Below are 56,322 nucleotides of genomic sequence, written 5' to 3' on the forward strand. Positions count from 1 at the left end.
TCGGGTTGGGCTCGTGTGTCGTTGCACTCGCGACCCGGGCCCACCTGTCGGGCTCGACGCCGGGCGCGTGTCGGGCCGGCTCGCGACCCAGCGCCCGCCCGCCCCCGCCCGCCCCCTCCGCGCCCCAAGGCGGGAGACCGAGTCGCCCGACCACCCGCGTTCGGAGCTGCCGGGGTCTTCCCCGGCTCGGGAGCTGGGCGGATTCGTCGTAGGCGTCTGTCAGGATGCCTGGTGTGGCGATGAACGATCCGGGTGTGGGCGGCGAGGAGGAGGGGCAGCTCACGCTTGGGGTCGAGGACGCGCGGCGGGCGGTGCGGGGGCGTAGGGCGAAGGTCAATGCGGCGGCCGACTCGTTGCCGGTGGCGCGGGTCGTGGTGGACAAGGGGCTGGTGCACCTGGACCGGCTTTTCGACTATTCGGTGCCGGCCAAGCTGGCCGAGGTGGCCCAGCCCGGGGTGCGGGTGCGGGTGCGGTTCGGGGCCAAGGTCGTGGACGGCCGGCGGCAGGGCGGCGGGCTGATCGACGGGGTGATCGTCGAACGGGTCGAGCGCAGCACGTACGGCGGCCCGCTGGCGCCGTTGGCGAGCGTCACCTCGCCCGAGATCGTGCTCGCGCCGCCGATGATCGAATTGGCCCGTGCGGTCGCCGACCGGTACGCGGGAACCCTCGCCGACGTGGTCCAGATCGCCCTGCCCGCCCGGCACGCGCGCGCCGAGGCGGAGCCGTCGGGCGAGCCCTTGATCCGGCCCGCGGCGCCGGCCCCCGGGCCCTGGACGCGCTATCCGGCCGGCGCCGCGCACCTGGCCGAGTTGGCCGCCGGCGAGTCGCCACGCACGGTGTGGACGGCGCTGCCCGGGCCGCACTGGCCGGACGAGATCGCCCGGGCGATGGCGGCGACCCTGGCCGGCGGCCGTGGCGCACTCGCGGTGGTCCCGGACGCCAAGTCGGTCGAGCGCGTGGACGCGGCGCTGACCGCCCTGCTCGGCCGGGGCCGGCACGTCGCGCTGACCTCGGGCCTGGGGCCGGAGGAGCGTTACCGACGCTGGTTGGCGATCAACCGCGGGAGCGTACGCGCGGTGGTCGGCACCCGGGCGGCGATGTTCGCGCCCGTGGTGGAACTGGGCCTGGCGCTGGTCTGGAACGACGGCGACGACTCGCACGCCGACCCGAACGCGCCCTACCCGCACGTGCGCGAGGTACTGGCGATGCGGGCCGCGCGCGAACACGCCGGGTTCACCGTCGGCGGGCACGCCACCACGGTCGAGGCCGCCCAATTGGTGCGCTCCGGGTGGGCCCGTCCGCTGGACGCCGGCCGCGCGGCGGTGCGCGCTGCGGCCCCGCTGGTACGCACCACCGGCAGCGATCTGGACCTGGCCCGGGACGAAGCCGCCCGCGCCGCACGGCTGCCGAGCCTGGCGTGGGACGTCGCCCGCAAGGCGCTGCAGACCGGCCCGGTGCTGGTCCAGGTCCCACGCCGGGGCTACCTGGTCCGCACCTCGTGTCTGCGCTGCCGCGAACCCGCGCGCTGCGCACACTGCTCGGGGCCGCTCGAACTTCCGTCCGGAGACGGCGTGTTGACCTGCGGCTGGTGCACCCGGCCGGCGCCGCACTGGCACTGCCGGGTGTGCGGCGGCGATCGCATCCGGGCCGGTGTGATCGGCGCGCGTCGCACCGCGGAAGAACTCGGCCGGGCGTTTCCGACCGTGCCGGTGCGTACCTCCGGGCGGGACGCGATCCTGACCACCGTGCCGGACCTGCCCGCGCTGATCATCGCCACGCCCGGCGCCGAACCCGTCGCGCCCGGCGGCTACGCGGCGGCCCTGCTCCTGGACGGCTGGGCCCTGCTCACCCGACCCGACCTGCGAGCCGGCGAGCAGGCGCTGCGCCGCTGGCTGGACGCGGCGAGCCTGGTCCGGCCCGCGGGGGAGGGCGGCACGCTGGTGGTGGTCGCCGAGTCCACGCTGCGCCCGGTGCAGGCGCTGGTGCGCTGGGACCCGCAGGGGTACGCGCTGACCGAACTGGTCGAGCGGGCCGAATTGAACCTGCCGCCGGTGTCGCGGATGGCGTCGGTGACCGGTCCGCCGGCCGGCATCGCCGACTTCCTGGCGGTACTTCGGCTGCCCGACGGGGCCGACGTGCTGGGGCCGGTCCCGGTCCCGGTCGCACCGACCGCGCCGCGCACACCGGCCGCGCCGCCGCCCAGGGCCGACCCGCGCGCCGCCGAGACCCGCGCCGAACTCACCCGCGCCCTGTTCGGCGACACCCCGCCGCCGGACCGCCGGCAGCCCGCGCGCCCCGCCCCGCCGCCCCACCACGAACGTGTCCTGCTGCGCATCGAACCCGGCCGCGGCGCCGAGCTGGCCCACGCCCTCAAGGCGGCCCAAACCCTCCGCCTGGCCCGCGCCGCGAACGATCCGGTCCACATCAGGATCGACCCACCGGACATCGGCTGAGCCGCCCGCGGCGCGCGACGCACACCGAGGCGGCCGAGCACGCCCGGCCGCCTCGACGGAACTCTCCTTCACCCGGGGACCCTCAGCCCCAGTGCGTGCGGCTCCCGCAGGACGCGGCCGACGGAGCGTCCGCGCAGCCCAGGGATTCGCGGGCGGCGGTGCGTTCGTCGAGCAGCGTGCCGGCCGCGTCGTAGGCGCGGATCCGGGTCGGCTCGGTGTCGCTGTTCGGCACGCTCGCGAGCCACACGCCGTTGCGTACCACCGCGCCCACCGTCGTCCCGTCGGGCAACTCGACCACGACCCGCGCCACCGCGCCGGTCGTACGGCCCCACCAGGTCGTCGAGGAGAGCAGGGCGATCCGAGGCGGTTCGACCGTGGGCGGCGTCCAGGCCAGGGTCCGGCGCACCTCGAACGCCCCGGCGAGCAGGCCGTCGGCGGCCTTCGGCGTCGGAAACTCCGGCAGGGACAGTTCGCCGTGGCATACGACCAGGCCCGGCTCGCCGGCCTTGCCCAGCACGAACGGGCGCAACTCGCCGTCCCCGACCAGCTCCCACGCGGTGAAGTACGGCTTGAACGCCGTGTCCGGCTCGCGTACCTGCCACAACTTCGGATCGGGCTTGGCCGAGGCACCGGGCGGTCGCGCACTCGATCCGGGCGGTGCGATCGACCCCTGCGTCGGCCACCCCGGGGGAGTCGCGGTCGATCCCGTCGGCAGGCCCTTCTCCGGCATCCGCGTCGGCATGTCGCCGGTGTACACCGCGGAGGCCGGCGGCGTGCCCGGCGGCGGGGTGTACCCCATGCTCGGCGGCGCGGCCGTCCCGGGCGCACCCGATCCCGGCGGCGGCATCGTCGGCGGTGGCGCGGTGAATCCGGTCGGCTGCGGCGGCGGGACGGCGGCCCGCCGTCCCTGTGCCAGACACGCCGTCAAGGTCCGGGTCGCCACGTCCCACGGCACCGGATCGCCCGGCTTCGCCATTTCCCTGGCCACGCCCTGGGCCGGATCCTGTCCGACCACCGGGCCGGCCGGCGTCGGATGTTGCGGGTCGCGCCACGGCTGCGCGGCCAGGATCGCGCCCGCGCACACCACGAGCACCGCCCCCGCCGCGACGCCCGGCAGCAGCGCCCGGGTCCGCGACGGCCGATCCGTGTCCAGCATCGCGAGCAACTCGCGCCTGCGTCGTTCGTGTCCCGGCAGTCGATCCTCGCCGTACGGGCTCACCGTGCCTCCTCGATGCCTCGGTACGTACTCGCGTGCACGCCCTCTTCGGCCAGCAGGCCGCCCAATCGTTTGCGCGCCCGGTGCATCCGCGCCTTGACCGTGCCCAGCGCGACGCCGAGGGCCGTCGCGGCCGCCTGCTGGTCCAGGCCGCCCCACACGCACAACTCCACGACGTCGCGCTCGTGTCGGGGCAGCCGGGCCACCGAGCGCCGCAACGCCCGTGCCGCGTGCTCCTCGTCGATCCGCCGGGCCACCTCGTCCGCGTGGTCGGGGACGTCCCGAGGCAGCGGTACGCGCGCGGCCAGCGCCCGATAGCGCTTGAGCGCGCGGCGCCGGTTCGCGAGCGTGCGGTTGGCCGTACCCAGCAACCACGGCAGCGCGCTGTCCCGGTCGAAGGTCACCTCCGCGCGCCGGCGCCACGCGGTCAGGAACACCGCCGACGTCAGGTCCTCGGCCTCGGCTCCGTCCCCGATCCGCCGCAGCACATGCCCATACACCGCCCCCGCGTGTCGGTCGAACACCACCGCGAACGCATCGCGATCCCCCGCCCGGACCCGGGACCACAACACGTGATCCCCGTCCTCCTGCTCCTGATCCGTCGTCACACCCCGAGAGTGTCCGCCGCGCGCCCCGAGGTTGCCGCGCCCCGAGCCGATTCCCGGCCCGCCCCGAGCCCGCCCCGAGCCCATTCGCTCCCGCACGCCCCGGGCCGCGACGCGTGCGGGGAGCGGGCCCGGCCGCTCAGTAGACTTGCCGCTCTCCGGTTCCGCTCGACCGGCGCCACCGCGCGGCCACCGCGCCGGAACGCCGCCGCGCGCCGGCGACACACTCGGCAGTACGTCCGATCACCGCCCGACCACCGATGGGGGAGCACACCCGTGGCAGTCCAGCCGATCCGCCTGTTCGGGGATCCCGTCCTGCGGAGCAAGGCCGACCCGGTCACCGTGTTCGACAAGGAGTTGCGGCGACTGGTCGCCGACCTCACCGACACGATGCGCGACGCGCCCGGCAGCGGCCTGGCCGCGCCGCAGATCGGGGTCGCCCTGCGGGTGTTCACCTACCAGGTGGACGGCGAGGTGGGACACCTGATCAACCCCGACCTGGACCTGTCCGAGGACGAACAGGACGGCCCCGAGGGCTGCCTGTCGCTGCCGGGCCTGCGCTACGACACCAAGCGCGCGTACGGCGTGGTCGCCAAGGGCTTCAACATGCACGGCGACCCCGTCACCATCGAGGGCACCCGACTGCTCTCGCGCTGCATCCAGCACGAGACCGACCATCTCGACGGCATCCTGTTCATCGACCGGCTCGACCGCGAGCAGCGCAAGGCCGCACTGCGTGCGCTGCGCGAGGCGGAGTGGGCCGGTCAGCCCGCCCCGCAGGTCAAGTTCTCCCCCCACGGCACCTTCGGGAAGGCCCTCTAAATCCCCATGCGCCTAGTCTTCGCCGGCACCCCCGAGGTCGCCGTACCCGCGCTCGAAGCCCTGCTGGAATCCCGGCACGAGGTGGTCGCCGTCGTCACCCGGCCGGACGCGCCCGCCGGCCGCGGTCGCAAGCTCGTCGCGAGCCCGGTGGCCGAGCGCGCCGCCGAGGCCGGGATCGAGATCCTGCGCCCGGCCAGGCCGCGCGAGCCGGAGTTCCTGGCCCGGCTCGCCGAGATCGCCCCCGACTGTTGCCCCGTGGTCGCCTACGGCGCGCTGCTGCCCAAGGCCGCGCTGGAGATCCCCGCCCAGGGCTGGGTCAACCTGCACTTCTCGCTGCTGCCCGCGTGGCGTGGCGCGGCGCCGGTACAACACGCGGTGCTGGCGGGCGACGACATCACCGGCGCGTGCACCTTCCTGATCGAGCAGGGCCTGGACTCGGGCCCGGTCTACGGGACGGTCACCGACGAGATCCGCCCCACCGACACCAGCGGCGACCTGCTGGAACGGCTGTCCCGGTCCGGCGCGCGCCTGCTCGTGGCGACCATGGACGGGATCGCCGACGGCAGCCTGGAGGCCCGCCCCCAGCCGCCGCACGGGGTCACCCTCGCGCCCAAGCTGACCGTCGAGGACGCCCGGGTCGACTTCACCGCACCCGCGCTGCGGGTGGACCGGGTGGTGCGCGGCTGTACACCCGCCCCCGGCGCGTGGACCACCTTCCGCGGCGAGCGCCTCAAGCTCGCCCCGGTCCGGCTGCGCGGCGGCGACAACGCGCTGGCCCCCGGCGAGATCGCGGTGGAGAAAAAGGTGGTCCGAGTGGGTACCGGCAGCCACGCGATCGAACTCACCCAGGTCCAGCCCCAGGGCAAACGCATGATGGCCGCCACCGACTGGGCCCGGGGCGCACACCCCGAGCCCGGTGAAACCCTCGGCACGAACTGAGCACCGTGACCAACGCCCCCGCCGCACGCCCCTACCGCCGCCCGCGTCCCGACGCCGCGCGGCTGGCCGCCTACGACGTCCTGCACGCGGTCGGCGAACGCGACGCGTACGCCAACCTGGTGCTGCCCGCGCTGCTACGTGAACGCCGGATCATCCCGCGCGACGCCGCCTTCGCGACCGAGCTCGTGCACGGCACGCTGCGCCGCCAGGGCACCTACGACCGGATCGTGGCGGCCTGTACCGACCGGCCGATCAAGGAGATCGACCCGCCGGTGCTGGACGTGCTCGCGCTCGGCGTGCACCAGTTGCTGAGCATGCGCACCCCCGTCCACGCCGCCGTCTCGGCCACCGTGGAACTGGCCCGCGCGGTGCTCGGCGACGGCCGCGCCAAGTTCGTCAACGCGATCCTGCGCCGGGTCTCCAAGCAGGACCTGGACACCTGGCTGCGGCAGATCGCGCCGCCCTACGACGAGGACCCCGAGGGCCACCTCGCGGTCCTGCACTCGCACCCGCGCTGGATCGTGCAGGCCCTGTGGGACGCGCTGGGCGCGCGCGGCAACCCGCACGACCGCGCCGCGATGGAGGCGCTGCTGGCCGCCGACAACATCGCCCCGACGATCTCCCTGGTCGCCCGCCCGGGCCGGGTCGAACTCGCCGAACTGTACGAGGCCGGCGCCACCCCCGGCCGCTGGTCGCCGTACGCGGCCACCCTCCCCGAGGGCGACCCGGCCGGGATCAAGGCGATCCGCGACGGCCGGGCCGCGGTCCAGGACGAGGGCAGCCAACTGGTCGCCACCGCGCTGGCGAACGCGGAGGTCGAGGGCACCGAGAGCCGCTGGCTGGACCTGTGCGCGGGCCCCGGCGGCAAGGCCGGCCTGCTCGCCGCGATCGCCACCGGCCGCGACGTGTCGCTGCTCGCGGTCGAGCGCCGGCAGCACCGGGCCCGCCTGGTCCGCAACGCGATCGGCCACCTGACCCACCATCAGGTGATCACCGCCGACGGCACCCGGCCCGCGTGGCAGCCCGGCGGCTTCGACCGGGTGATCGCCGACGTGCCGTGCAGCGGCCTGGGCGCGCTGCGCCGCCGACCCGAATCCCGCTGGCGCCGCAAGCCCGAGGACATCCCCGAACTGGGCGAGCTGCAACGCGCGTTGCTGCGCAGCGCGGTGGCCGCGGCCCGCCCCGGCGGGGTGATCGCGTACGTCACGTGCTCGCCGCATCCGGCGGAGACGCGCGTGGTGGTGGACGACGTGCTGCGCGCGGGCGAGGCCGAGCTGTTCGACGCCCGGCCGCTGTTCCCGGGTGTGCCGCATCTGGGCACCGGGCCGGACGTACAACTGTGGCCGCACCTGCACGGCACCGACGCGATGTACCTCGCGCTGCTTCGTCGTACCGGCTGAACCACTCATGGGCGCGCCGCGGATCACCCGCGCGAATGGGGTGATACGCGGCTGAATCACTCCCAAGTGGGGCATAACGGCGTGGGTGGTCGTCACTCCGGGCTCGACCGCACCGGTCGCCCCTCGGATCGCAGGAAATCCGAGGGCGATCGCCGGTCGTCACCGCAGGAGCCGCCGTACCCATGTCCTCGCCCGCTCGCCGTGTTCCGCGTCCCGGTCCGCTCGCCCGCACGGGGGGAGCGGTGCGCGGCGAGTGGCGCAGGCTCACCGCGGTCCCGGTGCGCGAACTGCGCGCGCACGGCCTGCTGGCCATCCCGCTCACGGTGTGCACGGTGCTGCTGACCCTCGGCTTCTGGCTCGCCTGGCGCACCGCGTGGGGCGGCGACGTGGTGCGCGTGCTCGGCGGGGTGAGCGCGGGCATCCCGCTGCCGCTCGCGTTGTTGCGGACGCCGGTGTCGCTGTTCGTGCCCGCGCCCGACCTGCCGGTGTGGGGCGCGCTGATCCAGGTGCTGATCCTGTTCGGGCTGGCCGAACTCGACCTGGGTGCCCGCCGCACCCTGGTGATCGCCTACGTGGCCACGCTGTGCGGCACGCTGTCCGCGCGGGTGATGGTCGGGCTCGGCCCGGACCACCTGCTGGGCATCGACGCCCGGGACGGCGACATCCTGGACACCGGTCCCTCGGCCGCGGTGGTCGGCCTGGTGGTGTGCATCGCGATGGTGCGCCGTGCGCCGATCCTGTTCGTCGGCGTGTGGGCCCTGATGATCGCCGAGGTCGTGGTCAAACCGAACCTGGCCGGCCGCGAGCACATCGCGGCGATGACCGGCGTCACGGTGTGCACCGGCGTGTACCTGGCCCGGCAGCGCCGCCGTATCCGGCTCGACCGGGCCGGCGACCCTCCGGGCCGGCCGGACGGCGGCGACCACCCGCGACCGAAGGAAGTCGCCCGCGATCGCCGGTGATGTTCGCCGCCGATCCTCGGCGAGGATCCAGAGGAATCCGAGGAATCGGAGAGCCCCGAGGACCCGAGGACCCTTGAAGGGTCGTCTCGTCTTCAAGTATCTTGATATCGAGATATACCGAACGCGGCTCGACCGGAAGGGCGGCCATGCCCATCGACTTCCACAGCGACGCCAACCGGCTCACCTACGCCCGGCGCACGGCCGGCGAGGAATGGGCGCGCGTGGTGCGCGAGTTGGTCCGGCCGGCCGGCGCGCGTGTGCTGGACGTGGGCTGCGGAGGCGGGGTGTACACGACGAAGTGGCTGGATCTGGGCGCGGCGAGCGCGGTCGGGGTGGACTTCTCCGCCGCGATCCTCTCCGGCGCCCGGGAGCGGGCGGGGCGGCGCCCCGGCCTGTCCTTCCACCAGGGCGACGCGTACGCCACCGGCCTGCCGGACGGCGCGGCCGACATCGTCTTCGAGCGGGCCCTGATCCACCACCTCGACGACCTGACCGGATGTTTTCGCGAGGCCCGCCGGCTGCTCGCGCCCGGCGGCACGCTGATCGTCCAGGACCGCACCCCGGCCGACGTCACCCGCCCCGGTTCGCCGACCCACCTGCGCGGCTGGTTCTTCGAGCGATACCCGGCCCTGCTGGGCATCGAAGCCGCCCGCCGACCCATCGCGGCGGCGGTCGAGGCGGCGCTGCACGCGGCCGGCTTCGGTGCCGTGCGCACCACCGCGCTGACCGAGACCCGCCGCGAGTACGCCGACGCCCACGAGGTGGCCGCCGACCTGCGCGCCCGCACCGGCCGCTCGATCCTGCACGACCTCACCGACCCCGAACTCGACGACCTGGCCGCCTACATCCAGGCCCGGCTGCCCACCCGGGGCCCCATCCACGAAACCGACCACTGGACCCTCTGGTCGACCACCCGCGAACCGAAGGCAAAGGGCCTCCCGCCCCGGCGAGGACGACGAGAGGCCCAATCCATTCACTCATTGTGACGAAGCTCGCGCGGCCCCGGGGACTCCACCCGAGCCCGAAATCCGCCGCCCGACTACCCAATGCAACGGGCGGGCACGCGGAACCCGTCCGCCCTAGTGAGCGCAGCGCTCTGCGGCCCCCGTCGCCAACGCGCGCAACCGGTCCACCGCCGCACCCGGATCGCGCCCGTCGAACACCGCCGACCCGGCCACGAACACGTCCGCGCCGGCCTCCGCGCACATCTCGATGGTCTTCGCGGACACCCCGCCGTCCACCTGGAGCCACATCTGCAGGCCGTGCTTGGCGATCAACTGCCGGGTCCGGCGGATCTTGGGCAGCATGATGTCCAGGAAGCTCTGCCCGCCGAAGCCCGGCTCGACGGTCATCACCAGGAGCATGTCCAGCTCCGGCAGCAGGTCCTCGTACGGCTCGATCGGGGTGGCCGGCCGCAGGGCCATCGACGCCCGTGCGCCCTTGGCCCGCAGGTCCCGGGCGAGCTTGACCGGGGCGGTCGCGGCCTCGACGTGGAAGGTCACGCTGCCCGCGCCGGCTTCCGCGTAGGCGGGCGCCCAACGGTCCGGGTCCTCGATCATCAGGTGCATGTCGATGGGCGTTTCGGTGGCCTTGATCAGGCTCTCGACCACGGGCAGGCCGATGGTCAGGTTCGGGACGAAGTGGTTGTCCATGACATCCACGTGGAGCCAGTCGGCGTTGCGCACCTGCGCGACCTCGTCGGCGAGGCGGGCGAAGTCGGCGGACAGGATGCTCGGATTGATCTGCACGGTCATGCGCACAGAATCTCATCGTCGGGACAGTCCTTCGGCACCGCCTCGACCGTCGAGCTGACGATACGTCAGATCATCCACACCGCAGTCGCGTTCGGATATACGAACGCACCGTGACGGACGGCACAGGTTGGCCAAGGTCAACGTTGTCGGCCGCCGTGGCACACTTCGAGGTGTACGAAAGTCACGTACGCGCGCTCCGGGGTCGGTGAAAATCCGAACCGGCGGTTACAGTCCGCGACCCGGTCGATGCCCCACAGCACGTGGAGCGACGGCCGGCTGAACCGGTGGAATTCCGGTACCGACGGTTAAAGTCCGGATGGGAGGCAGCGCGCGGCGAGCGACTGCGGCATGTCCGCGTACCCACGGTGCGCCGACATCCCCGCCCGTCGATTCGTCGTGCCGTCCTGCCCGGAAACACCCCGGTGCCCCGCGTCGCAACGCGAGGAGGCACGAGGTGCAGGGCAACACCGTCCCGCCGGTCGACGAGGCCACCGCGATGCGCCGCGCCGTCGCCCTGGCAAGCCGCGCCCTCGGTCACACCAGCCCCAATCCCGTGGTCGGCTGCGTCGTGCTCGGCCCCGACGACACCGTGGTCGGCGAGGGCTTCCACACCCGCGCCGGCGCCCCGCACGCCGAGGTCGAGGCACTGCGCGCGGCCGGATCCGCGGCCCGCGGCGGCACCGCGTTCGTCACCCTCGAACCCTGCTCGCACACCGGCCGCACCGGCCCTTGCACCCAGGCCCTGATCGACGCCGGCATCCGCCGGGTGCGCTACGCGGTCGCCGACCCCAACCCGGCCGCGGCCGGCGGCGGCGCGGTGCTGCGCGCGGCGGGCATCGACGCCGAGGGCGGCCTGCTCGCCGCCGAGGCCGAGGCGGGCAACCGGGCCTGGCTGACCGCGACCCGACTCGGCCGCCCGCACGTGACCTGGAAGTACGCCGCCACCCTGGACGGGCGCAGCGCCGCCGCCGACGGCAGCAGCCGCTGGATCACCTCCGCGGCCTCGCGCGCCGACGTACACACCCTGCGGGCGAGCGTGGACGCGGTGCTGGCCGGCTCCGGCACGCTGCTCGCCGACGATCCGCACCTGGCCGTGCGCGACGTGCCCGGCGCCCGGCAACCGCTGCGGGTGGTCGTGGACACGCACGCACGCACCCCGGCGACCGCCCGGGTCCTGGACGACGCGGCACCCACCCTGATCGCGGTCGGCCCCGACGCGGACGCCGACCACCTGCCCCGGGTCGTCGTACTGCGCGTACCACGCGCGGAGACCGGCCTGGACCTGCCCGCGCTGCTGAAGGAGTTGTACGCGCGCGACGTGCGCGCCGTGCTGCTCGAAGGCGGCCCCACCCTCGCCGGCGCGTTCGCCGCGGCCGGCCTGATCGACACCGTCGTGGGTTATCTCGCCCCGGCCCTGCTCGGCGCCGGACCCACCGCCCTGGGCCCGGCCGGAATCGGCACCATCTCCGAGGCGTTGCGACTGGACGTCGAAGACGTCGCCCGCCTCGGCACCGACATTCGCATCACCGCCCGCACCCGGCCGGAATCCGCCGGCCGAACGAAGGAGTCCTGACGCATGTTCACCGGAATCGTTGAGGAACTCGGCGAGATCGTGGCCATCGAGCGACTGACCGACTCGGCCCGGATCACCATCCGCGGCCCGGTCGTCACCACCGGTGCCCGGCACGGCGACTCGATCGCCGTCAACGGGGTGTGTCTGACCGTCGTGGACGACAAGGTCGACCCGGCCGAGGCCACCTTCACCGCGGACGTGATGCAGGAGACGCTGGACAAGTCGAGCCTGGGCGCGCTGACCACCGGCGCGCGGGTCAACCTGGAACGCCCGATGGTGCTCGGCGGGCGACTGGGCGGCCACCTCGTCCAGGGTCACGTCGACGGCACCGGCGAGATCCTCGCCCGCACCCCCGGCGAGGAGTGGGAGATCGTCGAGATCGCGCTGCCCGCGCACCTGGCCCGCTACGTCGTGGACAAGGGCTCGATCACCGTGGACGGGATCAGTCTCACCGTCGTGCGGGCACACGACGCGAGCTTCACCGTCAGCCTGATCCCGACCACGCTCGCGCTGACCACGCTCGGCGTCAAGACGGTCGGCGACCCGGTCAACCTCGAAGTCGACATCATCGCCAAGTACGTCGAACGGCTGGGCACGCACGGGCCCGGTACACAGGTGAGGGCATCGTGATCGGCTGGCTCAACGACGCCGCGTTCACCGTCGCCGACAAGCCGGTGCCGTGGTCCGACCTGCTCGGCCAGATCGCGTCGCTGGCCACCGTGGGGCTCGCGCTGCGCCGCAACCTGTGGGCGTGGCCCGTGCAGATCCTCGGCGCGGCCCTGCTGATCGCCGCCAACACCTCGGTGCACCTGGGCGGCAGCGCGATGCGCAACGTCGTCATCATCCTCGCGGCCGCCTACGGCTGGTGGCGCTGGGCCCGCGGGCGGCGCGACAGCGGCGAGGTGGAGATCCGCTTCGGGACCGGGTACGAGCGCATCGCACTGGTCGTGCTGATGGCGGCCGGCACCGTCGGCTTCGCGCTGCTGCTCGAACACACCGGCATCTCGTGGGCGCCGTGGCCGGACGCGTACATCTTCGTCGGCTCGGTCGTGGCGATGCTCGCCCAGGCCCGCGGCCTGTTCGAGTTCTGGCTGGTGTGGATCGCGGTCGACATGGTCGGCGTACCGCTGGCCTGGCAGCACGGCCTGGTGTTCAGCGGACTGGTCTACGGCGTCTTCTTCGTGATGTGCGTCGCCGGACTCGTCGACTGGTGGAACCGCTCCCGGCGGTACCGGGACAAGGGGGCTGCCCGCGTGGCAGATCGGCACCTGGAAGGGGCAACGGCGTGAAGACCAGCAGAGAAACCACCGACATCGAGGTGCCGGCGCAGAAGGCGGCACCGGACGAACTGGTGCTCGACACGATCGAGGACGCGATCAAGGCGATGGCCGCCGGCGAGGCGATCGTGGTCGTCGACGACGAGGACCGGGAGAACGAGGGCGACCTGATCTTCGCCGGCGAGTTGGCCACGCAGGCGCTGATGGCGTTCATGATCCGCTACTCCTCGGGCGTGGTCTGCGTGCCGATGCGCGGCGCCGACCTGGACCGGCTCAAGCTGCCGCCGATGACCGCCGTCAACGAGGACCGCAAGGGCACCGCGTACTCGGTCTCGGTGGACGCCAAGGACGGCGTGGACACCGGCATCTCGGCGGCCGACCGTACGCACACCGTGCGCCTGTTGGCCGACCCGAACACGTCGGCCACCGAGCTGACCCGACCCGGCCACATCTTCCCGCTGCGCGCGGTCGAGGGCGGCGTGCTGGTGCGCCCCGGACACACCGAGGCGGCCGTGGACCTGGCCGAGCTGGCCGGCCTGGCCCCGGTCGGGGTGATCTGCGAGGTGGTCAACGACGACGGCACGATGGCCCGGCTGCCGCAACTGGTCCCGTTCGCGCGCGAACACGGCCTCAAGATCGTCACCATCGCCGACCTGATCGCCTACCGCCGGCGCACCGAACGCACCATCGAGCGGGCCGCCGAGACCCGGCTGCCCACCGAGCACGGCACCTTCCGGGCGATCGGCTACCGCAGCACCGCCGACGGCGTCGAGCACATCGCGCTGGTGGCCGGCGACATCGGCGACGGCGAGGACGTGCTGGTGCGGGTGCACTCCGAGTGCCTGACCGGCGACGTGTTCGGCTCGCTGCGCTGCGACTGCGGTCCGCAGCTGGAGGCCGCGCTGGAGCGGGTCACCACCGAGGGCCGGGGCGTGGTGTTGTACATGCGCGGCCACGAGGGTCGCGGCATCGGGCTGATCCACAAGCTCCAGGCGTACCAACTCCAGGACGCCGGCCACGACACCGTGGACGCCAACCTGGAACTGGGCCTGCCCGCCGACGCCCGCGACTACGGCACCGGCGCGCAGATCCTGGTCGACCTGGGTGTGCGCTCGATGCGGCTGCTCACCAACAACCCGGCCAAGCGGGCCGGCCTGGAGGGCTACGGCCTGGAGATCACCGGCCGGGTCGCGCTGCCGGTGCACGCGACCGCGGACAACCTGCGCTACCTGCTCACCAAACGCGACCGGATGGGGCACGACCTGCCCTGGCTGGACCCCACCGACGAGGCCGCGACCGCGCCCTCGGTCGGCGAGGTCGCCGACGTCGTCGACGCGAAGGGCCACGCGGTCAGCACCGCCTGACCGGGCCCGACCTCACCCGTACCGGTGAAACGCGCGCGGCGCCGTCCCCGCCGCGCCGATAGGTTCGACCTGCTCGACGCGGCGGAATCGATCCGCGGAATTCGATCCGCGGAAGTTCGATCCGCAGCACTCCACCACCGCATCCAGGCTTCCAGCCGTTCCAGCCGAAGGACACCGACAGACATGAGTGGCGCAGGAGCCCCGAAACTGACCGTCGAGGGCTGCCGTGACCTGCGCGTGGGCGTGGTCGCCGCGCAGTGGCACACCACCGTGATGGACGGGCTCGTGGACGGGGCCCTCAAGGCCCTGAGCGAGCTGGGCATCACCGAACCCACGCTGATCCGCGCTCCCGGCGCGTTCGAACTGCCCGTGCTGGCCAAGGCGCTGGCCGGGCGCGGCTACGACGCGGTGATCGCGCTCGGCGTGGTCATCCGCGGCGGCACCCCGCACTTCGAGTACGTGTGCTCGGCCGCCACCGACGGCCTGACCCGGGTCGCGCTGGACACCGGCGTGCCGATCGGCTTCGGGGTGCTCACCTGCGACACCGAGGAGCAGGCCCTGGACCGGGCCGGCCTGTCCGGCTCGCACGAGGACAAGGGCCGCGAAGCGGTGGAGGCGGCCGTCGCGACGGCGATGGCGTTGCGTACGCTCTCCGAACCGTGGCGTTCGGCCTGATCGGTCGCACCGACCGGGCGTTCACCCGCCACGTCACCCACAACCACGCGATGGGCACCATGAAGACGTTTGAACAGCTTTTCGACGAGCTGCGGGCCAAGGCCGCCTCGGGCCAGGAGGGCTCGCGCACGGTCGAACTCGTCACCGCCGGCGTGCACACGATCGGCAAGAAGGTCGTCGAGGAGGCCGCCGAAGTGTGGATGGCCGCCGAGCACGAGGGCGCCGACCGCACCGCCGAGGAGATCTCCCAGCTCCTCTACCACCTCCAGGTGATGATGGTCGCTCGCGGCATCTCGCTGGAGGACGTATACGCTCACCTGTGACGGCCGCCGTCTCCGGCCCGTGGCCCGGGCCGGGGACGCCGCCGTACCCGCAACCTCGTTCGGCACTTCCCGAAGGGTCATTTCATGCTGCGCATCGCCGTCCCCAACAAGGGTTCCCTCTCCGAGCCTGCGTCGGCGATGCTCCATGAGGCCGGCTACCGCCAGCGCAAGCACTCCAAGGAACTGGTCCTCACCGACCCCGACAACAACGTCGAGTTCTTCTTCCTGCGCCCGCGCGACATCGCCATCTACGTCGGCTCCGGCCGGCTCGACGCCGGCATCACCGGGCGCGACCTGCTGATGGACTCGGGCGCCGAGGCCGAGGAGATCCTGCAACTGGGGCTGGCCCAGGCCACCTTCCGCTACGCCGCGCCCGCCGCGCTGGCACGCGAGCTGGCCGGGCAGGGCAAGAAGGGCCTGGCCGGGCTGCGGGTGGCGTCCTCCTACATCGGGATCGTCGAGCGCGACTTCGCCGAGCACGACATCGAGGCCGCCGCGCTGGTCAAGCTGGACGGCGCGGTGGAGACCGCGATCCAGCTCGGCGTCGCGGACGTGATCGCCGACGTCGTGGAGACCGGCACCACGCTCGCGCAGGCGGGCCTGGAGGTGTTCGGCGAGCCGATCCTGCGCTCGGAGGCGGTGCTCATCCGGCGCGCCGGCGCGGAGAGCTCGCCCGCGCTGGAACAACTGGTGCGCCGGCTGCGGGGCGTCCTGGTCGCACGCAGCTACGTGATGATGGACTACGACATCCGGGTCGAGCGGGTGGAGGCGGCGGTCACGCTGACCCCGGGCCTGGAGTCGCCCACGGTCAGCCCGTTGCACAACGAGGGCTGGGTCGCGGTGCGCGCGATGGTCCCGCGCAAGAACGCCCAGCAGATCATGGACGACCTGTGGGAGATCGGCGCCCGCGCGATCCTGGTCACCGGCATCCACGCCTGCCGCCTCTGAACCCGATCGGTCCGTCACCGCGTGCGGTGGCGGACCGATCACCCTCTCTCACCCCGGAGAACCGTTCCGCCATGAGCACCCCCACCCCCGCCGCCGACCTCCCGCGCACCTGGTACGCCCGGCGCAGTCGGCTCATCACCGCCGTGCTCGGCGTGGTCATCCTGGTCGGGCTCTGCGTGCTCGCGGTGATGTTGCCGGAAAAGGGCGGTTGGGGACTCGGCTCGCGGCTCGGCGTCGCGTGCACCGGGGTGCTCGGACTCGCCGCGATGATCATGCTCGGCCGGCCGAAGGTGGTCGCGGCGGCGGGCGGGGTGACCGTGGTCAACCTGCTGCGCACCACCCATCTGGAGTGGGCCCAGGTCGTCCGGGTCTACCTGCGCCAGGGCGACCCCTGGGTCTACATCGACATGTCCAACGGGGACACCCTGCCGGTGATGGGCATCCAGACCTCCAACGGCAAGGCCGAGGCGATCACCGCCGCGCGCGAGCTGCGCTCCCTGGCGGAGAAGTACGGCACCGCCCCGAGCACGGCGTAGTAGGCCCCGTCCCGCGCGCTACGGCCTGGGCACGTTGCGCAGGTTCGACCGGGCCATCTGGACCATCCGGCCGACGCCGCCGCTGAGGACCGTGCGGCCCGCGCTGAGCGCAAAGCCCTGGATCTGCTCGGCGGTGACCTTGGGCGGGATGGACAGCGCGTTCGGGTCGGTGACGATGTCGACCAGCGCCGGGCCCTTGTGCGCGAACGCGTCCCGCAACGCGGCGCGGACCTGCTTCGGCTTTTCCACCCGCACCCCGAACGCACCCGCCGCCCGGGCGATCGCGGCGAAGTCCGGGTTCTTGTTCGTCGTCCCGAACGGTTCGAGCCCCGCCACCATCATCTCCAACTCGACCATGCCCAGCGACGAGTTGTCGAACAGCACGATCTTCACCGGCAACTCGGACTGCACCAGGGTCAACAGATCACCCATCAGCATCGAGAAGCCGCCGTCGCCGGAGATCGACACGACCTGTCGGCCCAGGTCCAGGAACTGCGCGCCGATCGCCTGCGGCAGCGCGTTGGCCATCGAGCCGTGCGAGAACGAACCGATGACCCGACGCCGCCCGTTCGGGGTCAGGTAGCGCGCCGCCCACACGTTGCACATGCCGGTGTCGACGGTGAAGATCGCGTCGTCGGCGGCCTCCTCGTCCAGGATCGAGGCGACGTACTCCGGGTGGATGGGCACATGCCTGTCCACCTTGCGGGTGTACGCCTTCACCACTCCCTCCAGGGCGTCCGCGTGCTTCTTGAGCATGCGATCCAGGAAGCGACGGTCGGTCTTCTCGCGCACCATCGGGGTCAGCGCGCGCAGCGTCTCGCGCACGTCCCCCCACACCGCGAGGTCCAGCTTGGTCCGTCGACCCAGGTGCGCGGGCCGGACGTCCACCTGCACCGTGGACACGTCCTGCGGCAGGAACGCGTTGTAGGGGAAATCGGTGCCCAGCAGGATCAGCAGATCCGCCTCGTGCATCGCCTCGTAGGCGGCGCCGTAGCCCAGCAGACCCGACATGCCCACGTCGAACGGATTGTCGTACTGGATGTGTTCCTTGCCGCGCAGCGCGTGCCCCACCGGCGCGTTGACCCGGTCGGCGAACGCCATCACCTCCTCGTGCGCGCCCGCCGTGCCCGCGCCGCAGAACAGGGTGACCCGCTCGGCCTCGTCGATCATCCGGGTCAACGTGGCCAGGTCCGCGTCACCGGGGCGCACCGCCGGCAGCGACGTGGGCAGCGCGACCTGGTACGTCCGCTCCGGCGCGGGGCGGTCCGCCACATCGCCCGGAAGGGTGACCACCGACACCCCGCCCAGGCCCACCGCGTGCTGGATCGCCGACTGGAGCACCCGGGGCATCTGCTCGGGCGTGCCGATCATCTCGCTGTAGTGGCTGCACTCGACGAACAGGCGTTCGGGATGCGTCTCCTGGAAGAACGCGGTGCCGATCTCGCCGCTGGGGATGTGCGACGCGAGTGCCAGCACCGGCGCGTGCGAGCGGTGCGCGTCGAACAGGCCGTTGATCAGGTGCAGGTTGCCCGGGCCGCAACTGCCCGCACAGGCGGCCAGCCGACCGGTGAGCTGCGCCTCGGCGCCGGCGGCGAACGCGGCCACCTCCTCGTGCCGCACATGCACCCAGTCGATCGCGGCGTTGCGCCGAACGGCGTCCACGATCGGGTTGAGGCTGTCGCCCACCACGCCGTACAGCCGACGCACGCCGGCATGGGCGAGGATGTCCACGAACTGCTCGGCGACGCTCTGCTTGGCCACGGGAGACCCTTTCGTCCTGCTCGACCGGCGGCCGGGCGCGTGCTGCCGCGCTCGCCCCTCGGCGGACAAACGACGACCGGATCAGCCCTACCCGCGCGCCGCCCGGCTATCCCCGGCCGTCCGCCAGATCCCCGTACGCCTGGAACAGGTCGGACAGGCGCAGCGTGGTCAACTCGGCCAGATCCGGCCCCTCCGGCAGCTCCACCAGGCGCACGTCGCGATACATACAGCACTTCTCGTACAGGGTGCGCACGAAGCGGGCGTTGCCCAACTCGTCGATCCAGCCCTGCTCGCGCACGTGGCCGGTGATGCTGCGCAGCTCGGCCGCCGCGTCCTCGTCCCACGCGTCGCCGCCGGCGGCCGCCATCACCTCGGCGATCCGGGCCAGGTCCTCGGCGCCGTAGGAGGGGAACTCGACCCGGGTGGTGAACCGCGACATCAGGCCCGGATTCGAGGTGAGCAGCCGATCCATGCCCTCCGGGTAGCCGGCCAGGATGATCACCAGCCGGTCCCGGTCGTCCTCGGCCCGCTTGAGCAGCACTTGGAGCGCCTCGTCGCCGTACGCGTCGCCCTTGGAGTAGCCCACGTTGGTCAGGCCGTACGCCTCGTCCACGAACAACACGCCGCCCAGCGCCGAGTCGATCAACTCGCTGGTCTTGACCGCGGTCTGGCCCAGGTACTCGCCGACCAGGTCGGAGCGCTGCGCCTCGACCAGACGGTCGCTTTCCAGCAGGCCCAGTGCGGCGAAGACCCGGCCGAGCAGCCGGGCGACGGTGGTCTTGCCGGTGCCGGAGGGGCCGGAGAAGACGAAGTGCCGCTTGGGGGCCTGTGCGGGCAGGCCCTGGGCCTCGCGCAATCGGGCCATCCGCATCTGCGCGGACAACGCGCGCACCTGCCGCTTGACCGGCTCCAGGCCGACCATCGACTCCAGTTCGGCCAGTACCAGGGCGAGTTCCTCGGGCGCGGCGGCCGGGCGCATCGGCGCGGATCGGCCGGCCGCGCGCACGTCCGCGTCGGGCTGCGGGTCGAGGTCGGCCTCGTCCGGGATCGGGTCCGGCTCGCGCTCGACCTCGGCGGCGGGCGGTGGGCCGGCGGGTGGGGGAGCGGTCGCGGGTATCGGCGGCAACACGTCCGGGAGCGGGCCCCGGCCGACCACGGGACCGGCCAGGCGTGCGGTCATCCCGCCGTACTCGTCGAGCGGTTCGCCGGCCGCCAGCGAGGACAACCGCGCGGCCGTGTCCATGAACGAGGGGTCCGCCTGGTGCACGGCTCGATACAGCGGCAACGCGGCCGGGGTGCGGCCGGTCTCCTCGTACGCGCGGGCGAGCCAGTAGCGCAGCTCCTTGCGCTGCGGGTGCTCCGAGCGGCAGCGCACCAGGGCGGTGGCGAGCACCTGTTCGGCCTTGGCGTACAGACCCAGGCGGACCCGGGCCATGCCGGCGAACAGGCCCGCCTCCACGCCCAGCAGCGCGTCGTCGTCCAGGCCCGCGGTGTGCCGGAGCAGTTGTTGCCAGTCCTTGCCCAGGTAGGCGCGGCAGGCGAGGAGGAAGCGGGTGGCCGCGTCCTGGTCGGCGGGCGGGCACAGGGCCAGCGCGGCGTCCAGCTCGGGCAGGTGGCGCCCGTCCAACCAGTGCGAGGCGTGCGCGAGCGCCAGGTCGCGCGGGGTCTCCAGGACCAGTTGCACCCACCAGCCCAGCCAGTACCAGGAGTTGAGTGGCCGGCCGTATTTCGCGCGTTGCTCGCCGAAGCGTTCTCGATGGGTGTGCATGGCCACCACGGCGGTGGCCACCTCCACCTTGAGCGCATGCAGCCCCAGCCAGGCGTCGGCCATGCCCGGGTCGGCCTCGACCGCGGCCCGGAACTGCACCTCCGCCTGGCCGTATTCGCCGGCGACGTAGGCGTCCATGCCGCGCAACCAGGCCAGTTCGGCCGGACTTCCGGTGCGTGCGCCACGTTCGGTCTGTCCCACGGTGGACCCCCCTTCCCCCGGCCGGTCCTCTCCGCGTGCCCGTGTCCCCGAGGGGACTTCGAGAGGATGTCGGCCCGCTGCCGATGAATCCCGGTGCGTCCATTCCGCCCGATCGGCGACGCCCCTTAGAGCCTCTCCCGTTCCGCTGCCCGTCACGCCGACTCGCCGGCGGTCACGGATGGTGTCCGCGCCGCCACGCGTTCGTCCCCGCGCATCGTACCGAGCGGGACCCGGCAATCCGAGGGGCGAACGGTATTTGGGGTGGTGAGGTGTGCCCTCGGTGGCGAACGGGAGGGTGTCCGGGGACCCGAACGCCCCGGGGGCGGGCGCCGATCCGAGCGGCGCGAGACGAGGAAGCCCCCGGTCGCGGGGGAACGACCGGAGGCTTCGTCTCGACGCGGGGCCGGGGGAGGAATCGGCCTTCCGTCGGACCGCAAGCTATGGCGATCCGGACACAACGGTCAAGCACGCCACGCCGGGAAATCTCCGGACGCAATGCGAACTCCCCTGAACGGTCGACGGATCGGGGATCGTGCGCCCCGCGCACTCCGGGAGTGCACTGCCCGCACGCTCTCTGCGATGCTGACGCGCTCGTGTTCGTGACGCTACGGTCGGTGGATGGGCAACCTCGGGGACGCGGGCGGAACGGCAACCGGGGGCGAACCACCGCTTCGTCCCGGTGACAAGAGTGGCGGCGGGAGCGGCAGCGCGCGAGCGGTGGTGGCCGGCGCGGCCCCGCGCCGGCTGCCGCTGCGGCGCCGCAAGGCGGTGGGCGGCGGGGCGAGCGCACCCGAGCCGACCTCGGTGCCACAGGCCCGGGTCGCGGGGGCGTCGACGGCGTGGGACGCGGGCGAGAACCCGCACCCGGCGTCGGGTTCGGCCGGGGGGTCGACCGGCGCCCTGGCTCCGGCGGCTCCCGCACCGGCGAAGGTCCCGCGCCCGGCCGGCCGGCCGATCGTGGAAACCGCGGTCGGGCTCGCGGGTCGACTCGCCCAGGCCGCGTCGGACGCCAAGTACCGCAGCGACCTGATGCGCGACCTGCTGACCGGACGCGGCACCGACCTCACCGGCTGGACCGCGTTGCCCGGCGGCCCGTTGCTGGTCGTGGTCGCCGAGGCCGACCCGGCCGCGGCGGGCGGCGACGCGCGGGCCGTCCGAGCCGGGCAGGAGGCACTGGCCCTGGCCTGGTCCACCGCGCTCGCCGCCCGGGCGCCCGAGGCGGCCGTCGCGGCGTATCCGCGCGAGGTGGTCGCCCTGCTCGGCGCGCCCGACGACGGGCAATCCGCCCGGCTGGTGGCCGAACTCGCGGCGGTGGTGCACGCGGAGTGCGCCGGCGTGATCCGCTCGTTCACCACCGGCATCAGCCGACCGGCGCACTCGCTGGACGCGTTGCCGACCGCGTACGAGCAGGCCCGGCGTGCGGTGGCGGCGGGCCGGCGCATCCATGGGCCCGGCGCGGTGGCGGACTTCGATCGACTGGGGGTCTTTCGGCTGCTGAGCCTGATCCCGGATCCGAGCGAGCTGGACCGCTTCGCGCGCGAGGCGCTGCGATCGTTGGCCCATCCGCGCGATCCGGAGGCGGCGGACCTGCGGAACACGTTGCAGGCACTGCTGGACACCAACCTCAACGTCGCCGAGACCGCGCGCCGGCTCTACGTGCACTACAACACGTTGCGATACCGGATCACCAAGCTGGAGCGGTTGTTGGGACCGTTCACGCAGGATCCGCATCTGCGGCTGAATCTGATGATCGCGCTGCAGATCGTGCGCATGCAAGGCGGCTGAGAGCGCCCGCAGTTGCCGCCCGTCGGGCGCCCGCCGCGTGGCCGGCCCGGTTCGCGCGCACGCGAGCGGCGCGCCGGCGACGGGTCTGCTTGACTGTGCACGATATTCGGGCACGGCGTGGTGTGGGGAGTGGGCATGGGTGCGCTGGATGGCGTCAAGGTGGTCGAGCTGGCCGGGATCGGACCCGGACCGTTCGTCGGAATGATGTTGGCCGACGCGGGCGCCGAGATCGTTCGGGTCGATCGGCCCGGCGGCGCGACGATGCCCTCGATGGTGGTCGGGCGCGGGCGGCTGGGCACGCTGGAGGTCGACCTCAAGGATCCGGCCGCGCGGGACTCGGTGCTGCGCCTGATCGCCGGCGCCGACGTGCTCGTCGAGGGCTTCCGCCCGGGTGTCGCCGAGCGGCTCGGCCTGGGGCCGGACGTCTGTCTGGAGCGCAACCCCGCCCTCGTCTACGCCCGGATGACCGGCTGGGGGCAACACGGGCCGCTCGCGCCGCGGGCCGGGCACGACATCAACTACATCTCCATCTCCGGGGTGTTGCACTCCTTCGCGCGCACCGGCGAGCGCCCGGTGCCGCCGCTGAACCTGGTCGGGGACTACGGCGGCGGTGCGATGTTCTGCGCGTTCGGCATCCTCGCCGCGCTCGTGGCCGCGCGCACGTCCGGACGCGGCCAGGTCGTCGACGCGGCGATGACGGACGGCTCGGCGCTGCTCAGCGCGTTCATCCACGGCATGCGCGGGCTCGGCGGCTGGGCGGGCGAGCCGGGGAGCAACCTGCTCGACACCGGTGCGCCCTTCTACGACGTGTACACCACCGCCGACGGCCGGCACCTCGCCGTCGGTGCGATCGAACCGCAGTTCTACGCCCTGCTGTTGGCCGGACTCGGGCTCGCCGACGAGGAACTCCCGGAGCAGATGGACCGGGCCGGCTGGCCGCTCCTGCGCGAGCGGTTCGCCGCGGTGATCGCCGGTCGCACCCGGGACGAGTGGGCGGCGCTCTTCGAGCCGCTGGACGCGTGCGTGACGCCGGTGCTGACCTGGGAGGAGGCCGCCGAGCACCCGCACAACCGGGCCCGGGAGACCTTCGTCCGCCCCGACGGCATGCTGCAACCCGCCCCCGCGCCGCGCCTGTCCGACACCCCGTCGACCGCCGGCGTCGCCTCGGACCGCATCGACCCCGCGATCCTCGAAGCCTGGGGTCTCGCCCCGGAAGAAGCCAAGAACCTGACCCAGGGCACCTGACCCGACAAGCCTCGCGCGGGGCCGCGAGGCCCCGCTCGGCGACCCGTGGCACCCCGGCCACATCGGCCCGCAAGGCAGCGGGTGGTGCGGGCGGAAACCCCCGCCCAAGCCACCCCCCCCGGCCCACCCCAAGCCGGACCGCAACAGCGAATCATGGCACGCCCCATCGACCCGTGCCCGAAATTCCGCAACAAATGTTTCACCGCGTAGCGATCTCTCTACCATCGGTAGCCGCTGCTGCCGACCCACGCGAGGAACCATGGACACCACCGCACTCACCAGCCCCCTCGACGGGGCCTCCCTCCCGCGCCCCCGCGCAACCCCCACCGACGATCACATCGCGCGGCTGCTCGGCGAGACCGCTCCGGTACGGCAGCGCGTGCTCCGCCACACGGTCTACCGGGATCTCACCGACATCACCGCGATCCGGGTGTTCATGGAGCATCACGTGTTCGCCGTCTGGGACTTCATGTCCCTGCTCAAGAGCCTGCAACGGCGCCTGACCTGCGTCGAGATCCCCTGGGTGCCGCGCGGGGACGCGGAGATCCGGCGCATGGTCAACGAGATCGTGCTCGGCGAGGAGAGCGACACCACCTCGCTGGGCCCGCTCAGCCACTTCGAGCTCTACCTCGCCGCGATGGACGCCGCCGGCGCCGACACCCGCCCGGCCCGCCGTTTCCTGGGCCTGCTCGTCGACGCGGTCCCGGTGCCCGAGGCGGTCGCCGCGTGCGGCGCGCCCGCCGGTGCCGCCGCGTTCGTGACGCGAACCTGGCAGGTGGTCGAACACGCCCCGCTGCACTGCATCGCCGCGTCCTTCGCGCTCGGCCGCGAGGAACTCATCCCGCGCATGTTCGATCACCTCACCGCGCTGGACGACGGGTACGAGGGCCGGCTCGCGGTGTTCGGCGAATACCTGGCCCGGCACATCGAGGTGGACGGCGACGAGCACGGCCCGATGGCGCTGCGGCTGCTCGACCAACTGTGCGCCGCCACCGCCGACCCGGCCCGTGCGTGGCGGGAGAGCGCCGGCACCGTCACCGTCTCGCTGCGCGCCCGCGCCGACCTGTGGGACGCGGTCCGCGCGGCGATCGACGCGAATCGTTCTGCGGCCTGCTGATCCGGTTCCGACCGCCCGGAGCCGTGTGACGTGTCATATGTTGGGCGCGTGACCCACGACGCAGCCCTCTACCCCACAGACCGCCTCGGCCGCGCCCAGAAGGCAGCAGCCGACGCGGGACTGGACGCCCTGCTCATCTCGCCCGGCGCCGACCTGCGCTATCTCACCGGCTACGAGGCACTCCCGCTGGAGCGCCTGACCTGCCTGGTGGTGCCCGTCGGCGCCGATCCCTTCCTGGTCGTACCCGGCCTCGAGAAGCCCGCCGCCCTCGCGTCACCCGCGGGAGCGCTCGGCATCGACGTGGTCGGCTGGGCCGAGACCGACGACCCGTACGCGCTGATCGCCGACCGACTGCCCGCGGGCGTGACCCGGGTCGGCCTGGACAACCACATGTGGGCGGAGAAGGTGCTCGCCTTCCGCGCCGCCCTGCCCGCCGCCGAACAGTCGCTCGCCGGCGACGTGTTGCGCGAGCTGCGGATGCGCAAGTCCGCCGCCGAGGTGGCCGCGCTGCGCCGGGCCGGCGCCGCGATCGACCGGGTGCACGCCCGGGTGGGCGACTGGCTCCGGGCCGGCCGTACCGAGCGCGAGGTCGGCGCGGACATCGCCGACGCGATCATCGCCGAGGGCCACGTCCGAGTGGACTTCGTGATCGTCGGGTCCGGCCCGAACGCCGCGAGTCCGCACCACGAGCTGTCCGACCGGGTGATCGAGACCGGCGACGTGGTCGTGGTCGACATCGGCGGCACCACCGAGGACGGCTACTGCTCGGACGAGACCCGCACCTACAGCATCGGCGAGCCGCCCGCCGAGTTCCGCCGCTACTACGACGTGCTGGAGCGCGCCCAGGCCGCCCAACTGGCCGCGGTGCGACCGGGGTTGACCTGCGAGGCGCTCGACGCGGTCGGCCGCGACATCATCACCGAGGCGGGCTACGGCGAGTACTTCATCCACCGCACCGGCCACGGCATCGGCCTGGAGAGCCACGAGGAGCCGTACATCGTCGCGGGCAACAGCCTGCCCCTGGAGCCGGGCATGGCGTTCTCGATCGAGCCCGGGATCTACCTCCCGGGCACGCACGGCGCCCGGATCGAGGACATCGTGGTCTGCGGCGAGGAAGCCGGCGACCCGATGAACCTGCGCCCGCACGGCCTGGTCGTGTTGTAGCCGGGTGCGGCGGTCGACCCGCCCGGCCCGCGGCCGGCGCGGGTCGACCGCCGCGACGGGCGTCGGCACGGCCGCGTCGGTGCCGGGCCGGCGCGGGTGGGTCGCCGTACGATCGTGCGCAACGGCCGGGGGGCGAACCCCACCCGGTTCGCCGCCGCCGGTCTCCGCCGGGTCCGGCCACCTCCGGACCGCACGGAAGGACGTTCCCATGTCCGTCACGCGCACGTTGCCCACCGACGAGTCCCGTGCCCTGCTCGATCTCACCCGGGAGATCACCGCTCGCGAGATCGCCCCCCGGGCCGCCGCCGACGAGGCCGCCGGGCGCTTCCCGCGCGAGTTGTTCGAACTCCTGGGCGCCGCCGGACTGCTGTCGCTGCCCTACGCCGAGGAATACGGCGGCGGCGCGCAGCCGTACGAGGTCTATCTGCAGGTGTTGGAGGAACTGGCCGCCGGGTGGCTGGCGATCGGCCTCGGGGTCTCGGTACACACCCTCGCCTGCCATCCGCTCGCCACGTTCGGCACGGCCGAGCAGCGGGCCGAGCACCTGCCCGCGATGTTGTCCGGCGACCTGCTCGGCGCGTACTGCCTGTCCGAGCCGCACTCGGGCTCGGACGCGGCGGCACTGAGCACCAAGGCGGTGGCCGACGCCGACGGGTACACCCTCACCGGCACCAAGGCGTGGATCACCCACGGCGGCGTGGCCGACTTCTACACCGTGCTGGCCCGTACCTCGGCGGAGGGTTCGCGCGGGATCAGCGCGTTCCTGGTCGACGCCGGGACGGCGGGCCTGGCCGCCGCCGCGCCCGAGCACAAGATGGGGATGCGCTCCTCGCCCACCGCGCAGATCCACCTGGACGGCGCCCGGGTGTCGGAGCGCCGCCGGATCGGCGCGGAGGGCCAGGGCTTCCCGATCGCGCTCGCCGCGCTCGACTGCGGCCGGCTGGGCATTGCCGCCTGTGCCACCGGAGTGGCCCAGGCCGCGCTGGAGTTGGCGAGCGACTACGCCAAGAACCGCTCGCAGTTCGGTGGCCCGATCGCCGACAAGCAGGGCATCCGCTTCATGCTCGCGGACATGGCCACCGCGATCGAGGCGGGCCGGGCGCTCTACCTGTCCGCGGCCCGACTGCGCGACGCGGGCCTGCCGTTCGGCCGCCAGGCGGCGATGGCCAAGCTGTTCTGCACCGACGCCGCGATGCGGGTGACCATCGACGCGGTGCAGATCCTCGGCGGCTACGGCTACACCACCGACTTCCCGGCGGAGCGCTACCTGCGCGAGGCCAAATGCCTCCAGATCGTCGAGGGCACCAACCAGATCCAACGCATGGTCATCGCTCGGGACCTGCTCCGCAACGGCTGAGCGCGATCAGCGCCGCGCGGCCGCTGAACCGGCCGCGCCGGCCAGGGCCCAGGCGAGGGTGAACGCGGCCAGGCCGATCCGGAACACCCGCAGGCGGCCCGGCCGATCGCCCGGACGCGCGCCGGTGAGCAGGCCCGCCGCGAAGGTGAGCGGGTAGCCGGCGATCGCCCATTCGAGCCGGGTGCTCGACGCGGGCAACTCCGCGCGCGGCGCGGGCAGCGCGACCTTGAGCACGCTCGCGTCGACCGGGTCCACGAGGGGCGCGGACAGGGTCGGCGCGAACGCGGCCCAGCGGTGCGGAGAGTACGCGGTCGGCGGGGGAGCGGGGGTGGGCATGGCGGTTTGTGCCTTTCGGGGGCCGGTGGCGGGGTCGGGTACGGTTGCGGGATTCGGGGAGTCGCGCTGCGTACCCGAAGCGCGAACGGGTCGAGGGCGAGGAGGCGGCGGGCATGACGACGGAGCGCGTCGCGGGCGCCGATGCCGAGGACGGGCTGAGCACGGACGAGGCGATCCGGGCGATGTTGTTGCTGATGCCGAGGGTGGCCGCGCGGCTCAAGCGCACCCGGATCCCCGAGCGATTGCGCTCGATGAACCTGGCCCCGCGGCACCTGTCGTTGCTGGCCTATCTGCTCTTCGACGGCCCGCTGTCGGTCAATCAACTGGCCGCGCGGCTGGAGGTGGCGCCGACCACGGTCAGCCTCATGGTCAGCGACCTGGGTCGGCAGGGCGTCCTGGAGCGGCACACCGATCCCGTCGACCGGCGCCGGTCGATCGTGGCGATCACCGAGGATCCGCAGACCCGGACGGCGATCGAGAACTGGCTCGCCAACGGCGCCGACGCCTGGCGCCGAGCCTTCGACCCGCTCTCGCCGGAGCAGCGGGCGATCTTTGTGCGGACGATGGGCGCCTACGAGAACGGGGCCGTGCGCGAGCCGGAGTGACTCGCGCCCGTGGGCGAACCGCCGGCCGCTACCCGCCCAGTGCGGGCAGCAGGTGGGCCTCCTCGTACGCGAAGTGCTCCTCCAGGCCCGCCAGCACCCGTTCGAACTCGGCGCGCAGCCGCCGCGCCGTCGCCCGGGTGCCGGCCTCCTGCGCGGCGGCCCGGTCCAGGATGGCCTCGAAGTCGACCAGGGCGCGTTCGACCAGGGCGTGCTCCGCACGCAGCCGCTCGATCGCCGGGACCAGGTGCGGGAATTCGCGCTCGAAGGCCGAGAACGCGCCGTCCTCGCGGGTGTGGTGCAGGCGCAGCGACCAGCAGAAGGTCAGGCAGTGCCGGCGCAGTTGCTCGGCCGGGTCGGTGTCCGGCCGGTCGGGGTCGGCCGGCTGTGCGGTGCCGGCGAGGACCTGTTCGAGCCGCTCCCGGACCCGCTCGATCTCGGCCCGCAGGTCCGCGTGGTGGCGCACCAGTTGCTCGCCGATCAGCCGGCCGCGCGTCGGGTCGCCGGACAGGTCGAGGGGGTGCAGCGCGACCACCGGGATGGTGCGGGCGGTCGCGGCGGCGTAGCCGCGAAACGCCGGGTCCCGGGTGCACTGGAGGTCCCACAGGTGCGCGCGCTCGTCACCGGTGAGCGGGACGGCTCGGGTGGCGAACGGCTTGACCCGGCCGTCCTCGGTGCCGATCTCCATCGTCACCTGGGGGTTGGCGAGCAGATTGAGGTACCACTGCGGATCCCGGGGCGCGCCCCCGTTCGAGCCGAAGATCACCTGCCGCGCGCCGTCGCGCAGCGCGACCACCGGGTGGGTGTGCGGGCGGCCGGTGCGCCGCCCGGCGGTGGTGATCAGCACCAGGGGCACACCTTCGAACATGCCGCCCACACGACCGTTGTGGGCCCGGAAGTCGGCGATGACCCGGGCGTTCGTGTCGTTCTTCACGGGAGTCGGCCCTTTGCAGTCGAGAACACATATATCTTTGCTTTGAAAGCAAATCTATTTGCAGGCTAGTCATCGCCCCGAAGCACTGTCAACGCCCGTGCGGGATCCCGCCGCACACCGAACACGCCTGCCGGCCGGGCCACTTCAGCGCATGGGCGGACCCCACGCGGCGGCCTCGCGCGCGGAACCGTCCGAGCCCGGCGGACGTCTCGTCAGCCATGACGCCATCCCAGCCGGCCGCCCGCCTGCGCCCCGCGCGGCCCGACGACCTGGACGCGATCGTCGACCTGCACACCCGCGCCCGCGCCGCCTACTACCGGACGGGGGGAGCGGCCGAGCACGAAATCGAGGACCCGACCCACCCGGACCCGCTCGCGAGCCGCCGGGACGCGTGGCGGCGGGCGGTGGACACCGACGCCCGCACGGTGGTGTGCGCGATCGCCGGCGACCGGGTGGTGGGCGTCGCGGCGATGGGCCGGATAACCGGGTCGGCCGGCGAGCTGTACCAGATCCATGTGTCGCCGCAATGCTGGGGACAGGGCATCGGCACCGCGCTACATGCCGAGTTCGTGCGCTTCCTGGACCGGGAGCGGCTGTCCGAGGGACGCGTGGAGGCGTGGCGGCGCAACGAGCGGGCGATGGCCTTCTACGCCCGCCACGGCTGGTCCCCGAGCGGCGAACACCGGCCGGGACCCGCCGGGGGCGACTATGTCCGGATGCGGTTGACCGCGACCGGGTGACGGGACGGGCGCACCCGCCGGCTCACCCGGTGTGCGAGAACGGCTGGGCCCGCCAGTCCAGGCCCGCCGGGAGCACCGCGACCACGGGCGGAGGCGACACCGCCGGCGCCGGCGGCGGGACGGCGGCCCGATCGGCCGGGTCCGCGAACACCGCGCCCGACCCCGGACAGGCACGAATCCCGAACGGGTCCCGCGCACTGGGGCACACCGCGTGGTCCGGCACCACCGACGCGTCGTCGGCGCCGACCACGACCAGCACCACGCCGCACTGCGGGCACGCCCGGCGGACGCCGGCGACGGCGGTCGGGTCCACCTCCAGGCCGAACTCGAACGCGTCGTCGAAGTCCTCGACGAGAACCCGCGGTCGACCGCCCGCGGGCGCGTCTACGGCGATACTCATGGGGCTCCCCCTGTCGCCACAGCGCCGTGATGACGGCGCGCTCCGCCGACGATAGTGCGCCCGACCGGAACGTTGCAGTACCCATCCGAGCCCAATCGACACGATGCGGGAATCGTCCCCAATCCTCCCGCCGTTCGGGGCTTCCGCGCCCTCCCGTCGCGTCGCGTCGGGCCGGGACCGGCGCTACTCCTGCGGCGCGGCGTCCACCGCCCGGCGCAACTGCTCCAGCCGATACGGCACCGGCTCCCAACCCGGCCGCCCGGCCATGTCCACGTTCAACTGCACCACCGTGCGCGTGTACGCCCGCGCGAGGCCACGCGGCATCAGCGGCATCCCGGCGGGCCGGCGCCGGGAGTTGCCCTCCCGATCCGGCACCCCGGAGTGGTTGCCCCGGACCGACACCCACACGGCGTCGACCGATCCCTGCACGTGTCGCACCAGTTCCTCGCGAGCGTCCAACCAGCGGCCCAGCGCGGCCCGGGTGGGGCCGGACAGCGGCAGCACCTCGACGATCGCCGGATTGACCGAGCGCGCCTGCGGGCGCCGCACGATCCGCACCGTGCGTTCGTCCGGATCCAGGTCGGTGAGCCGCAGCGCGCACAACTCGCCGACCCGCGCGCCGGTGTCCAGGACCACTCCGATCAGCGCGAACAGCCGGATTCGACCCGGGTCGCCACCGCCGCGCTCGGCGTGCGCGGTCAGCCAGTCCAGCATCAGCGACCGCTGCCGGGCGCCCACCGGCGGCTTGAGCTCGGGCATCGCCGGTCGCTCCGGAAGCACGACCGGCACCGAACCCGCCCGGGCCAGGATCTCCAGGCAGTCCATCCGCACCCGCATGCTCGCGGTGGTGGAGACGCCGGTCCCCGCGGCCGCACGAGTACGCAGTCGACCGCTCTGCGCGAGGTCCAGATAGCGCCGCATCGGATCGGCCGACAACAGCGCCGCGAGCGAGCCGCGGGCCTCGGTCGGGAACCCCTCCTGGACCAGCGCGCGGCGCAACTCGCCCACCACCCAACGCAGTTGCCGAGCCCGCGCGGCCGAAGTGTCGGCCCGCGCGGTGACCCGAAGCAGGGCACGGTCGAGCTGGTCGAGCGCTGGGGCACGGTCCTGGGCGGCCATGGGGGCACTGTAACGACGGCCACCGACGCGGCACCGGGACGCCACACCCCACCCCGATGCCCTAGGTTCATCGTGTGGAGGACCTCGACCGACAGATCGTCAAACTGCTCCTGCAAGACGGGCGGATGAGCTACACCGACCTGGGCAGGGCCACCGGCCTGTCCACCTCGGCCGCACACCAACGGGTGCGCCGACTCGAACAGCGCGGCATCATCCGCGGCTACGCCGCCGTGGTCGACACCGAGGCCATCGGCCTGCCGTTGACCGCGTTCATCTCCGTCAAACCCATCGACCCCAGTGCGCCCGACGACGCGCCGGAGCGATTGGCGGACCTGGAGGAACTGGAGGCGTGTCACAGCGTGGCCGGGGACGAGAGCTACATCCTCAAGGTCCGGGTGCCGACGCCGGGGGACCTGGAGACGTTGTTGGCCCGGATCCGGCTCCAGGCGGGCGTGTCCACCCGCACGACGGTGGTGCTGTCCACCCCGTACGAGGCGCGCGCGCCCCGGTTCTGAACCGCCGACGCCGCGGCACGGGTGCGACGTCGGTCGCACCGTGCCGCCCCGCGCCCGATCCCCGGAGTGGGCGCGGCGCGCGTCACACCCCCGAAGGGGTGACCTCCGGCCGGGGGTTCGCTCGGGGCGGGCCACACTGGAGTCATGACCACGCTTCTCCTGCGCAACGGCGCGGTGCACAGTCCGGCCGATCCCTTCGCGACCGCCATGGTCGTCGAGAACGACACCATCGCCTGGATCGGCGCCGAGGGGGCCGCCGCGGCCCACGTCGACGCGGTCGACGCGGTGCTCGACCTCGCGGGCGCGCTGGTGACGCCCGCGTTCGTGGACGCGCACGTGCACGCCACCGCCACCGGCCTGGCACTGACCGGGCTCGACCTGACCGGCGCGCCGTCGTTGGCCTACACGCTCGCCGCGCTGGAGGACCACGCCAAACGGCGCGGACTGTACGGCACGGGCCACGTGTTGCTCGGCCACGGCTGGGACGACACAGGCTGGCCGGAGGGACGCCCGCCCACCCCGGCCGAATTGGACCGGGCCACCGGTGGTGCCACCGTCTACCTCTCCCGCACCGACGTGCACTCCGCCGCGTGTTCGCCCGCGTTGCTCGCGCTGGTCCCGGGCGAGCACGGCGACGCGCCGTTGATCGGCGCCGTGCACCACGCGGCGCGGGCCGCCGCCAACGCCGCGCTGACCCCGGCCGACCGGCTCGACGCACAGCGGGTCGCGCGGGCCCGGGCGGCGGCGCTGGGCATCGGCACGGTGCACGAGTGCGGCGGGCCGGAGATCGCCGGCGAGGCCGACTTCCGGGCGCTGCTGGGGCTGGCCCGGGACGAGGCCGGCCCGGATGTGGTCGGCTACTGGGGCGCGCTCGCCGACGACCCCGAGCACGCCCGCGCGCTGCGCGCCGACCTGGGCGCGCACGGCCTCGGCGGCGACCTGTTCGTCGACGGCTCGCTCGGCTCGCACACCGCGTGCCTGCACGCGCCCTACCTCGACGACCCGGGCGCCGGCACCGGCCTGACCCACCTCGTGGTCGAGCAGGTCGCCGCGCACCTGTCCGCGTGCACCCGGGCCGGCGTTCAGGCCGGCTTCCACGCCATCGGCGACGCCGCGATCGGCGCGGTCACCGACGCCGCCCGGGAGCTGATCCAGGGCCCGCACGGCGCGGCCTTCCGAGCGCTGCGGCACCGGGTCGAACACGCCGAACTGCTCGACGCCCAAGCCGTCGCGGCCTTCGCCGAACTGGGCCTGACCGCCTCCGTACAGCCCGCCTTCGACGCCGCGTGGGGCGGCCTGGACGGCATGTACGCCCGCCGCCTGGGCGCCGAACGCGCCGCCTGGATGAACCCGTTGGCCGCGCTCAGCGCCGCCGGCGTACCGCTCGCGTTCGGCTCGGACGCGCCGGTGACCCCGCTCGACCCGTGGGGCACCGTGCGGGCCGCCGCGTTCCACCGCACGCCCGAGCAACGCATCAGCGTGCGCGCCGCGTTCGCCGCGCACACCCGAGGCGGGCACCGGGCGGCCGGCCGGGACGACGTCGGCGTGCTGGTTCCGGGCGCACCCGCCACCTACGCGGTGTGGGACACCACGGAGTTGGTCGTTCAGGCGCCGGACGGTCGGCTGTCCGGGTGGTCCACCGACCCGCGGTCGGGCACTCCCGGACTGCCGGACCTGGGTCCGGATCTGCCGCTGCCGCAGTGTCTGCGGACCGCGGTGCGGGGCACGACGGTGTTTGCCGCGGAGGGGAGCCTCGGGCAGGAGTGAACCGGGGCGGGCCGGGGGCGCCGACGGGCCGGGGTCAGCCGAAGTGGGGCTGCTCCGCCACCGGGGCGGCCCCGCCCGCCCGGCCCGGTTCCCCGGCGGCGACCGGCGAGTGCACCGACCGTTGTTCGGGGACGGTCAGCAGGGGGAGGAAGACCTGGACCAGGGGACCGATGGTCAGGGCGTACAGCACGGTGCCCAGACCCAGTGACCCGCCCAGGAGGAAGCCGACCGCCAGGACGGTCACCTCGATGGCGGTGCGGATCAGGCGGACCGAGCGGCCGGTGATGCGGACCAGGCCGGTCATCAGGCCGTCGCGGGGGCCCGGACCCAGCCGGGCACCGATGTAGGCGCCGCCGGCTATCGCGTTCAGCACCACTCCGGAGACCAGGAAGGCCAATTGCCAAGCCAGGGCGTCCGGGGCGGGCAGCCAGTGCAGGGAAGCGTCCACGGCGAGGCCGATGACGAACACGTTGCTCACCGTGCCCAGGCCCGGGCGTTGTCGCATCGGCCACCACAGGAGCAACACCGCGGCGCCGACCACGATCGTCACCGCGCCGAAGCTCCAGCCGGTGCGCTCCGCGAGGCCCTGGTGGAAGACGTCCCACGGGTCCAGGCCCAACTCGGCCCGGATCATCAACGCCATGCTGAACCCGTACAACGTGAGCCCCGCGTACAACTGGAGCAATCGCCGGACCCACGACCAAGCCACCGTGCACCTCGTTCTTCACCTGACTGCCAATAAAGAGCCAACGGTGAAACAATCGCTCACACCGGATCACGGATCCATAGCCAATTCGACAGGAGTGGACTGATGAGCGCGCCTCACCTGACCGTCAGCAGCACCCGCCTCGCCGACCTCCTGCACCCGTGGACCACCACCACCCAGTCCGCGGCGCGCACCGGCCCGGCGTACCGCACGCTCGCCGAGCGCATCCGCGCGCTGCTCCTGGACGGCCGGATCCCGCTGACCGCCCGCCTGCCCGCCGAACGCGGCCTCGCCGACCGATTGGGCATCAGCCGCACCACGGTCGCCGCCGCCTACGAACTCCTGCGCACCGACGGCTACCTGACCAGCCGCCGCGGCTCCGGCAGTTGGACCACCCTGCCCGGCACGCACACCGAGATCCCCACCCGAGGGCTGAGCCCGAGCACCACCACCGGCGTGATCGACCTCGGCGTCGCGGCCCTGCCCGGCCCCGGCCGAGCCCTGCACCAAGCCGTCGCCGACGCCACCGACTCGCTGCCCACCTACACCACCGGCCACGGCTACCTGCCCGGCGGCCTGCCGGTCCTGCGCGACACACTGGCCCAGCGCTACACCCGCCGCGGCGTGCCCACCACGCCGGACCAGATCCTGGTCACCCCCGGCGCGCTGGCCGCGGTCACCCTGGTGCTGCGCACCCTGGCCGGCCCCGGCGACCGGGTCGCGGTGGAATCGCCCACCTACGCCAACGTGCTCGACGCCATCCGGCAGGCCGGGAACCGGCTGGTCCCGGTGCCGATGACGGACACCGGCTGGGACGTGCAGACCTGGCGCGACACGCTGCGCACGGCCGCGCCCCGGCTGGCCTACCTGATCCCGGACTACCAGAACCCGACCGGCCACCTCGCCGACGCCGGTGTCCGCCGCACCCTGGTGGACCTGGCCCGCAACACCGGGACCACGCTGATCGTCGACGAGACGTGCTTCGACCTGGCCCTGGACATCGACCCGGTGGACCGACCGCTGCCGATGGCCGGCTTCGACCGGACCAACAACGTGGTCACCATCGGGTCCACCTCGAAGACCTTCTGGGGCGGCCTGCGCATCGGCTGGATCCGGGCCACCCCGGACCTGGTCCGGCGGATCGCGGCCACCCGCGCGTCCTTCGACGTCGGCGCGCCCGTGCTGGACCAACTGGTCACCCACCACCTGATCACCGACCACGAGGACGCCATCCTGGAGAGCCGGCTGCCCGCGCTGCGCGCCGCCCGGGGTGCCCTCGCCGACGCGCTCGCCGACCGGTTGCCCGACTGGACGTTCGCGATGCCGGTCGGCGGCCTGTCCCTGTGGGTGCGCACCGACGGCACCTCCAGCCTGACCCTGGCCGAGGCCGCGGCCCGGCACGGCGTACGGATCGCGGCGGGCACCCACTTCGGCACGGACGGCACCTTCGAGCACCACGTGCGGCTGCCCTACGCGCACGACCCGGCGACGCTGACCGAGGCGATCCGCCGATTGGCGGCCGCCGTGGGCGAGACCGAACGCAGTCGGCCGAGCGCCTACACGGGCCTGTCCGGAGCCGCCTGCCTGGCCTGAGTCGGCGGCCGATCCCGGCCGCACTGACCGATGTGGGTGAACGCACCCCGGGTGCTCGCTCGCGCGGTGGGCCCCGAGCCGTGTACAACACCATGGGAGCCCGCAACGCGCGCGACACGCCGACATCGCCGCCGCCCCGCCCCGGGCCCGATCGCCGCGCGAGCGATTCGACCCAGGGGTACGGAAGCCTCGACAAGACCCATTAGGGGAGCGATTGCGCCACCCGGCGGGCGCATACCACCCACACCAGTGCCGCACCACCCTGGCCGCTGACCTGCGCCGATACCGTATCCGTGCAGGTCAGTGCGATGTTGACACCGCGCCCGTATCGACCAGTACGTTCGACCCGGTCCACCGTAGGACGACCGGCAGGAGAACACCCTCCCCGAGCACGCGCACGCCTCCGGGCCACAGGTGGCACAGCCACCGGGCGCCAGGTCCGGAACCGACGTGACACGCGCCCGGGAGGCCGCCCCACGCGGCCACGAACGGCAGAGCGGCACCCGTGCAGCCGCCCCGCCGGACGCGAGCACACCCCGTGCCGGAAGGTGAGACCGCGGCAGAGCCCGGTCGCCCAGTAGACAACGACCACCGCGACCGACAGCCAGCCGGTCCGGGGCCGGCCCGAAGGGCGACCGAGCTCCCGCCGCCACCACCCCACCGCCGAGCACGAGCCGAAACCGAATTCCCACCTCGAACGTTGTAACGTCACTGCATCACCCGACCGGCGCAACTCCGTGCCGCGCGCGGCAGCAGCGATCGCAACGACCCGACGAGGGGGCCCCACGGTGCCGCAGCTCGACAGCACCACAGCGCCCGCGGGCAGCCCGCCCACGGCGCCGGCACCCGCTCGCAAACAGCGGCTGCGCCGCACCCGCGCGACCGCCGTGAGCATCTACCGGCGCCCCGCCCGCCCGGTCACCGCACTCGTCAGCGGCCTGCTGCTCGCCCTCGCGTTCCCGCCGTACGACCTGTGGCCGCTGAGCATCCTGGCGGTGAGCGCGCTCAGCGTCGCGGTGCACGGACAACGCACCCGCACCGGCTTCGGCTACGGCCTGCTGTTCGGCCTGCCGTTCATGTTGTGGCTGCTCAAGTGGCTGCGCGTGGTGGGGCCGGACGCGTGGATCGTGTTGTCCGTGGTGCAGGCGCTGTACATCGGCGCGTTGGCCGCCGCGCTGACCCTGATCGGCCGACTGCGACTGTGGCCGCTGTGGACCGCGTGCCTGTGGGTCGCCGAGGAACTGGTGCGCGACCGCGTCCCGTTCGGCGGCTTCCCGTGGGGCCGGCTGGCGTTCGCCAACACCGCGACGCCGTTCACCCCGATCGCCGCGCTCGCCGGCGCCCCCGGGGTGACCTTCGCCGTCGCCCTCTCCGGCGCGCTGCTCGGCTGGGCCGCGCTGCGCCTGTACGGGCTCTACGCGGGTCGTAGCGACGCCTCGGCCGCCGAGCCCGCGCAGAGCGCCGGTACGCCGCGCAACGCCCTCCCGCTGGCCCTGGGCGCCATCGGCCTGGCGATCGCCGTCCCCGCGAGCGCCTACGCCGTTCCGATACCCACCGGGGGCGACGCCGCCGGCCCCGACAGCGCGACCATCGCGGTCGTCCAGGGCAACGTCCCGCGCACCGGCCTGGACTTCCTCGGCCAACGGCGCGCCGTCCTGGACAACCACGTCCGGCAGACCCACAAGCTGGCCGCCGACGTGCGCGCCGGCAAGGTCAAGAAGCCCGAACTGGTGATCTGGCCGGAGAACTCCTCCGACCTCAACCCGTTCGAGGAACGCGACGCGTACGCGCTCATCGACGGCGCGGTCAAGGACATCGGCGTGCCCGTGCTCACCGGCGTCCTGGTCGCCGGCCCCGACGCCACGCACATCCAGAACCAGGGCATCGTGTGGGACCCGGTCACCGGCCCCGGCGCCTCCTACACCAAGCGCCACCCGGTGCCGTTCGGCGAATACATCCCGATGCGCGAACTGCTCACCAAGTTCATCAGCCGGCTCGAACGCGTCCCGCGCGACTTCTACCCCGGCAAGACCGTCGGCGTCATGCAACTGGGCCCGGCCCGGATCGGCGACGTGATCTGCTTCGAGATCGCCTACGACAACGTCACCCGCGAAGCGGTCACGCACGGCGGCCGAGTCCTGGTCGTGCAGACCAACAACGCCACCTACGGCCGCAGCGGACAGCCCGAGCAACAACTCGCGATGTCCAGGCTGCGCGCGATCGAGCACGGCCGCGCGGTGCTGATCGCGGCCACCTCCGGGATCAGCGCGATCGTCATGCCGGACGGAAAAGTGGTCGAACGCACCCGCGAATTCACCGCCGACACCCTGGTCATGGACGTTCCGCTGCGCGACGACCGCACCCTGGCCACGCGACTCGGTTCGGCTCCCGAGTGGATCCTGGCTATCGTCGGTCTTCTCGCCTGCGCGTACGGCATTCTCCGCCGTCGGCGCAAGCCCCCGATCACCACCCCCGGCATCCCGCCGACCCCCGCCGACGCCGGCGTCGACAGCCTCGCCGACGCCAACGCCATCAAGGAGATGATGTGACCGACAGCGAGCAGACCAGCTTCGCCGACCTCGGCAAGGTGCTCGTCATCATCCCCACCTACAACGAATCGGAGAACATCGAGCCGATCGTCGCCCGGCTGCGCGCCGCCGTGCCCGACGTCGACGTGCTCATCGCCGACGACAACAGCCCCGACGGCACCGGCGACATCGCCGACACGCTCGCCGAGCACGACCCGCACATCCAGGTGATGCACCGGGCCGGCAAGGAGGGCCTGGGCGCCGCCTACATCGCGGGCTTCCGCTGGGGCATCGACCGCGGCTACGACATCCTGGTGGAGATGGACGCCGACGGCTCGCACCAGCCCGAGCAACTGCCGCGCCTGCTCGAAGCGGTGCGCGACGCGGACCTGGTGCTCGGCTCGCGCTGGGTCCCCGGCGGCGGCGCGGTCAACTGGCCCGGACACCGCAAGCTCATCTCCAAGGGCGGCAGCACCTACTCGCGGCTGATGCTCGGCGTCGACATCCACGACGTCACCGGCGGCTTCCGCGCCTTCCGCCGGGACACCCTGCTCGGCATCGGCCTGGACGAGGTCGCCTCGCAGGGCTACTGCTTCCAGGTGGACCTGGCCTGGCGGGCGATCCGCAAGGGCTACCGCGTCCTGGAGGTGCCGATCACCTTCATCGAGCGCGAGCGCGGCAACAGCAAGATGAGCAACTCGATCGTCGCCGAGGCGCTGTGGCGGGTCACCGCGTGGGGTGTGGGCCGCAAGGTCGGCAAGTACCCGAACGAGAGCACCCCCGAGACCGCCGCCGCCCACCCCGAGGGCGCCGGCGACACCGGGAGCGCCGGCGGCACCGGTACCACCCCGCCGAGGACGTGATCGCGTGAGCACCTCGCTGCGCCGAGCCGCCAAGCTGCTGCCGATCGTCGCGCTGCCACTGGCCGAGATCTACGTGATCAGCCGGGTCGGCGCCGCGATCGGGGCGGGCCGGACCTTCCTGCTGATCCTGGCCGGCGTCGCGCTGGGCTCGTTGGTGATCCGCTACGAGGGCCGCCGGGTGTTGACCCGACTGCGCGCGCTCGGCGAACAGGCGCAGCGCGAGGGCCAGAACGACCCGACCGTGCTCGCGGCGCAGGGCAAGGAGGCGACCAAGGCCGCCGCCGACGCCGGCGTGGTCATCCTGGGCGGCATCCTGCTGATCATCCCCGGGTTCATCACCGACGTGCTGGGCCTGCTGTGTGTGTTGCCGTTCACCCGGCCGCTGATTCGGCGACTGATCGGCACGGTGGTGGCCGCGAAGGTGGCGAACAGCCCACGGTTCTCCGGCGCGGTGCGGGAGGCCCGGATCCATCGCCCGGACGGCAAGATCGTGCCCGGCGAGGTGATCGACCCCAAGGACGTGCGCCGGGACGACGACCCGCCGCAGCCGCCGCGCGAGCTGCCCTGACGGCGCCGTTCGCACACGGCACGACGCCCGGGGCGCCGCGATCGTGAGATCGTCGGCGCCCCGGGCGTCGGTGCCACCTGTCGACGGGATCCGCACGCGCCCCGAGCGGGCTCGTGCGGTGCTCGCTCAGGCGCTCTTGCGGTTGTTGCGCGGATCGTGGTGGAGGTTGATCCCACCCGACCGCAGTACGGCGAGGCGCTCGGCGAGCACCTCTTCCAGCTCTTCCCGGGTACGCCGCTCCATGAGCATGTCCCAGTGTGTGCGCGTAGCCTTGTTCTTCTTTTCCTCCGGCGGCGCGCCGTCCACCAACTGCGCGACGGCACCGCAGCTACGGCACTCCCAGGTGGAGGGGATCTCCGCCTCGACGGAGAACGGCATCTCGAAGCGGTGCCCTCTGGGGCAGTCGTATTCCACGGTGCGACGCGGCGCCAGATCGATACCGCGATCGGTCTCGTAGCTGGTGGCGCCAAGGCGTGTGCCGCGGAGAGCTCGCTCACTCATGAATCGTGCCTCCTGGCTTGTCTACCCACATCGACAGGTCTTGCTGTCTCGTCCGATTGCAGAACGCGTGACGGGCCCCGAAGATTCCCGACCGAGGGGTCGGTGGGCAGGAGACGGGGTCCGTGACGGTGGGTGGCTACCCGAAAACGGATGATTCATCACATCGACGGGAGAAAGTGACATAAAACTCGCCTGATCGGCCCGGGGCGGTGCGGATGATGCCGGTGTTACGGGGTGGTGGGCGATTCCGACGGCCGGGGGCGGGGCGTCAACGGTCACGGATCTCCGCCCAGACGATCTTCCCGGTGTCGGTGGGGCGCACGCCCCAATCGGCGGTCAGACCGGCCACGATGCACAACCCCCGGTGTCGCTCGTCGTGGCCGGGCGAGGCGATCTCCTTGGGCAGTCGGCCGTCGTGGTCGACCACCTCGACGATCAGTCGGCCGGGGTGGTGGCGCAGCCGTAGCTCCATCGGGGTGCGGGCGTGCTCGGCCGCGTTGGAGACGAGTTCGGTGACCACCGAGCAGGTGGTGTCGTTGTGGTCGGTCAACTCCCAGCGACCCAGTGTGGCGCGCACGAAGTCGCGGGCCTCGCGGGCCGAGCGCGGCGTCGGCGGCAGATCCAGGCCCGCGGTGCGCTCGATGCTGTGCCGCGCGCGGACCAGGAGCAGTGCGACGTCGTCGGGTTCCTGGCCGGTGAGCATGGTCTTGGTGACCAGATCGGCGACGTCGGCGACGTTGTAGGCGCCGCCGGTGGTGCTGTCGATCTGCTTGGTGAGTTCCTGGAGTCGGTCGGTGAGCGAGGCGTCGTGCGACTCGACCAGGCCGTCGGTGTACAGGAGGAGTTGGTCGCCGGTGTCGAAGCCGACCACGGCGTCGTCGAAGGTGGTGCCGTCCAGGCCGAGCGGGACCCCGAGGTCGTCCTCCAGGAGTTCGACCTTGCCGTCGGCGCCGATCAGGGCGGGCGGCAGATGGCCGGCGTTGGACCAGTGCACGGTGGCGTCGCCGGGGTCGTAGACCGCGTAGACGCAGGTGATGATCTGGTCCTCGCCGCCGAGCCCGGTGACCAGCCGGTTGAGGTGCCGCATCACCTGCCCCGGCGGCAGGTCCATCACCGCGTACGCCCGTACCGCGGCGCGGAGTTGGCCCATCACGGCGGCGGCCTGCAGACCTCGGCCCATCACGTCGCCGACCACCAGGGCGATCCGGCCGGCGGACAGCGGGATCACGTCGAACCAGTCGCCGCCGACCTGTTGGCCCTTGGCGCCGGGGAGGTAGCGGAAGGCGATGTTGAGTTCGTCCAGGTCGGGCGGGACCTGGGGGAGCAGGCTGCGTTGGAGTTCGACGGCGGTGTCGCGGACGCTGCGGAACAGTCGGGCGTTCTCGATCGCGGTGGCGGCCTGCGCGGCGATGCCCAGGGCCAGTTGTTCGTCGCGTTCGGTGAACACGTCGGCCCGGGTGTGGCAGAAGGAGAACGCGCCCAGGTCCTCGCCGGTGGCGGTGGTCACCGGGATGGTCAGCAGGCTGCGTACCGGCGGTTGCCCGTCGGTGCTGATCCGATAGGGCAGCAGTCGACCGGCGGCGGGGTCCTCGGTGAGATCGCCGCGGCGCACGGTGACCGGTTGCGCGGTGGTGGTCTGCGGTCGGCTGCGCGCGGCCAGGGTGGGCCGCGGCCGGGGCAACCGGTCGATCAGCGTGGGATCGGGGCTGGTGACCGCGTAGCGGGTGTCCGCGACGCCGCCGGTGTCGTAGTCGACGTAGCGGAAGATGCCGTGCTCGGCGGCGATCACCGAGGTGGCGGCGTCGGTGGCGGCCTGGACCAGGCGTTCGAGGTTGAGTTCGCGGGTGAGCTTTTGGCCGACGCTGTACAGGGTCTCGACGATGCGGGTTTCCTGGTCGAGTCGGCGCTGTTTGTGGGCGAGTTGCTCCTGTTGCGAGCGGACCCGGTCGCGGGCGTCCTCGGCGACCAGGGCCTGTTGCGCGGTGGTGCCCTCGTGTGCGGCGAGGAGTTGTTCGAGGGCGTCCAGGCGCGCGGCGGCCACGTGGGTGGTGGGGGTGTGTTGGGAGGGGCCGCCGGCGAACGTCGGCGCGGTGTCGAGCGGGAGCAGGGCCAGCCGGGTGGACACCGCGACGGTGCGGAAGAGTTCGGCGATCCGGGCCGGGACGTGTACGCGGGTGAACATCAGCACGGTGAACAGTTCGCCGTCGGGGAGTTTGCCGGCGTAGCCGATCACCGACTTTATGCCGCTCGCCCGGATGAACTCCTTGTCCGGGACCGCGGCACTGGTCAGCGCGTCCGGGATGTGGTGGATGTCGTGCCGGTCCCATTCGTTGTCGGTGGGCAGCGGGCCGGCCACGATGTCCTCGGGGGTGACTCCGAGTTGGTCGAGCATGGCGCTGATCATCGGGGCCCGGCGGACCGCGTTCGCGTTCGGGAAGGCGACCACCTGGTGCTGGCGCGATCGGGTGCGGTCGCACCACTCGGGCTGATCGCCGATGGTGGCCAACAGGGTGAGGCAGCGCAGGTCGGGATGCGGGACGAGGTCGGGTTGCCGGCGCAGCGCGCGCTGCTCCAGGTCGGGGGTGAGGTTGCGCCAGGCCATGGTCTGGAACAGGCGGACGAGGACGAGTTGGGGCTGCCCGGTGTGCGGGTCGCGGAAGGTGGTGCGCAGGTGCTGCACGATCGCGCGGGCGGCGTCCTCGGTGGTGGCCGAGTCGGCGGTGACCTGGCGCAGTTCGGAGCTGCACACGACCATGTCGCTGACGGTGAAGTTGGCGAGGTCGAACACTGGGCGTCCACGTCCTCCGTGGGGGTGCGGGCCCCCATCATGGCGCGCGAGGGGGGACGGAGTGGTGCGTTTTGGGTATTTGCCGGCGGGTCGGGCGTACGCCGAGGCCCCCCGGGCGGGCTTGCTCGAGGGGCCTTCGTGGGAGGCGTGGTGGGCTTTGCGGGGGCATCACCGGGGTCGTCGCGAGGGGCGGCCGGGTGCGGGTGCGGGGCCTCGTGGGGGCGGTGCCGGGCCTCGCGAGAGGGCGGCGCGCGGGGTGGGTGCCGGGGGTCAGCCGGTGGGCTCGGGCTCGCGTTCGGGTGTCTTGGCGAGCGAGATCGAGGGCAGGTCGACGGGGAGGTCGTCGATGTGTCGCGGGAGCAGCGCGAGCAGGCGTTGGCGGTCGGCCTCCGGGGTGTCCTCCTCCAGCGGGTCGGGGGTGTGCGGGATCTGGATGCGCACCACCGGACCGTTGCCGATCCGGATGTAGCCGCGGCCGGGGGGCATGCCCTCGCCGCCGGAGATGCCGGGGCCGGAGCCCAGCACGGTGAGTGTGGTCTCCGGGTCGAGCGGGCCCAGTACGACCCGGGTGTGCGTGTCGGCGATCAGTGCGGGGCGCAGCCGCTCCAGGTGGGTGGGGCGGGCGCTGGTGATCACGCCGATGTGCGCGGCGCGACCCAGGCGCAGCGGGAGGTCGAGCAGTTCCTGGGGGTCGGTGGTGCCCTGGCCGGCGGCGAGGTCGGAGAGTTCGGTGATCTCGTCGAGGATCACCCACAGGGGGCGGCGGGCGTTGTCCGGTACCGGGGTGCCGTGTTGCTTGGCGTAGGTGACGGCGGCGATGCGGCGTTCGGTCTCGTGCCGCAGCCAGGTCAGGGTCTCCAGGGCGCCGTGGTAGCCGGTCTCGATCCGCAGGATGTTCCGCCGGCCGGCCAGGCACGCGTAGTCGCCGGAGCCGCTGCCGTCGATGACCACGATGTCGCCGTCCCGGGCGGCCTGGAGGGCGATGGTGCGCAGCAGGTTGGACTTGCCCGCGCCCGGGGCGGCGACGGCGAGCAGGTGCGGGTCGGTGCTGCGGTTGCCGGTGCGCCAGATGACGGGCGGGAGTTGGCGGGTGGTGTCGCCCACGTGCACGGGGATGCGGCGGTTGGTGCTGCCGGCGTCGGTGATGCCGAGCAGGATCTCGCGCGGCGCGGTGACGAACTGCTGGGCCGGCACGGCCGCGGGCAGCGGGGGCAGCGCGGCCAGGGTGAGGTGGTTGGTCTCGGTGTCCCACTCGTAGAGGTATTCGCGGCCGCGGCCGGTTTTGGCCTGGAGCACTCGTTCGATCCGGGCCCGGGCGGCGGGGTCTTCGTCGGTGAAGTAGGGGCTGTAGGTCAGTTCCAGGCGGACGATCCGGTCGTCGTCGAGTTCCCAGTGCCGAAAGGCGTTCTGGTACGGGCCACCGGGATGGAACAGTCGGGCGGGGTCGTGGTCGTCGGCGAAGTAGGGCACCAGGCCGTTGTAGACGGCCTGGAGTTTGACGTCGGTGGGGTCGGGGCCGGGCTCGGGGGCGGGGGGTTTGTCCTTGTGGCCGAGCCAGGCGGCGCCGGCCAGGATCAGGAGCAGCGTGATCAGCGGGGCGTAGGGCACGAAGTAGAGGGCGAGCAGGGCCGCGGCGGCGCCGGCGGCGCCGGCCTTGCGCTTGTCCGCCGAGGCGCCCTTCCACCAGTTGCGCGCCCACGCGAATTGCCGGTTCAGACCTCGGCTGAGGGTGAACACGGGCGACAGGGTGTCCCGCGAGAGGTGGGTGAAGCGGTGGGCGCGGGTGCGGGTGTTGCCGATGCCGTCCTTGGCGCGCCGGGCGATGGCGGCGAGGGATTTGGGGCCGGGGGACATGCGGTCTCCGTGAGGGATTGGTGCGGGTAGGCGACAGGCCCCGGTTCGGGGGATGAGCCGGGGCCAGGGCGTGTCTTCGAACGCCCGCCGGGGACGCGGCCGTTCGGCGGGGGATCGAGGACACGCCCTGGCGGCGGTGAAGACGGGGAGCCGATCAGAAGTTGAGGCCGCTGAGCAGGTTGGCGATGCTGTTGCCGCTCGCGGTGATGTGCGGGGCGATCGAGCTGCCGGCCAGGTAGAACCCGAAGAGGGCACAGACGAGTGCGTGCGGGAGTCTCAGCCCGTCCTTGCGGAAGAAGATGTAGGCGATGACGCCGAGCAGCAGGACGCCGGAGATGGACAGAACCATGGGTGCTCCTTCGGGCGGCGCACTCAGTGCGTTGGGTGCGCGGTGAGGATCCCGCTGCGGCCGAGGCCGTACAGGACCAGGAGGGTGGCGCCGAGGCGCCCGGGGGTGGACAACGCCCAGAGGGCGGCATGGAGGGCGATCACCAGCGGGAGCGTGGCGAGCGCGTACACGGTGTGGAAGGTGCGGGACTGGACGGTGTCGGCGCGGGTGGCGGGGGCCAGGGTGCGGCGGACCACCGAGACGAGGGAGGGCGGCGCGGGGGCGGAGGCGGGAGTGAGGGTGGGAGTGGGGGGAGCGGGCGGCGCCTCGGCGAGGGGGAACGGGTCGGGGCCCGGGGCGGTGGGGGACTTGGCGCGGGGATAGGGCAGCAGTCGCATGTGGGTGAGGCGCATGTGGATGGTTCTCCCCGAGGTGCCGGCCGGTTGGCCTATCAACGTATTACCTAAAGTTCTCTTATCGTCACAAATGGTGCACACGTGGCAAAGCATCAAACGGGTGGAATCGCCATCTCTTTTCCGGCGGTCCACTCGTACGGGTGATCCGGTTGGTCCGTACGCACAAGCGGGAGGCGGGAGTTGCGGCAGCTCGGGCGGAGACTGCGGACTCCGTCGCGGCGGGGCGTATTCGAGGTCGATTTCCCGGCAAACTCACCCATTGGAGTGGCTGCGAGCGGGCGGGGCGTTTCGACTCCGGCCTCGGTTCTGGCAGCGTGAGGCCATGGCCATCCTGCTCGTCGTGCACCACACGCCCTCGCCCACGCTCGCCGAGATGCTGGAGGCAACCCTCGCCGGCGCCCGCGACCCGGAAATCGAGGGCGTCGAGGTCCGCGTCCGGGCGGCACTCACCTGCTCGCCGGTCGAGGTCCTGGAGGCCGACGGCTACCTACTGGGCACACCCGCGAACCTGGGCTACATGTCCGGGGCGTTGAAGCACTTCTTCGACACGGCCTACTACCCGTGCCTGCACGAGACGGTCCGCCGCCCGTACGGCCTGTACGTACACGGCGGCAGCGATACCACCGGCGCGGTCCGCTCGGTCGAATCGGCGACAACCGGCCTGCAATGGCGCCGAGTCCGCCCACCGGTGGAAGTAGCGGGCCCGCCCACCCGGGAAACCCTCGCGTCCTGCACCGAACTGGGCGCAATCGTGGCGGCCGAGCTGATGCCGCAGGATTAGGGCGCGTCTTGGTGGCCCGGCGCGGCGCCGGATGGGGTCGGGCCGGGCTTCGGCGGTGTGCAACGGTCGGTCGACGTCGAGTCGCGGGCGGCAAAGGTCGCCGGGCTGCGTCGAAGGGGCGATGATCACCTGCCGATGGGCGTGGCTACGCCGGCGGTGCGTATGTCGCGGCGAAGTCGGCCGGCGTGAATCGCCGGAACGCGTTCGGCGAGTGGAAGACGATCCAGTCGCCGTGCGCGAAGGCGACCCGCTCGCGGTGGACGGTGAGGGCCGAGAACGCGATGTAGTCCGGCCCGAGGTCGCCGCAGGTGTCGGTCGCCTCGGCTGCGGTGATGGTGCGGATGTCGGCGTCCGACACGGTGATGACACTGCGGATCTCGGCCCAGGTCGCCACGCGGAGCTGGATCGCGTCGACCTGCGGCGGGCGAAGCGTGAAGCGAAGCACGGTGCCTCCCGGGATCGGGTTGCGGATGTCCCTGGGATAGACCACCGGCACGGTTGCGAGGTTGTACGGCGGTACGCGATCCACTTCGTGCCGTCCTCCGGGCAGGCCGATCGATGCCCGTCGGGCGCGCGAGGACGGCACCATCTCGGTCACCTCGCGCACCGCCCGTATGTCCCTGTGCGCTGCACTCGTGGCAACTCGCGACACTCTTGGTCGAGTTGCCCGCACCTGCCAGGCAACGCGACTACGGCGCATCCCACTCGAACGGACGTCGCGAGCCCGCCGGGCTGCTAGTCGAGAGGGACCGCTCCGTGACCATGTGCGGCAGCCTCGATGCGGCGGGCAAGCTCGATGTCGTGCTCGGCGACGTGGCCGCCGAGGTCGCTGGAACTGATGCTGATGTGGACTGTGCGATACCCCAAAGTCGCGTCGGAGTGGTGGCCCCAATCGTCTTGGATTGCCGCGATGTGTACGACGAACGCGGCACCGGCGACGTGGGCGATCGAGTACGTACGCTCGATCCGGCGCCCGTCGGTGGTCCAGCCCGGCAGGTCGGCGGACAAAATCTTCTCGATCTGCGTATGGGTCAACGCTTCAGCCATCAGGTCTCCAGGGTCAGAGGAGTGAGCAGCGCAGCCAAGTCGCGGCCGATCGAGTGATCGTGCCATGCCTGCATGTCTGCCTTCAGCGATGCCAGTTCACGGACGGTCCGAATACTGCCGGTCCCCAGGGCCGCATCGACCGCCACGTGTGCCAGGTCAAGCGCGGCCTCGGGCTCGCCGAGTGCCGCCTTGGCGCGCGCCCGGCGTGCACTCCACACACCGACATCCCGCCGGGCGGGTCCGGCCGAAGAGGGAATGATGTGTTGCCACAGTTGATCGGCCTCCGCGTGTAGGCCGAGCCGGCCGTAGCACGTCGCGCGCTGTACCTGGAGGTAGTGGGGAGTGCGGAGGCATGCGGTGCCCCATTGTTCGACGTCGACGGTCCGAATGATCCGTTCGGCGTGGTCGAGCAGTCGGTCCGTCTCGGGGCGATTGCCAAGGAGGGAAGCGCCGTGCGCCTGCTGCTGCAATGCGAAGACACGCAGTTCCGGGGGCAATTGCCGCTCGACGCCGAGTACGTTCGCACACAGGTCGACTGCGGCACCGCCCGCGCCTGCGTCGGTGTGTGCCATGGCCCGATCCACGAGGGAGCAAGCCACGGCTTGCGCGTTGCCGGAGCGGTGCGCCAACTCCGTGGCGACGCCATGCCAGTGCGCTGCGAGCGCGATGTCGCCGGCGTCGAGATACAACCAACCGGCGAACGCGGCGAACGCGCTACCCGCTGCGGACAGTCGATGTCGGACGCCGGCCTCGGCGTCGTCGATCAGCCGCGTGATCAGGTTCAACTGTGCGGTCACTGTCCCTATCAGCGCGCGGGGGCCGAGCATCATGTCGGCGGTGTAATGCCCGGCAAGCTGACGCTCGAAGTAGTCGATGAGGGCCGGATCCACCCGGGTTCGCTTCGTGCGCATGGTGCTCGGGACGGCGACACCGGAGATGGCGAGCGCGGTACCGCTGACGAACTGCCTTCGATCCACGGGTTCAACGGTAGGCATCGGCGGCGGGTACGTCACCGGCTGCGAGGGAGGATTCGGTCCAATGCCAAGTTCCGCCTCGGTCATTCCCGTGAGCGCGACGAGGATGCGCCGGTAGATGGCGCGCGGGCGGCGAGTGTCGCCGTCTTCCCACCGAGCAACCAGGCGCGCGTCGACCGAGACCTGGCGCTCACCCAGTCGAGCGGCTGTGGCTTGGAGGTCGTTTGCGAACTCGCTGCGTGACTGTTGCCTCCGCGCTTCTCGAACAGCGCGCAGTCGAGTGTTTGGCGTGCGGTCGATGGCCATGGTTCCAACCTCGCGTGCCGACGGTGTCATCACCGTAGCGACGACGTGGTCTCGAATATGGCGAAACAGGTGCGGAATGCCATCGCTTCGCCATCGACAACGCCATCGGAGTGCTCCGCGCACCTCGTGATCATCGTCATGAGGGCGGGTCCGGTAGGGGAGTCGGTCATCCTCCGGATCCTGTGCCGTGCCGTGCGGCAGTCGGGCCCGGCCTCACCGAGCGACCTCTTCCGACGCGCAGTTGTTCGCACACCATGGAGCGCACGTGAGCGATATCGAGGCAACCGGCGAAACCGTCACGTTGCCCGCCTGGAGCATCCATCTCGTGCCCGTCAATCCGCCGCGACCGTGGAGACTGGCCGTCGTCTCCGCCGGGTTGCACGCTTCGGCGATGCAACTCGACCGCGCTGCGGTTCACTTGGCCGATGACGAGGTGGCATCGTTGGCCGAGACGCTGCTTCGGCCCCGGTGCTCGGATGAGGCACGGCCAGGGCGGGCGCGCCTTGTTCGCGACGGGTACGGGCTGTTGTTGCGCATCCTGGTCGAGGCGGCCGACGGCGAGCCGGGCCTGGTCGTGCATGTCGAGGAGCACCATCGTGTGGTCCTCCTGGACGACATCGGCCGGCATCGGCCGGACCTGATCCCCACCGCCCTGGCGCGCGAGCCGAGGTTGTGCCTCGATCCGACGCCGGTGACCGGGCTGAGCATCGATCAGGTTGCCGAGTTGCACCGGCGCCTCGGGTGGTGGCTCGACAGCGAGGGCATCCGCGCGGCGATCGCCGATCGCACCATCGCCCGGCGCGTGGCGGCCGGTGCGGGCCGGTGAGGGAGCGGACCGTAGGCGGCTCGACCGGCGACCCCGGCGACCCCGGCGCCGACGCGTTGCGGGTCGATGCCCTCGACCGCCTGGCCCAGGCCCTGTGCATGCGCCGGGCCTACCGGCACGTGCAGCAGCAGTTCGATCCGCGATCGCCCGTGCACGCCATCGCAGGCGAGCTGCACGACCGTGCCGACGCCCGCGTGGATCGGGCGGTGCGCGACGCGTCCGACGCGGGTGCGAGCACGGCCGACCTTGCCCGGGTGGTCGGCTGGGCCGTCCGGGGGACGAATCCGTGAACTGATCGGCGGAAACGACGGCTTGGCGGCTACGGTCCCTCGGGTACACACCTCTGGGGGGAACATGCGCACCATCACAGCCATCGCCGGTGCGACGGCCGTGCTCGCACTCGTCGCGGGCTGCAGCGACAGCAGCAGCGACGACGGAAAGAAGGCCACCGCCGCACCCGTGGCCGGTACCGCCGCCGGTCCGGCCGGCACAGCGGAGCAGACCGACCGGCAGGCACTCGACGCGGCCGTCCGCAAGTACACCGTCGCGTTGTTCTCCGGGGACGGCGGCACCGGCTACGCGATCCTGTCCGCGCGCTGCCGAGAGAAGATCAGCCGCGCGGAGTTCGACACGCTCAGCAAGCAGGCCGCACACGACTACGGTCCGCAGGCCATCAAGACGCTGACGATCGACCAACTGGCGGGTGACCTCGCTCGTGTGTCGTACGGCATCGGCGTCCCGCAGTTCGAGCGCAAGGCTCAGCCGTGGGCCCGCGAGGCCGGCACGTGGCGATGGGACGCGTGCTGAGTCCGAGTACGGCCGGCGCGGCGGCCGAGTCCCACGCGGGACCGTGAAGGAGTAGTCGACCGGAACCATCGCGGCTTGCATCCAACGGCGTTCGGTCGCCGCCACCGAACCGATGCCGGACGAAAGCGCGGCTCGGCCCCCACGGGAGGCCGAGCCGCACCCGCCCGCCACCCTGCGGCGGGCCCGGCCGGTCGCAGCAACGACGGCCACGCACAGCATGCCGGGCCGGACCGACACGGAAAAGCCCCATGCGCGATTCGCGACCCGAGCACGCGGCCGCATGGCGTGCCCGGCCGATCGAAACCGCGCCGGGTGCCGGGGCAACGGCCGTGATTCGGTAGGCGAGTTCGATGCCGGGTTCGGCCGCCGCCCGTTCTCGGCCGCGTCTCCATGGGCGGAACATTCCTACCTGCATGGGAACTTCGCCCCGCACGGCGCCGGCCCGGTCCGCGTGACCGGTTCACCCCACCCACGTGGGGACTTCGGACCGCGGATTCATCGACCGGATCAACCCGTGCGAAGTTTGGTGCCCCCGTCGCCGATCAGTTTTCCATCCCGTCCGTAGGCCAGGAGCAGGGCGTGGTCGGTGTTGGTGGCGGCTATGGAGAAACCTCGGGCGCCGGGGAGGCGACGGTCCTCGATCGGTCCGGACACGATCGTGCCGGGGGGTACCTGTTTGGGAGGGCGCACGGGGCCGCTGTCGGGACCTTCGGGCCGGAGAGGGACGTCGAGAGCCCTGGTGCCCTCGACGGGGATGAAGACCAGGCGTGCCACCTCCGGGCCGACCTGACCATGAATCGTCACCATCCCGGACGGACCGCCCCATCCGCCACCGAAGTTGAGTTGCCGTCCGCCCACCGGATCCACCATGCTCTGGCACACGAAGGCGGCCGTGCCGTCCGCCCGCGGCACCGACCCGTACCCCGAGCATCCGTCCGTCGGTGGCCCCCACAACGCCTCGTCACGATGGTCGGGCGTCTCGAACCGCACGGTGATGGGCGATTCCCGGACCAGGAGCACCACCGCGCCGGCGGCCACCGCGACGACCCCCGCGTAGGCCATGGCCGTGCGCGGGCGGACCACCAACCGCACGCCCGGCAGGAGCCCCACCGTCGCCGGGGCCCGGTCCCGCAGCGGCGCGAGCCCCCACGTGCACACCGCGAGCGCCGCGAGCAGTCGCACGTTCTCGCGCGCGAAGCCGCCCGGAAGCCACCCGCCCACGCTGACCGTCATGGTCACGAGCAGCACGACGCCCCATGCCACCCGCGCCTTGCGCGGGCCCGCGATCAACAGGAGGCCCGCCAGGACCAGCCACACCTGGTGGTGGGTCCACGACACGGGCGAGGCCACCACCGTCGCGCAGCCCACGACGACCACACCCCGCGCGGGGTGGCCCTCGCGGTGGCATTGGCGCGCACCGACCAGCGCCACCGCGCACACCAGGGCGGACAGGGCCAGCCATGCCGCGGCGCGTTCGGGCGGGACCACGCCGACCCGGATCAGCGCGCCGTTGAGGGACTGGTTGCCGGCCGCGGCCAGGTTCCCGATGCGCGAGGTGCTGAAGATCGCGTCGGTCCAGAACGTCGTCGAGGCGGCCGGCCACAACACGTGGGCCAGACCCGTACACGCCACGAACGACGCGCCCGCGCGCATCGCGTCGCGGCGCCGACCGGTGACCCACAGGTAGGGCACGAACAGCAGCGGGGTCAGCTTGATCGCGGACGCCACCCCGATCAGCACCCCGCGCACCGGACGCGGCATCAGATCGAGCGCGTCGACGAAGGCCAACACCACCAGGAACACGCTGACCTGACCGAACCGCAGATTGCTCTGGATCGGCGCCGACACCAGCAGGACCGCGGCCGCCACGAGCGTCAACGCGACCTGGCGACGTCGCCCCGCGATCCCCCGCCGCGCGGTGAGCGCGGCCGCGATCGAGACCACCGCGACCAGGGTGGCGGCCAGCCACACCACCCGCGCGACCGGCTCGGACACCCATCCCAGCGGTTGGAAAGCCACGAGTGCGAACGGCGGATACGTGAAGGGATCACCGTTTTCCGCCACGTACTGGTACAGCGGCACCCCGTTCCCCACCGCGCGCACCGCACCGATGTACACATGCAGGTCCATCTGCCGATCCCACGACGGCAGATGCCATGCCGACCACAACGACCACACCGCCGCGAGCACGAAGCACAACGCGGCCCCGGATAACGCGAGAACCCGCGTCGACCACGACCCGCGCGCATCGACGACACTCGGTGAATCCACCCTGTCACCATTCATGACACCGGATTGTGTCGTCTCCGCAGCCCACCGCCCACGCGGGGTGACGGGTAGTCAGGTCCGGTGCCCACAGGGGCGGGCAAACGACGTGCACCCGTCGAGTCCACCCGCGGAAGCACGCTCGACGGTCGTCCCCGTTCTCGGCGCCGGGACTGCGGCGGGTGGTGCACGTGATGTCCCCTGTTGCATTGCCGGCCACGCAGGGTGGTCGACGGGCGGCCCGGGGTGACACGATCGGCGGTCATGGACTATCGGGAGTGCGCCGAGGTGGTCGGCGAATTGCAGCGGGCGCGGGCGGATGGCCGGTATCTGCCGGAGTTGTTGACCGCGCTGGGGGAGCCGGCGCGGGGGCTGCGCGGGATGCAGGTGGTGGGTACCAACGGCAAGGGGTCCACGTGCGCGTTCGCGGTCGCGGCGCTGACCGGGATGGGGCTGCGGGTGGGCAGCCTGCCGAGTCCGCACCTGCAGGAGCCGCGTGAGCGGATCCGGGTCGGCGGCGTGCCGGTCTCGGAGGCCGAGTACGTCGCGGTCCTGGAGGAGGTGCTTGCCGCCATGCGGGCGACCGGGCGCACGTTCAACGCCTCGTCCCTGCACGCCGCCGCCGCCGCGCTGCACTTCCGGCGGGCGGATGTGCGGTTCGTCGCGGCGGAGGCCAACATCGGCGGGCGGACCACCGCGGTGGGGTCGTTCGGCCTGGACGTCAAGGTCGTCACCGGCGTCGGCTTGGACCACACCGACCGGCTGGGCGCGACCGAGGCGGAGATCGCCCGGGTCAAGGTCGGGGTGGCCCGGGACGGCGACCACGTACTGCTCGGCCGATTGTCGGCGCAGGCGCGCGAGGCGGCCGACGAGGTGCTGGCCGGCCATACGGGGCTGACCGTGTGGCGGCTGGGCCACGAGATCCGGGTCGAGGCGCGTACGGCCGCCGACGGCGGCACGTTGCTGGAGGTCCGGACACCACAAGGGGTGCACCGCGACCTGGTGTGCACGCTGCCCGGCGCGCACCAGTACGACAACCTGGCGCTCGCGGTGGCCGGGGTGGACGCGCTCGTGGCGCGGGGCCACGTCGCCGCCGACCGGGGCGGGCGGTTGCGGGCCGGGCTGGCGCGGACCCGCTGGCCCGGGAGGCTGGAACTGGTCCCCGGTGCCCGGGTGCGGGGGTGGTCGGGGCGGGTGCTGCTGGACGGGGCGACCAACGAACAGGGGGTGGCCACGGTCGCGCCCGAGATCGCCCGGCACGTGCGCGCGTCGGATCGGGTGCCCGCGGCGGTCGTGTTCGGCGTCATGCGGGGCAAGCCCGCCGCGCGGATGTTGGCGGCGCTGCCGTCGGGTTGGCCGGTGGTGCTCACGAGGACCTCGTCCTCGGACGCGGCGGATCCGGACGTGCTGGCCGCTTTGCCGCGCGAGCACGGGGACGACCGACCCACCTGTGTCGAGCCGGACGTGCGGACGGCACTCGGTCGAGCCGGGGAACTGGTGGGCCCGGGCGGGCTGGTGGTCGTACTGGGCTCACACAAACTGGTGGGCGAGGCCCGGACGGCCCTCGGCCTGCCACCGGCCTGAAGAGCCCTCCGACGCCCGTGCGGCCCGCCTCCCGCCGCCCTGGGTCACTGTGGCGGGGCCCAATGCGGGGGGTGGGTTCGGGCGGATTGCAGGGCGGCGGGGGTGGGGCGTTCCACCGTGTCGGGGACGGCTTCCAGGGGGATGGCCAGGGCTCTGGCCCAGGTGCGACGCCAGCCGAGGCGGCGTTGGGCACGGGCGGTTTCGCGGCGGGCACGGGCGGCGGCGCGGCGGGTGATCTCGGCGCGGGCGAGCGTTTGGCTGCGCAGCCACAGGGGGCGGGTGTGCAGGAGTTCCTCGACGTACGCGGTGGTCCACTTGTTGCTGCGCGGGCGCAGGTCCGGGATCAGTTCCATCGGCAGTCCGAAGAGTTCGGCCACGGCCTCGTCGGTCAGGTGGTCGATGACCGCCTCGGCCGCGCGGCACACCGCCTCGGCGCGCCGCTGCTGCGCATGCCATTCGCGATCGAGCCAGCGGGTGACCGCGGCGGTGGCGTGTTCGAGTTCGCGGTCGGCGTGCAGTTCCAGCAGCCAGCGCGGCGGGTCGGTGGCCAACCGGTGCAGCAGGTCGGTGCTGATGTGGTGGTCGATCGACGGGATGCGGTGGGCGATGTCCTCGGCGGGCACGCCCAGCGTCGCCCACACCCGGTGCGGTCGGGCCAGCGAGCGCAGCGCGGTGATCGCGCGCGGGCCGGCGGCGGCGAGCAGTTCGGCGATCTCGGTCGGCTTGTAGCGACACTGCTCGGCGATCTCGGCGATGTCGCGGACCCGCGGGTCGCCCATGAACCGGCGCAGCCGCGCGGGCGCGGTGCCGTGCAGGCGGGCCAGGGCGCACGCGAAGGCGATCACGTCGGCCGGATCGGTCTGCCGGTCCGGGGCCAGCGTCGCGAGGTAGCGGCGCGCGTTCCGGGCCCGCTCGCGGTTGTGCGCGCGGGTGGCGGCGGCCTTGGTCGCGGCCAGCGACCGGGCCACCCGGCGGGCGGCCTCGCGCAGCTCACGATCCGCGGTGATGTGCGGATGCAGCGTGTCCACGTCGGCGGTGCGGTAGTAGCGCACCTCCAGGTCCCGGCCGTACCGGGAGACCGTCACCCGATCCACGACCGGCAGCCCGGCGGCCTGGGCCACCCGCCGAAAGCGCTCGCGGCCGATGCCCAGGCGGTGCGCGGCCTCGGTGGCGGTGAGCGGTTCTTCGCGGCTCAGTGCGGTGAGGAAGGGGCCGGGGTCGGCGGCGGCGCGGGCGACCGCGTCGGCGTCGAAGGTGCCGTCCTGGTGTTGTGCGAGCAGTCCTGTTCGGGCGGCGAGGCGGACTTGGCGGGGGACGAGCCCCAGCGCTTTGCCGACGCGCGCCGCACCGATGCCTCCTCGGGTCACGACCGGCCCCTTCCGTACGGGTGACACCGAACGGGGTGACGATAGAACGCCTGCGGGGCGCGAGGGAGTGCAAAGGGCGAAATCCGCCCGATCGTGCGGGGAAGCGATAGGGCAGGTTACGGCAAATGGGGGATGGTGGGCGGGTTGTTCGATGCGCCGGATGGGCGTGTCCCGGTTGGCCCGAATGCTTCGCTCGTGCCTGCGCCGGGTGTGCTCAGCCGATGGGGTTGCCGTGAGTGGTGGGGTCGATGGGATGGGTGGGGTTGATGGGGCCGGTGGGCAGGGCGAGTTCGAAGCAGGCCAGGGGGAGGGGGCCGTGGTCTTCGCGGTAGGGCGCGATGTCCCGGTAGCCGAGGGTTCGGTACAGGTTGATGGCTCCGGTGCGTTGCGGCAGGCAGTCCAGTACGACCCGCCGCGCGCCCACCCGGTGCGCGTGGGCGTGCAGGCGGGCCATCAGCGCCTGGGCGATCCCGTGGCCCCGGGCGTGCGGGAGCACGTACAGGCGCTTCACCTCGGCGGTGTCGGCATCGAGGAGATGCACACCGACACCGCCCGCGGGCCG

Annotated in this window: 53 protein-coding genes and 1 riboswitch (1 of these 54 only partly in view); of the genes, 32 read left to right on the plus strand and 21 right to left on the minus strand. The window is 72.8% G+C overall.

Translation table 11 applies throughout. The features are described 5' to 3' along the window. The first annotated feature begins 239 nt into the window (after positions 1-239). Entirely contained in the window at positions 240-2,453 is a 2,214-nt protein-coding gene (locus ABZ374_RS33755; RefSeq protein ID WP_360318492.1) for a primosomal protein N', read from the plus strand. A gap of 82 nt (positions 2,454-2,535) precedes the next feature. Here the strand turns inward: ABZ374_RS33755 and ABZ374_RS33760 are convergent, their stop codons facing one another. Together ABZ374_RS33760 and ABZ374_RS33765 are read right to left on the minus strand one after the other, a co-directional pair. Beyond that, positions 2,536-3,672: a hypothetical protein gene (locus ABZ374_RS33760; protein ID WP_360318495.1), complete on the minus strand. Its 1,137-nt coding sequence runs from the start codon at positions 3,670-3,672 to the stop codon at positions 2,536-2,538. Continuing rightward, positions 3,669-4,277, minus strand: coding sequence for a sigma-70 family RNA polymerase sigma factor (locus ABZ374_RS33765; protein ID WP_360318498.1), 609 nt, complete (start codon positions 4,275-4,277; stop codon positions 3,669-3,671). The genes ABZ374_RS33760 and ABZ374_RS33765 overlap by 4 nt, the downstream gene beginning before the upstream one ends. A gap of 273 nt (positions 4,278-4,550) precedes the next feature. Here ABZ374_RS33765 and def point away from each other — a divergent pair, with 273 nt between their 5' ends. From def to ABZ374_RS33790, 5 genes are all read left to right on the plus strand, one after another. After that, positions 4,551-5,096 carry a peptide deformylase gene (gene def / locus ABZ374_RS33770; RefSeq protein WP_360318501.1) on the plus strand — a complete coding sequence of 182 codons (546 nt, stop codon included), beginning with the start codon at positions 4,551-4,553 and terminating at the stop codon, positions 5,094-5,096. 6 nt (positions 5,097-5,102) lie between these two features. Continuing rightward, complete coding sequence (gene fmt, locus ABZ374_RS33775) at positions 5,103-6,035, plus strand: methionyl-tRNA formyltransferase (protein ID WP_360318504.1); 933 nt, start codon at positions 5,103-5,105, stop codon at positions 6,033-6,035. 5 nt (positions 6,036-6,040) lie between these two features. Then, positions 6,041-7,435, plus strand: a complete 1,395-nt coding sequence (locus ABZ374_RS33780) for a transcription antitermination factor NusB (protein WP_360318507.1) — start codon at positions 6,041-6,043, stop codon at positions 7,433-7,435. Between the two features lie 182 nt (positions 7,436-7,617). Next, positions 7,618-8,397 carry a hypothetical protein gene (locus ABZ374_RS33785; RefSeq protein WP_360318510.1) on the plus strand — a complete coding sequence of 260 codons (780 nt, stop codon included), beginning with the start codon at positions 7,618-7,620 and terminating at the stop codon, positions 8,395-8,397. A gap of 146 nt (positions 8,398-8,543) precedes the next feature. Then, positions 8,544-9,383: a class I SAM-dependent methyltransferase gene (locus ABZ374_RS33790; protein ID WP_360318513.1), complete on the plus strand. Its 840-nt coding sequence runs from the start codon at positions 8,544-8,546 to the stop codon at positions 9,381-9,383. Between the two features lie 93 nt (positions 9,384-9,476). Here ABZ374_RS33790 and rpe read toward each other — a convergent pair whose 3' ends face one another. Beyond that, positions 9,477-10,151, minus strand: coding sequence for a ribulose-phosphate 3-epimerase (rpe, locus tag ABZ374_RS33795; RefSeq protein WP_360318515.1), 675 nt, complete (start codon positions 10,149-10,151; stop codon positions 9,477-9,479). A gap of 187 nt (positions 10,152-10,338) precedes the next feature. Then, a riboswitch (FMN riboswitch) is annotated at positions 10,339-10,485 on the plus strand. 162 nt (positions 10,486-10,647) lie between these two features. Between rpe and ribD the strand changes: the two genes are divergently transcribed. From ribD to ABZ374_RS33835, 8 genes are all read left to right on the plus strand, one after another. Then, positions 10,648-11,724 carry a bifunctional diaminohydroxyphosphoribosylaminopyrimidine deaminase/5-amino-6-(5-phosphoribosylamino)uracil reductase RibD gene (ribD, locus tag ABZ374_RS33800; RefSeq protein ID WP_360318670.1) on the plus strand — a complete coding sequence of 359 codons (1,077 nt, stop codon included), beginning with the start codon at positions 10,648-10,650 and terminating at the stop codon, positions 11,722-11,724. Positions 11,725-11,727: 3 nt separating this feature from the next. Continuing rightward, positions 11,728-12,354, plus strand: a complete 627-nt coding sequence (locus ABZ374_RS33805) for a riboflavin synthase (RefSeq protein WP_360318517.1) — start codon at positions 11,728-11,730, stop codon at positions 12,352-12,354. Next, positions 12,351-13,013, plus strand: coding sequence for a nicotinamide mononucleotide transporter family protein (locus tag ABZ374_RS33810; RefSeq protein ID WP_360318519.1), 663 nt, complete (start codon positions 12,351-12,353; stop codon positions 13,011-13,013). The genes ABZ374_RS33805 and ABZ374_RS33810 overlap by 4 nt, the downstream gene beginning before the upstream one ends. Then, positions 13,010-14,365, plus strand: coding sequence for a bifunctional 3,4-dihydroxy-2-butanone-4-phosphate synthase/GTP cyclohydrolase II (locus ABZ374_RS33815; RefSeq protein WP_360318521.1), 1,356 nt, complete (start codon positions 13,010-13,012; stop codon positions 14,363-14,365). Before ABZ374_RS33810 ends, ABZ374_RS33815 begins: the two co-directional genes overlap by 4 nt. A 183-nt stretch (positions 14,366-14,548) precedes the next feature. Further along, the gene (gene ribH, locus ABZ374_RS33820) at positions 14,549-15,040 is read left to right on the plus strand and encodes a 6,7-dimethyl-8-ribityllumazine synthase (RefSeq protein ID WP_360318523.1); all 492 of its coding nucleotides are present in this window, start codon (positions 14,549-14,551) and stop codon (positions 15,038-15,040) included. Positions 15,041-15,090: 50 nt separating this feature from the next. Next, positions 15,091-15,363: a phosphoribosyl-ATP diphosphatase gene (locus ABZ374_RS33825; RefSeq protein WP_360318673.1), complete on the plus strand. Its 273-nt coding sequence runs from the start codon at positions 15,091-15,093 to the stop codon at positions 15,361-15,363. Between the two features lie 84 nt (positions 15,364-15,447). Beyond that, positions 15,448-16,311, plus strand: a complete 864-nt coding sequence (hisG, locus tag ABZ374_RS33830; RefSeq protein WP_360318525.1) for an ATP phosphoribosyltransferase — start codon at positions 15,448-15,450, stop codon at positions 16,309-16,311. A 71-nt stretch (positions 16,312-16,382) separates the two neighbouring features. Then, complete coding sequence (locus tag ABZ374_RS33835) at positions 16,383-16,847, plus strand: PH domain-containing protein (RefSeq protein WP_360318527.1); 465 nt, start codon at positions 16,383-16,385, stop codon at positions 16,845-16,847. A gap of 18 nt (positions 16,848-16,865) precedes the next feature. Here ABZ374_RS33835 and ABZ374_RS33840 read toward each other — a convergent pair whose 3' ends face one another. Continuing rightward, positions 16,866-18,608 (minus strand): pyruvate dehydrogenase, encoded by a 1,743-nt coding sequence (locus ABZ374_RS33840; protein WP_360318529.1) that lies wholly within the window; start codon positions 18,606-18,608, stop codon positions 16,866-16,868. Positions 18,609-18,714: 106 nt separating this feature from the next. Next, the gene (locus ABZ374_RS33845) at positions 18,715-20,514 is read right to left on the minus strand and encodes an AAA family ATPase (RefSeq protein WP_360318675.1); all 1,800 of its coding nucleotides are present in this window, start codon (positions 20,512-20,514) and stop codon (positions 18,715-18,717) included. A 681-nt stretch (positions 20,515-21,195) separates the two neighbouring features. Between ABZ374_RS33845 and ABZ374_RS33850 the strand changes: the two genes are divergently transcribed. The 5 genes from ABZ374_RS33850 (at position 21,196) to ABZ374_RS33870 (ending at position 27,245) form a co-directional block, all read left to right on the plus strand. After that, the gene (locus ABZ374_RS33850; protein WP_360318531.1) at positions 21,196-22,362 is read left to right on the plus strand and encodes a helix-turn-helix domain-containing protein; all 1,167 of its coding nucleotides are present in this window, start codon (positions 21,196-21,198) and stop codon (positions 22,360-22,362) included. A 135-nt stretch (positions 22,363-22,497) separates the two neighbouring features. After that, complete coding sequence (locus tag ABZ374_RS33855) at positions 22,498-23,607, plus strand: CaiB/BaiF CoA-transferase family protein (RefSeq protein ID WP_360318534.1); 1,110 nt, start codon at positions 22,498-22,500, stop codon at positions 23,605-23,607. Positions 23,608-23,866: 259 nt separating this feature from the next. Beyond that, positions 23,867-24,724: a DUF3050 domain-containing protein gene (locus ABZ374_RS33860; protein ID WP_360318536.1), complete on the plus strand. Its 858-nt coding sequence runs from the start codon at positions 23,867-23,869 to the stop codon at positions 24,722-24,724. 48 nt (positions 24,725-24,772) lie between these two features. Continuing rightward, on the plus strand, positions 24,773-25,888 hold the full coding sequence (locus ABZ374_RS33865; protein ID WP_360318538.1) for a Xaa-Pro peptidase family protein: 1,116 nt from the start codon (positions 24,773-24,775) through the stop codon (positions 25,886-25,888). 208 nt (positions 25,889-26,096) lie between these two features. Then, positions 26,097-27,245 (plus strand): acyl-CoA dehydrogenase family protein, encoded by a 1,149-nt coding sequence (locus ABZ374_RS33870; RefSeq protein WP_360318540.1) that lies wholly within the window; start codon positions 26,097-26,099, stop codon positions 27,243-27,245. 6 nt (positions 27,246-27,251) lie between these two features. Here the strand turns inward: ABZ374_RS33870 and ABZ374_RS33875 are convergent, their stop codons facing one another. Then, positions 27,252-27,581, minus strand: coding sequence for a hypothetical protein (locus tag ABZ374_RS33875; protein ID WP_360318542.1), 330 nt, complete (start codon positions 27,579-27,581; stop codon positions 27,252-27,254). 113 nt (positions 27,582-27,694) lie between these two features. Between ABZ374_RS33875 and ABZ374_RS33880 the strand changes: the two genes are divergently transcribed. Then, on the plus strand, positions 27,695-28,186 hold the full coding sequence (locus ABZ374_RS33880) for a MarR family winged helix-turn-helix transcriptional regulator (RefSeq protein WP_360318544.1): 492 nt from the start codon (positions 27,695-27,697) through the stop codon (positions 28,184-28,186). 28 nt (positions 28,187-28,214) lie between these two features. Here the strand turns inward: ABZ374_RS33880 and ABZ374_RS33885 are convergent, their stop codons facing one another. Next, a complete protein-coding gene (locus ABZ374_RS33885; protein WP_360318546.1) occupies positions 28,215-29,117 on the minus strand; it encodes a nitroreductase/quinone reductase family protein in 903 nt (300 codons plus the stop codon). Between the two features lie 218 nt (positions 29,118-29,335). Here ABZ374_RS33885 and ABZ374_RS33890 point away from each other — a divergent pair, with 218 nt between their 5' ends. Beyond that, positions 29,336-29,857: a GNAT family N-acetyltransferase gene (locus tag ABZ374_RS33890; RefSeq protein ID WP_360318549.1), complete on the plus strand. Its 522-nt coding sequence runs from the start codon at positions 29,336-29,338 to the stop codon at positions 29,855-29,857. 22 nt (positions 29,858-29,879) lie between these two features. On the opposite strand, the gene ABZ374_RS33895 is transcribed toward ABZ374_RS33890, so the two are convergent. Together ABZ374_RS33895 and ABZ374_RS33900 are read right to left on the minus strand one after the other, a co-directional pair. Continuing rightward, a complete protein-coding gene (locus ABZ374_RS33895) occupies positions 29,880-30,257 on the minus strand; it encodes a hypothetical protein (protein WP_360318551.1) in 378 nt (125 codons plus the stop codon). A gap of 183 nt (positions 30,258-30,440) precedes the next feature. Further along, complete coding sequence (locus ABZ374_RS33900) at positions 30,441-31,376, minus strand: tyrosine-type recombinase/integrase (protein ID WP_360318553.1); 936 nt, start codon at positions 31,374-31,376, stop codon at positions 30,441-30,443. A gap of 74 nt (positions 31,377-31,450) precedes the next feature. On the opposite strand from ABZ374_RS33900, the gene ABZ374_RS33905 reads away from it, so the two are divergent. After that, the gene (locus ABZ374_RS33905; RefSeq protein ID WP_360318556.1) at positions 31,451-31,891 is read left to right on the plus strand and encodes an Lrp/AsnC family transcriptional regulator; all 441 of its coding nucleotides are present in this window, start codon (positions 31,451-31,453) and stop codon (positions 31,889-31,891) included. 144 nt (positions 31,892-32,035) lie between these two features. After that, a complete protein-coding gene (locus ABZ374_RS33910; protein ID WP_360318559.1) occupies positions 32,036-33,658 on the plus strand; it encodes an amidohydrolase family protein in 1,623 nt (540 codons plus the stop codon). Between the two features lie 34 nt (positions 33,659-33,692). Here the strand turns inward: ABZ374_RS33910 and ABZ374_RS33915 are convergent, their stop codons facing one another. Next, positions 33,693-34,301, minus strand: a complete 609-nt coding sequence (locus tag ABZ374_RS33915) for a hypothetical protein (RefSeq protein WP_360318677.1) — start codon at positions 34,299-34,301, stop codon at positions 33,693-33,695. Between the two features lie 168 nt (positions 34,302-34,469). Between ABZ374_RS33915 and ABZ374_RS33920 the strand changes: the two genes are divergently transcribed. From ABZ374_RS33920 to ABZ374_RS33935, 4 genes are all read left to right on the plus strand, one after another. After that, the gene (locus ABZ374_RS33920) at positions 34,470-35,957 is read left to right on the plus strand and encodes a PLP-dependent aminotransferase family protein (RefSeq protein ID WP_360318561.1); all 1,488 of its coding nucleotides are present in this window, start codon (positions 34,470-34,472) and stop codon (positions 35,955-35,957) included. A gap of 788 nt (positions 35,958-36,745) precedes the next feature. Further along, positions 36,746-38,506 carry an apolipoprotein N-acyltransferase gene (lnt, locus tag ABZ374_RS33925; protein ID WP_360318564.1) on the plus strand — a complete coding sequence of 587 codons (1,761 nt, stop codon included), beginning with the start codon at positions 36,746-36,748 and terminating at the stop codon, positions 38,504-38,506. Next, complete coding sequence (locus ABZ374_RS33930; RefSeq protein ID WP_360318566.1) at positions 38,503-39,348, plus strand: polyprenol monophosphomannose synthase; 846 nt, start codon at positions 38,503-38,505, stop codon at positions 39,346-39,348. The genes lnt and ABZ374_RS33930 overlap by 4 nt, the downstream gene beginning before the upstream one ends. 4 nt (positions 39,349-39,352) lie before the next feature. Next, complete coding sequence (locus ABZ374_RS33935; RefSeq protein ID WP_360318569.1) at positions 39,353-39,916, plus strand: FxsA family protein; 564 nt, start codon at positions 39,353-39,355, stop codon at positions 39,914-39,916. A gap of 126 nt (positions 39,917-40,042) precedes the next feature. Here ABZ374_RS33935 and ABZ374_RS33940 read toward each other — a convergent pair whose 3' ends face one another. From ABZ374_RS33940 to ABZ374_RS33960, 5 genes are all read right to left on the minus strand, one after another. After that, positions 40,043-40,417: an RNA polymerase-binding protein RbpA gene (locus ABZ374_RS33940; RefSeq protein ID WP_360318572.1), complete on the minus strand. Its 375-nt coding sequence runs from the start codon at positions 40,415-40,417 to the stop codon at positions 40,043-40,045. Between the two features lie 268 nt (positions 40,418-40,685). Next, a complete protein-coding gene (locus ABZ374_RS33945) occupies positions 40,686-43,205 on the minus strand; it encodes a SpoIIE family protein phosphatase (RefSeq protein ID WP_360318574.1) in 2,520 nt (839 codons plus the stop codon). 270 nt (positions 43,206-43,475) lie between these two features. Next, positions 43,476-45,059, minus strand: a complete 1,584-nt coding sequence (locus ABZ374_RS33950) for an ATP-binding protein (protein ID WP_360318577.1) — start codon at positions 45,057-45,059, stop codon at positions 43,476-43,478. A 154-nt stretch (positions 45,060-45,213) separates the two neighbouring features. Beyond that, positions 45,214-45,408, minus strand: coding sequence for a DUF2304 domain-containing protein (locus ABZ374_RS33955; RefSeq protein ID WP_360318579.1), 195 nt, complete (start codon positions 45,406-45,408; stop codon positions 45,214-45,216). A gap of 23 nt (positions 45,409-45,431) precedes the next feature. Beyond that, on the minus strand, positions 45,432-45,800 hold the full coding sequence (locus tag ABZ374_RS33960; protein WP_360318582.1) for a hypothetical protein: 369 nt from the start codon (positions 45,798-45,800) through the stop codon (positions 45,432-45,434). 325 nt (positions 45,801-46,125) lie between these two features. Here ABZ374_RS33960 and ABZ374_RS33965 point away from each other — a divergent pair, with 325 nt between their 5' ends. Continuing rightward, on the plus strand, positions 46,126-46,584 hold the full coding sequence (locus ABZ374_RS33965) for a flavodoxin family protein (protein ID WP_360318585.1): 459 nt from the start codon (positions 46,126-46,128) through the stop codon (positions 46,582-46,584). A 145-nt stretch (positions 46,585-46,729) separates the two neighbouring features. Here ABZ374_RS33965 and ABZ374_RS33970 read toward each other — a convergent pair whose 3' ends face one another. The 3 genes from ABZ374_RS33970 to ABZ374_RS33980 form a co-directional block, all read right to left on the minus strand. Next, positions 46,730-47,191, minus strand: coding sequence for a hypothetical protein (locus tag ABZ374_RS33970; protein WP_360318588.1), 462 nt, complete (start codon positions 47,189-47,191; stop codon positions 46,730-46,732). 128 nt (positions 47,192-47,319) lie between these two features. Next, positions 47,320-47,634 carry a 4a-hydroxytetrahydrobiopterin dehydratase gene (locus ABZ374_RS33975; RefSeq protein ID WP_360318679.1) on the minus strand — a complete coding sequence of 105 codons (315 nt, stop codon included), beginning with the start codon at positions 47,632-47,634 and terminating at the stop codon, positions 47,320-47,322. Then, entirely contained in the window at positions 47,631-48,911 is a 1,281-nt protein-coding gene (locus ABZ374_RS33980) for a Twin-arginine translocation pathway signal (RefSeq protein WP_360318590.1), read from the minus strand. The genes ABZ374_RS33975 and ABZ374_RS33980 overlap by 4 nt, the downstream gene beginning before the upstream one ends. 265 nt (positions 48,912-49,176) lie before the next feature. On the opposite strand from ABZ374_RS33980, the gene ABZ374_RS33985 reads away from it, so the two are divergent. The 3 genes from ABZ374_RS33985 (at position 49,177) to ABZ374_RS33995 (ending at position 50,544) form a co-directional block, all read left to right on the plus strand. Then, positions 49,177-49,737, plus strand: coding sequence for a hypothetical protein (locus ABZ374_RS33985; RefSeq protein ID WP_360318593.1), 561 nt, complete (start codon positions 49,177-49,179; stop codon positions 49,735-49,737). After that, positions 49,734-50,027, plus strand: a complete 294-nt coding sequence (locus ABZ374_RS33990; RefSeq protein ID WP_360318596.1) for a hypothetical protein — start codon at positions 49,734-49,736, stop codon at positions 50,025-50,027. Before ABZ374_RS33985 ends, ABZ374_RS33990 begins: the two co-directional genes overlap by 4 nt. 64 nt (positions 50,028-50,091) lie before the next feature. Continuing rightward, a complete protein-coding gene (locus ABZ374_RS33995; protein ID WP_360318598.1) occupies positions 50,092-50,544 on the plus strand; it encodes a hypothetical protein in 453 nt (150 codons plus the stop codon). A gap of 507 nt (positions 50,545-51,051) precedes the next feature. On the opposite strand, the gene ABZ374_RS34000 is transcribed toward ABZ374_RS33995, so the two are convergent. After that, on the minus strand, positions 51,052-52,830 hold the full coding sequence (locus tag ABZ374_RS34000; RefSeq protein ID WP_360318601.1) for a glycosyltransferase 87 family protein: 1,779 nt from the start codon (positions 52,828-52,830) through the stop codon (positions 51,052-51,054). A 243-nt stretch (positions 52,831-53,073) separates the two neighbouring features. Here ABZ374_RS34000 and ABZ374_RS34005 point away from each other — a divergent pair, with 243 nt between their 5' ends. After that, positions 53,074-54,393, plus strand: coding sequence for a bifunctional folylpolyglutamate synthase/dihydrofolate synthase (locus ABZ374_RS34005; protein WP_360318603.1), 1,320 nt, complete (start codon positions 53,074-53,076; stop codon positions 54,391-54,393). 44 nt (positions 54,394-54,437) lie between these two features. Here ABZ374_RS34005 and ABZ374_RS34010 read toward each other — a convergent pair whose 3' ends face one another. Together ABZ374_RS34010 and ABZ374_RS34015 are read right to left on the minus strand one after the other, a co-directional pair. Then, a complete protein-coding gene (locus ABZ374_RS34010) occupies positions 54,438-55,760 on the minus strand; it encodes a hypothetical protein (RefSeq protein WP_360318605.1) in 1,323 nt (440 codons plus the stop codon). Positions 55,761-55,974: 214 nt separating this feature from the next. Then, positions 55,975-56,322, minus strand: partial view of a GNAT family N-acetyltransferase gene (locus ABZ374_RS34015; RefSeq protein ID WP_360318607.1) — the 3' portion only. It continues 216 nt past the right edge of the window; only the last 348 of its 564 coding nucleotides appear in the window; the start codon falls outside the window, past its right edge — the gene reads right to left on this strand; its stop codon occupies positions 55,975-55,977.

Origin of the sequence: Embleya sp. NPDC005971 (assembly GCF_040629175.1) — a bacterium.
Classification (GTDB): Bacteria; Actinomycetota; Actinomycetes; order Streptomycetales; family Streptomycetaceae; genus Embleya.

Coding starts and splice junctions, on each gene's coding strand:
- ABZ374_RS33755 (WP_360318492.1), top strand. CDS start 240: ATGAACGATCCGGGTGTGGGCGGCGAGGAGGAGGGGCAGCTCACGCTT.
- fmt (WP_360318504.1), top strand. CDS start 5,103: ATGCGCCTAGTCTTCGCCGGCACCCCCGAGGTCGCCGTACCCGCGCTC.
- ABZ374_RS33785 (WP_360318510.1), top strand. CDS start 7,618: ATGTCCTCGCCCGCTCGCCGTGTTCCGCGTCCCGGTCCGCTCGCCCGC.
- ABZ374_RS33790 (WP_360318513.1), top strand. CDS start 8,544: ATGCCCATCGACTTCCACAGCGACGCCAACCGGCTCACCTACGCCCGG.
- rpe (WP_360318515.1), bottom strand. CDS start 10,151: ATGACCGTGCAGATCAATCCGAGCATCCTGTCCGCCGACTTCGCCCGC.
- ribD (WP_360318670.1), top strand. CDS start 10,648: ATGCGCCGCGCCGTCGCCCTGGCAAGCCGCGCCCTCGGTCACACCAGC.
- ABZ374_RS33805 (WP_360318517.1), top strand. CDS start 11,728: ATGTTCACCGGAATCGTTGAGGAACTCGGCGAGATCGTGGCCATCGAG.
- ribH (WP_360318523.1), top strand. CDS start 14,549: ATGAGTGGCGCAGGAGCCCCGAAACTGACCGTCGAGGGCTGCCGTGAC.
- ABZ374_RS33825 (WP_360318673.1), top strand. CDS start 15,091: ATGGGCACCATGAAGACGTTTGAACAGCTTTTCGACGAGCTGCGGGCC.
- hisG (WP_360318525.1), top strand. CDS start 15,448: ATGCTGCGCATCGCCGTCCCCAACAAGGGTTCCCTCTCCGAGCCTGCG.
- ABZ374_RS33835 (WP_360318527.1), top strand. CDS start 16,383: ATGAGCACCCCCACCCCCGCCGCCGACCTCCCGCGCACCTGGTACGCC.
- ABZ374_RS33845 (WP_360318675.1), bottom strand. CDS start 20,514: ATGGACGCCTACGTCGCCGGCGAATACGGCCAGGCGGAGGTGCAGTTC.
- ABZ374_RS33850 (WP_360318531.1), top strand. CDS start 21,196: ATGGGCAACCTCGGGGACGCGGGCGGAACGGCAACCGGGGGCGAACCA.
- ABZ374_RS33855 (WP_360318534.1), top strand. CDS start 22,498: ATGGGTGCGCTGGATGGCGTCAAGGTGGTCGAGCTGGCCGGGATCGGA.
- ABZ374_RS33860 (WP_360318536.1), top strand. CDS start 23,867: ATGGACACCACCGCACTCACCAGCCCCCTCGACGGGGCCTCCCTCCCG.
- ABZ374_RS33870 (WP_360318540.1), top strand. CDS start 26,097: ATGTCCGTCACGCGCACGTTGCCCACCGACGAGTCCCGTGCCCTGCTC.
- ABZ374_RS33875 (WP_360318542.1), bottom strand. CDS start 27,581: ATGCCCACCCCCGCTCCCCCGCCGACCGCGTACTCTCCGCACCGCTGG.
- ABZ374_RS33880 (WP_360318544.1), top strand. CDS start 27,695: ATGACGACGGAGCGCGTCGCGGGCGCCGATGCCGAGGACGGGCTGAGC.
- ABZ374_RS33890 (WP_360318549.1), top strand. CDS start 29,336: ATGACGCCATCCCAGCCGGCCGCCCGCCTGCGCCCCGCGCGGCCCGAC.
- ABZ374_RS33895 (WP_360318551.1), bottom strand. CDS start 30,257: ATGAGTATCGCCGTAGACGCGCCCGCGGGCGGTCGACCGCGGGTTCTC.
- ABZ374_RS33900 (WP_360318553.1), bottom strand. CDS start 31,376: ATGGCCGCCCAGGACCGTGCCCCAGCGCTCGACCAGCTCGACCGTGCC.
- ABZ374_RS33910 (WP_360318559.1), top strand. CDS start 32,036: ATGACCACGCTTCTCCTGCGCAACGGCGCGGTGCACAGTCCGGCCGAT.
- ABZ374_RS33915 (WP_360318677.1), bottom strand. CDS start 34,301: ATGGCGTTGATGATCCGGGCCGAGTTGGGCCTGGACCCGTGGGACGTC.
- ABZ374_RS33920 (WP_360318561.1), top strand. CDS start 34,470: ATGAGCGCGCCTCACCTGACCGTCAGCAGCACCCGCCTCGCCGACCTC.
- ABZ374_RS33940 (WP_360318572.1), bottom strand. CDS start 40,417: ATGAGTGAGCGAGCTCTCCGCGGCACACGCCTTGGCGCCACCAGCTAC.
- ABZ374_RS33950 (WP_360318577.1), bottom strand. CDS start 45,059: ATGTCCCCCGGCCCCAAATCCCTCGCCGCCATCGCCCGGCGCGCCAAG.
- ABZ374_RS33955 (WP_360318579.1), bottom strand. CDS start 45,408: ATGGTTCTGTCCATCTCCGGCGTCCTGCTGCTCGGCGTCATCGCCTAC.
- ABZ374_RS33960 (WP_360318582.1), bottom strand. CDS start 45,800: ATGCGCCTCACCCACATGCGACTGCTGCCCTATCCCCGCGCCAAGTCC.
- ABZ374_RS33965 (WP_360318585.1), top strand. CDS start 46,126: ATGGCCATCCTGCTCGTCGTGCACCACACGCCCTCGCCCACGCTCGCC.
- ABZ374_RS33980 (WP_360318590.1), bottom strand. CDS start 48,911: ATGGCCATCGACCGCACGCCAAACACTCGACTGCGCGCTGTTCGAGAA.
- ABZ374_RS33995 (WP_360318598.1), top strand. CDS start 50,092: ATGCGCACCATCACAGCCATCGCCGGTGCGACGGCCGTGCTCGCACTC.
- ABZ374_RS34000 (WP_360318601.1), bottom strand. CDS start 52,830: ATGAATGGTGACAGGGTGGATTCACCGAGTGTCGTCGATGCGCGCGGG.
- ABZ374_RS34005 (WP_360318603.1), top strand. CDS start 53,074: ATGGACTATCGGGAGTGCGCCGAGGTGGTCGGCGAATTGCAGCGGGCG.